The organism is Caecibacteroides pullorum (genome assembly GCF_019239235.1).
GTDB classification, from domain to species: domain Bacteria; phylum Bacteroidota; class Bacteroidia; order Bacteroidales; family Bacteroidaceae; genus Bacteroides; species Bacteroides pullorum.
In genome coordinates this window covers 1-57,671 of sequence record NZ_JAAZTS010000017.1, presented here as the reverse complement: position 1 = coordinate 57,671, position 57,671 = coordinate 1, and the positions used below count along the sequence as shown (strand labels likewise).

Here is a 57,671-nt window from a genome sequence, read left to right as displayed (position 1 = left end):
GACATCACCGGCAACAAGGCTACAGCATACGGCTTCATCGCCGCTGCCGAGAAAGCCGGACTGAAACTGTTCCTCGGCTCCTACCCCATTACTCCAGCCACGGATGTGCTGCACGAATTGTCCAAGCACAAGTCACTGGGCGTAATGACCGTGCAGTGTGAAGACGAAATTTCAGGCTGCGCCACCGCCATTGGAGCCTCGTTTGCCGGCGCACTGGCCGTAACCTCCACCTCAGGCCCCGGTGTATGTCTGAAGTCCGAAGCCATGAACCTAGCTGTCATCACCGAGCTGCCGCTCGTGGTGCTCGACGTACAGCGCGGCGGTCCTTCCACAGGTCTGCCTACCAAGTCGGAACAGACCGACCTGCTACAAGCCCTCTTCGGTCGTAACGGTGAAAGCCCCATGCCAGTTATCGCAGCCACATCGCCTACCAACTGTTTCGACGCCGCCTATATGGCCTGCAAGATTGCCCTGGAGCACATGACACCTGTCGTGTTGCTGACCGACGGTTACGTAGCCAACGGCTCGGGTGCCTGGAAGTTGCCCAAGCTAGCCGAGTACCCGGCCATCAACCCGCCTTATGCGCCCGCCGACATGAAAGACAACTATACACCCTACCGCCGCAATCCCGAAACCGGTGTCCGCTATTGGGCTATCCCCGGTCAAGAAGGCTACACGCACATCCTGGGTGGTCTGGAAAAAGACAGTAATACGGGTGCCATCTCCACCGACCCGGAGAACCATAACCTGATGTGTCACCTGCGCGCCGAGAAGGTAGCCAAGATTCCCGTGCCCGACGTTCAGGTACAAGGTTGTGCCGACGATGCCGACCTGCTTATCGTAGGTTTCGGCGGTACATACGGACACCTCTATTCGGCTATGGACGAAATGATCAAAGCCGGCAAAAAGGTAGCCTTGGCGCACTTCAGCTTCCTGAACCCGCTGCCCAAGAACACAGAAGAGGTACTGAAACGCTACAAAAAAGTAGTGGTAGCCGAACAGAACCTGGGACAGTTTGCCGCCTATCTGCGTATGAAGGTAAACAATTTCACTCCTTACCAATTCAACGAAGTGAAAGGACAACCCTTCGTCGTAGCCGAACTGGTAAAGGCATTCAACGAAATCATTAACCAATAAAATCGAGGAGGACACTATTATGAACGAATATACAGCTAAAGACTTCAAGAAAGGACAACCCCGCTGGTGTCCGGGCTGCGGCGACCACTTCTTCCTGGCCTCCCTGCACAAGGCCATGGCCGAAATAGGCAAGGCTCCGTGGGAAACGGCCGTCATCTCGGGTATCGGATGTTCCAGCCGTCTGCCGTATTATATGAATACGTATGCCATGCAGACTATCCACGGCCGTGCGGCCGCTATCTCGACCGGCGCCAAAGTCACTAATCCCAATCTGGCCGTTTGGCAGATTTCAGGCGATGGTGACGGACTGGCCATCGGTGGCAATCACTTCATCCACGCCGTACGCCGCAACATCGACCTGAACATGATTCTGCTGAACAACCGCATCTACGGTCTGACCAAAGGACAATACTCGCCGACGTCGCCCCGCGGCTTTGTCAGCAAGTCATCGCCCTACGGTACCGTAGAGGATCCTTTCCATCCCGCCGAGCTGTGCTTCGGCGCACGCGGACGTTTCTTCGCACGCGCCGTTGCCACCGATGCTGCCGGCACGGTAGAAATCCTGAAAGCAGCCTACAACCATAAAGGTGCCGCCGTCTGCGAAATCCTCCAGAACTGCGTCATCTTCAACAACGGTACGCACGACTCTGTTTACAACAAGGAAGGACGCGCCAAGAACGCCATCTATCTGGAACACGGCAAGCCGATGATTTTCGGTGAAAACCGCGAATATGGCTTGATGCAGGAAGGCTTCGGCCTGAAAGTGGTGAAGCTTGGCGAAAACGGAATCACCGAGAAAGACATTCTGGTGCACGACGCCCACTGCATGGACAACACCCTGCAGCTGAAACTCGCTCTGATGGAAGGAGCGGACTTCCCCATCGCCCTCGGTGTCATCCGCGATGTGGACGAACCGACCTATGACGAGGCCGTACATGCCCAAATCGAGGAAGTGAGCGCCAAGAAGAACTATCACAACTTCGAGGAGCTGTTGATGACCAATGATACTTGGGAAGTGAAATAAAATAGCGATCCATTCTCTATTTCTCAGGCACGAACGCATATATGCAGTTCGTGCCTGATCTGTTTTCATGAGTGTGGAATATTTCCACATCAAAATCACCGTTTTCTACAATATCTATTATAAAAGCCAAGTTTTAGCATTACCATATCAATCTATATATCAACGAATTAGAAAACACAAGCATTATTTGGTACATGATTTGTTGTTACCCCTATATTCAACCATATCAACAACATATATGAAAAACCAAATAATCAAAAAAATCAGATGGGCAGCAGTAATTGTTGTGATTTCATCACTTCCCCTTCATCTGCCCGCACAGAGAGCCGCATCTTCACAAGCGGATGAATACACAGTACAAACTCCACCAGACGAGAACACTCCACCAGACGGTGTGAAAAAGAAAATCGAAGGAACCGTAACCGATGAACAAGGTATCCCCATCATCGGTGCCACAGTGAGTGTCAAAGGACATCCGGACATCGGCGTGACAACCGACATCAACGGTAAATTCGCACTGGAAGTGACTCCACGTACCATTCTGGTCATCGCCTACCTGGGATATAACACCCAAGAGACCAGAGTCGGACAACGAAATTCCACCTACAACATTATCCTGAAGGAAGACAACCAAATGTTGGAAGAAGTGGTAGTAGTGGGCTATGGCACCGTAAAGAAAAGCGACCTGACCGGATCGGTATCGACTGTAGGTTCCCGAAGCTTTGAAACCCAACCGGTAAAAAGTGTATCCCAGATTCTACAAGGAAGAACGGCCGGTGTAGAAGTGACAAACAGCAGCGGTATGCCCGGTGCCGGTGCAAAGGTACGCATCCGAGGCACCACCTCTATCAACAAAAGCAGTGATCCGCTTTACGTCATCGACGGTATCATCTCATCGAGCGGCCTTGACGGACTGAACCCACAAGACATTCAGTCTATGGAAGTATTGAAAGATGCATCCTCCACCGCCATCTACGGTTCGCGAGGAGCCAACGGTGTCATCCTCGTAACAACCCGTAACGGACAGGAAGGACGGGCCAAGGTGACCTTTGACGCTCAAATTGGACTGGCAGCCGTCAGAAAAGACTACGACCTGCTTAGCCCTTACGAATACGCACTGGCCCTGAATGACATCCGAGGATCACAAACCATCTCGGCCGCCGATCTGGAGGCCTATAAGAACGGAACGAAAGGAATCAATTGGGTGGACCTCATGACCCGTACGGCCCTGACCCAAGATTATAGTATAGGAATCTCGGGAGGTACGGAAAAGGTAAAATACCTCCTTTCGGGTAATGTACTCGACCAGGAGGCAGTCACCATCAACTCCAAATACAAGCGCTATGGTTTCCGTGCCAATATCAACGCAGACCTGCGCCCCTGGCTATCCATCTCAACCCGCTTGAATACGGCCATTATTCATCAAGAGAACGGAGCACCAAGCTGGTTCCACGTACTGAATTTCTCACCTACCATGGAGCTGCGCGATCCTGAGACTGGTATTTATAACAACGACCCCTACAATATCGGAACCGGTAACAACCCGTATGGCGTGGCAATGGAAAACTACAGCGACTCTTACAGCTATAACGTCAACGCCAACCTGACACTGCTCTTCAAGATTGCCAAGGGACTGACATTCTCCGTACAAGGCGGATACGACTACGACCATAGTCCTTCCTATTCGTTCAGTTCCAAGCTGGTAGCTCCGGGTGCCATCAACAGCATGAACAACAGCAGCAGCCTGCACCGCTACTGGCAGAACACCAACAACCTGAGCTACCAAGGAGAATTCGGTGATCATACCCTGTCGGCCACTGCCGTATGGGAAATCAGCCACAGCACCGACACGGGCCTCAGTGCCGGAGGTTCGAACCTGAATAACGAAAGCGTAGGCTACTGGAACATCGGCAATGCCGCTGTACGTACCGAAAGCAATTCATACGTCGAATCTTCCCTGGCATCGGGTATCTTCCGACTGGGCTACGACTATAAAAAGCGCTACTTTCTGACCGCCTCCCTTCGTGCCGACGGTTCGTCGAAATTCCAAAAGAACCACCGATGGGGTTGGTTCCCCTCGGCTGCAGTGGCATGGGATATCGCCCAAGAAAAATTCATGGAAAACCAACATATCCTGAAACAACTGAAACTGCGTGCCAGCTACGGTGTCACTGGTAACGAAGCCATTTCTGCCTACAGTACCTTGGGTATGCTTTCAAGTACCACCTATGGCTGGGGAACCACAACCGGATACACAGGTTACTGGGGAAATCAATTTGCGACTCCCGACCTTACATGGGAAAAAACTTATCAGTATGACGTAGGTCTCGACTTGAGTCTTTTCGGCGTGGACCTCACGGTGGACTGGTTCAAGAAGCGTACGGTCGATCTGCTCTTCCAAAAGCAAGTCCCCCGATACAACGGCGGTGGTACCTACTGGGTGAACCAGGGTAAGCTGAACAATACCGGTGTCGAATTCTCATTGAGTACTTTCCCGGTGAAAAGTACCGTCGTATGGGAAACCAGTTTCAACGCCGCCTATGTAAAGAATGAAGTCATAGACCTGGCCGGCAACGACTTTGTACTCAGTGCCAACTACAGCGATCTGGGCGGTGCCATGCAGATTATGAAACCCGGCTATCCGTTAGGCTCGTTCTATGTATATCAATGGAAAGGCTTTGATGAAAACGGCGCCAACCTCTACCAGAAAGCCGATGGTACACTGACCACCTCTCCCACCTCAGACGACCTTGTCATCAAGGGACAGGCCAGCCCCAAATGGACACTGGGATGGAACAACACCATCACGTGGAAGAACTGGACACTGAACTTGTTCTTCAATGCAGCTACCGGATATAACCGTCTGAACATAAGCCGTTTCACGACGGCCTCCATGAGCGGTGTGTCACGTTTTATCACTCTGCGCGATGCCTATTTCAAAGGATGGGACTACGTTACCGACAAATCCGAAGCCCTCTATCCCAGCATCAGCAATACCGATAACAAGAGTTATGCCAATTCCGACTTCTGGCTGGAAGACGCTTCGTTCATCAAACTGAAGAATATCAGTCTGTCCTACAACATTCCGCGTAAAGTGGCCAAATTCGCCGGCATACAATTGACGGTCAGTGCACAAGACTTGTTGACCATCACCAAGTACAAGGGTATGGATCCCGAAGTATATTCAAGCTACGACGGACTGGACTACGGTGCCTATCCCATACCACGAACATTCACCTTTGCCGTGAAACTCAGATTCTAACCACTCACTAAAAGAATAAGAACATGAAAACTCATCTGTATATCAAAAACATACTCCTGGCAGCCACAGTAGCTCTCAGCCTCTCGGCCTGCGAGGATTTCCTGACCGAAAAACCTTACGGACAATTGACGACCGAAGGTTTCTTCAGTAGTAAGGAAGACTTGGACGCATCGCTCAACGCTCTCTATTCCGTCGTAGCCACTTCACAGGGACAAAACAACTACTGCGGCACCAATTTCTTGGCCGGTGACGACATCTCCACCCATCCCGCCAGTAACAAGCAGCCTCTGCGCGAGCATGACCAATACAGCGTCAGCGACAACAACTCGTGGCTGGTAAGCATGTGGGAACAGCGACACAAGGTCATCAAGGCCGCCAACTTCATCATCAACAATGCCGAACGTACGCCCGACGTCAGTGCCGAGGACATCAAGCAGGCACTTGCACAAGCTCATTACTGGCGGGCCTACTCCTACTTCTATCTGGTAACTACTTGGGGTAAAGTACCTGTCATGCTGGAAGAGGAAATAGACTACAACGCTCCCCTGAAATCAATAGAAGAGGTGTACGAACTTATCCTTTCGGATCTGAAAATTGCCGAAGAAGGATGCCCTGCCATGTATAGTAGCGAACCCTACGCCCGCAATGGGATCAACATTGCCGTCAGCCAAGGAGCCGTCAAAGCCACCATGGCCTATATATATATGTGTATGGCCGGCTGGCCGCTCAACAAAGGAACGGAATACTACGACCTAGCCGCCCAAAAAGCTGAGGAAGTGATAGACGGAGCCGAAAACGGGACCTATTACTACAAACTGCTGGACCAGTACAGCCAAGTCTATTCAATGGCCTACAACGAAAACAATCCCGAAGTGCTGCTCGGTGTATATTATAACCGTGACCGTACCGCCCAAATGATTCCACTGACTGACTTCCTGCTTGACATGAAGCAAGGCGGATGGGGCGACACCAATGGCGAAATCAAGTTCTGGAAAGAATTCCCCGAAGGGCCGCGTAAAGATGCCACTTATTTCCCCAAAATAATGTTGGCCGACGGGGAACTGCACGACTGGTGGTACGACACTGATCCTCCTTCACGTGAAGTGGTGGCTCCTGTCTTTATGAAAACAGCCGAAAGCTCGGCAAGAGGTATGAAATTTGACTACACCGACCCGACACCTCTTTCAGCAAACGGTGAAAAAACCGTGCAAATCATCCGCCTATCGCAAGTATATTGCTGGTATGCCGAAGCAATAGGACGTTCGGGAAAAGTAACCGCCAAGGCAGTGGAGATGCTGAACCGTGTACGTAACCGCGCCGACGGAGAAGCTTCCAATATCTATTCAACCTCCATGACACCCGAACAATTGGCCGAAGCCGGATACAATGAACATGGATGGGAAATAGCCGGATATTATTGGGCCGGACTGGCCAGCCGCGCCCGCGACATGTTCCGCATGTACCGCTACAAGGAACATTTCGAATTCCGCAAGGAAAATCCCGAAATCGAGGTTGCACCGGGTATCTTCCGAAAAGAAGCCGTAGCGGTCAGTGGTACGTGGGACGACAGCCGTATGTATTCGCCCTACCCCTATGAAGATGCAATATTAAACCCGAACTTGAAACAATAACGTATTCTTAGGAAATAACAATTCCAGGAAATAACGGGTCACCCCATATTCCGTTATTTCCTGGAATTGTTTGCATACAGCAGAAACTATCCAAGGGAAATAGCTATATTTGCCTCATCATCCAACATCTGTATGCCATGAAACAAACATTTTCAGCACTCTACGCTCTTTCTATTTTCCTTCTGTCGGCCATCAGTGCCGATGCACAAACCATCCAACCCGTCGAACCACCAATCATGGGTTGGAGTTCGTGGAACACTTACCGCATCAACATCAACGAAAGCCTCATCAAACGGCAAGCCGAAGCCATGGTATCGCTCGGACTGAAAGATGTCGGCTATCGGTACATCAACATCGACGACGGCTTCTTCGGATACCGCAACGAAAAGGGGATACTGCAAACCCACCCCAAACGTTTCCCAAACGGCGTCAAGTGTGTAGCCGACCACATTCACCGCCTCGGACTGAAAGCCGGTATCTACTCCGATGCCGGAGCCAACACCTGCGGTTCGCTTTGGGATGCCGATCCCAATGGGATAGGCGTCGGCCTGTACGGCCATGAGAAGCAGGATGCCGACCTTTACTTCAACCAATGGGGTTTCGACTTTATCAAGATAGACTATTGCGGTGCCGGACAGCAACTCGATTTGGATGAACGTGAACGTTATACAGCCATCAGCAAAGCCATTCGAGAAGTGTGTCCACGTGACATCTCGGTCAACATCTGCCGATGGGCCTTTCCCGGCACCTGGGCACGCGGCCTGGCCCGTTCGTGGCGCATCAGCGGCGACATATCCCCCCACTGGAGTTCCGTGAAGTCCATCATCCGGAAAAACCTCTACCTCTTTGCTTATGCCAGAAACGGACACTACAACGACATGGATATGCTGGAAATAGGCCGAGGCCTTACACAAACGGAAGAGGAGGTACACTTCGGGATGTGGTGCCTCATGAGCTCTCCGCTACTCATCGGGTGTGACCTGACGACCATTCCCGATTCCTCCCTGAAACTACTGAAAAACAAGGAACTGATAGCACTCAACCAAGATCCGCTGGGCCTTCAGGCCTATGTAGTGCAACACGAGGGCGAAGGATACGTACTGGTGAAAGACATCGAACAGCTGCGCGGCAATATGCGTGCCGCCGCCCTTTACAATCCGTCGGACAGCACATGTGCCTTCCACGTTCCGCTGGACCTGCTTGAATTGAACGGGAAAGTGAAAGTACGCGACCTCGTGAAGCAAAAAGACGAAAAAGCAATCCGAGAATACCTGTCGTACACCTTACCGCCGCACAGTGTAAAAATTCTGCGCCTCAAAGCAGAACAGCGCCTCGAACCGACCCGCTATGAAGCCGAATGGGCTTACCTTCCTCTCTACAACGACCTGGGCAAACAGAAACGCATCATCAGTCCCCAATCCTTTGAAGGAGCTTCGGGACGAATGATTGTGACCCACATCGGCGGAAGCAAAGACAACTACATGGAATGGAGCAACGTCCATAGCGACAAAGGGGGCAGCTACACACTGACCATCGCCTACCTGCCTCCCGAAGCGGGGAAACGCGAAGTGAACGATCGCCTCATCGAGGTAGAAGTAAATGGACACGTCTACGCTCCCATTAAGAAGCTGGCGAAAAACCGCTCCGAAGGTATCTGTACCGTCAGCCTACCCGTCCGACTGGAACCCGGGCGCAACACCATACGTCTGGGCAGCGCCTACACCTGGACACCGGACATCGACTGCATCACGCTCGAACCACAATCCTAAAGGAGGATAATGAAAAAAGGCTGCGTTCGTGAGCGCAGCCTTCTTTCGTTATATCATCTGTCTTTCCATCAGGGCAATGTTACCTTGAACAACTCGCTCGGGCGATGTTCGCGATGAATGATTCCTACCATCTGCTCCACAATATCGGGATGTTGGGCAGCTAGGTCATGATCTTCGTGAATATCTGCAGCCAAGTCGTAGAGATGAGGTTTTCCCTTCTTCACAACCAGTTTCCAGTCGCCCATACGCACACCAATCTGGTCTGTTTCATGGAATTCCCAATACAGGAAGTCATGCTTCTGCTGCTTGTCGTCCTGCCCCAGCATCGTCGGAGCGAACGAGATACCGTCGAAGCAATCGCCTTCCAGCTTCTTGTTCAGATACTTTTTAGGGAACTTCTTGTCGCCTATCAGCTCGCAGAACGTAGGCATCACGTCGTAAAAGGCCAGCTGGTGATCATTTACCATACCGGCAGGTACATGTCCCGGCCAGCGTACGATGAAGGGAATACGGATGCCGCCTTCATAACACTGGCGTTTCAAGCCGCGCAACTTACCGTCGCGCCCGAAAAATTCAGGATCGGCACCACCTTCCTCGTGAGGGCCGTTGTCGCTGCTGAAGATGACCAGTGTATTCTCGTCCAGTCCCTTCTCCTTCAGTTTGGCCAAAATCTCGCCCACATAGGCGTCCAGACGAGTAATCATACCCGCAAATTCGGCATGTGTATGCACCACGGCATTATAACGCGAACCTTCGCTACCGCCCCACGTCTTGTCCACGAAGAACTTCTTCTTATAAGCCTTTAGAATCGAATCATTAGGCTGAGCCAGTTCTGCATGAGGCAATGTATAGGTGAAGAAGCCATAAAAAGGTTGTTTGCCGTCCTGTTTGTCGAGCCAGGCCAAAGCCTCCTGATGAATCATGTCAGCTGAATATTGGGGACGTTTCTTGTAGTCGTCGCCATACATCGGATATTGGATGTTTTCGTCCATCGTGACGCGGATAGTAGCCGTATCGCCTTTCGACTTGCTGTAACGGTTCAGAAAGTTCGGATAGTACAGATGGGCCTGGAACTGGCAGATGAAACCGTAGTATTCGTCAATACCACGCTTGTCGGGCGTGGAGCACGAACCTTCGTAGCCGCCCGCCCACTTGCCGAACATGCCGGTGGTATAACCGTTCTGCTTCATGATCTCAGGCAGAATAATGTGACCAGGATCGTAGGGTTCCTGCCCCACAACGGTATATTCATCATTGTCACCGTATTTCATCAAAGGCGCATTGGTCCAATATTCTTTGTTTCCACGCACATGCCCGTGGCCTGAGTGCTGGCCAGTCATCAGTGAGGCACGTGACGGCGCACTAACAGGGCTCCCTGCATAAGCTTGCGTAAAAAGCATGCCCTCGGCAGCCATACGATCCAAATTGGGAGTTTGGATATATTTCTGTCCGTAACAGGCCAAGTCACCGTAACCCATGTCGTCACAGAGAATGAAGATAATGTTCGGACGGTCCGAACCATTGCCCGACTTCTCTGCCGCCACAAGCGGCAATGCCATCGACAGGAAAGAAGCGGAATACAAAAGAGGAAATACTGGATTAGATTTCATAAGGCCACTATTAATTAGGAATTGAATATAAAAGATTAACACCACGAAAGTAACCAATAAAAGGTTACAAACAAAACTTTTTGCTACAACATTGCATTTTGGTTAACATTCATTTAATACAACAACCGCCAAAGAAAGCGATCAAAATCGCAACAGAGTACTCACCGCCGCCTGATAAGCATCAAGCCTGGAAGCCTTATGGATGGCTTTGTGTGCCTTGCGATCACCTTCGGGCAACAGATATTCCCAAAAGCTCTTCATCTTCATCAGCAACTGACGGTCGCCTCCCTGCAACAGCTCGGCATAGCGACAAAAAACATCGGAATGCATCAATCTGATTTTCTCACGCTTCTCTGCCTCGGGAAGTTCACTGCCACGTGCATATTCCAAGCCCAAAGCCGGATTGGCCAGCAAGCCACGCCCGACAACGACACCTGCCAAACGGGGAAAACGCTCGCGAACACGACTAATATCAGCAATCGTCAGCAGGTCGCCGTTATAGAAAAGCGGCTTCTCACACCCTTCGTAAAACGCACTGAAAGCCTCCATATCCACCTCTCCCTTATACTGCTGCTTGCCAAGCCGCGGATGCAGGATAAGGTCCGACAAAGGCAAACGGTTGAGCAAAGGCAACAGAGCCAGGCATTCATCCGCCTGCTCCCATCCCAATCGCAACTTGACAGACAAACGCATCTGGGGGAACTTCTGACAGAGCGTAGTCAGCAGGTTTTCCACCTCCTCGGGATAGGGCAACATCCCCGCCCCGTTATGTCGTTTAGCCAGCAAGGGGAAAGGGCAACCCAAGTTCAAGTCTGCCTCGCGATAGCCTCTCGATACAAACAGTTCGAGAACCCGCTCCGCCTTCTCCAGATCGGGAGCGATGAGCTGGGGCACCAACCGAAAGCCTTCGTTATTCTCAGGCTCGATATCGCGCACGTCTTTCCGCCTGATTTCACCATGTTCCACTCTGACAAACGGCGAATAATAGCACTCTACGCCGCCAAAAAAACGTGCATGAGCCTGCCTGTAGATAGCGTCGGTATATCCCTGCAAGGGAGAAAAACGGATGGAAAATGTTGGTTGCATGGTTGTCAGTCGGTTGTTTCCGACAAATGTAAGGATATTCTTGGGCTTTTGCAAATGCCCCAGCGAAAAGCCTTCTTTCTGCTCTTGGAAAACAAGGCAACGACCTGCCCAAAGAAAGCAATGTTTTCGAATGAAGAAAACTATGTTTTAAGACAAGAAAAGCAATGCTTTCTATCAAAAGAAACTATGTTTTTCCACCCGTTAATTATACCGAAAAAGAAAAAAGAAGAACGAAAAGGACAAACAGTTCCTACAAATATACGTTACTTTTGTAGTAAAACCCACCTTAAACAAGAAAGGAGCAAGAATATGAAAAAATCAATTTACACCGCCTTCCTAGCCTGCACACTGGCATCTGCCGCTCCCATACAGGCACAGCAGACGGACAAAGAGGCACAAAAGGCACACACTGAACAGACCGTCAAGGAGGCACTCGAGGCCCGTCGCTACCGCATCGAAGTAAATTACATGACACCCATGCGCGGACGGAGCCGTGCCCTGATCGACAACTATTCGCTGACCATACATGGCGATTCCGTCCTCTCTTACCTGCCCTACGTAGGCGAAGCCTACAGTGCACCTTATGGCGGCGGAAAAGGACTGAACTTCGACGCCCTTATCCAGACCTACAAAACGAAGGAAGGCAAGAAAGGGCGCAAGGAAATCCGAATTACGACCACAAACGACGAAGATTCCTATACGTACCATCTGACCATCTATCCCGACGGTACCACACAAATTCGCATCCAACCCACGCGACGCCAATCCATCTCCTTCAATGGAAAGATGGATACGGATGAGTAATCCTTTTTCCACCTTCTGAAGTGCGATGTACATCACCCGTTTTTGCTTTTCTATTGATATACAATAATTTACTAAAAACAGATGTACATCGCACTTTCTTGTATCCCCTCCCCATACCCGCTAACTTTGCCGCCGAAAAAAATAAATGCATGAAAAAAACTAAACTCTTCATACTCTTCATCTGCGCCTGCATGGCTCTGCCTGCCCAAGAGAAGGGAAAACGCTCGCTTTGGAAAGTAGAGCTGGCAGGCGCTCTCAACAATTACGACGCTTGGGAAGTGGAACCATCCGTCGCCTTCCTGCCATTGGATTATGTCGGAGCCAGTCTGGGGCTGATGTTCATCCGTCCCTACCACGACAATACGCCTGCAGGAACATCGCAGGACAAACAGCTCCGATGGAGCTATACAAACGATTATGCTCCCAGCTACTTGTTAGCCCTGCGGCCCGCCCTGCAACTGAATACGCCGAAATGGTGGGTGGGGCGTGATAAGGACTATGCACTCTACCTCAGCCTGTCACCTGGTCTTACTCTACCCTTGCCCGCCAACCGTGGTTTCAACATCGACTATTATCCCAACAAGCCAGGCATGTGGACTACCATCCGCCGCGAATACATCCAAAATCAAGGAGCCCGCACCGTCTATTACCACCTGCGCACGGCGCTCTCATTGGAGATAGACGGAGGATTCATTTTCTCGCTCGGCTATACCTGCTCGGATTTCGACCTCTATGGTGGTAGTCGTAACATCACCATCGAAGGACGGAAGCTGTCTTTGCCCGCTCACAAGCTGATGCACTCGGTATCCATTGGCCTTGGATACCGATTCTAACTGGAATCAGCCAACACAAAAACACGTCAACAAAGGACATTTTCCCTACAAATCATTGCAAAAAGTCAAAGTTTGTTTTACATTTGCACACACTATACATTGAAATTATTATCACTTAGAACGAAAAACATACTTACCATGGACACAAGCAAGATTGTAGGCGAGAAAATCAAATCGCTTCGCGAAAGCAAGAACATCAGCCGCGAAGAGCTGGCAGAACGCTCGGGCCTGGCCATCGAACAGATTGAACGAATCGAAAACAACATCGACCTGCCCTCGCTGGCACCGCTTATCAAAATAGCCCGCGTGCTGGGTGTACGCCTCGGCACCTTCCTTGACGATCAGGACGAGATGGGACCCGCCATCTGCCGCAAGTCGGAAGCAAGCGACAGCATCAGCTTCTCAAACAATGCGATCCAAAGTCGCAAGCACATGGAATATCACTCCCTGTCCAAATCGAAAGCCGACCGCCACATGGAACCATTTATCATCGACGTAGCTCCGACAGACGACAACGAGTTCGTCCTCTCCTCACACGAAGGTGAAGAGTTTATTATGGTGATGCAAGGCACCATGGAAATCTGTTACGGAAAAAACACTTACCTGCTCGAGGAAGGCGACAGCATCTACTACGATTCCATTGTCCCTCACCACGTACACGCTTATCAAGGACAAGCTGCCAAAATACTGGCAGTAATCTACACACCCGTATAACACATGCATCTACATAAACTCGTATCGGGCACGCTACTGCTTATGGCTGTGGCGTGTACACGTGTTTCCGCCCAGGACGCCGAGCTGACTCGCATCAAGCAGAACTTCAGCCAACTGATACTGCCGACGGAAACGGATGAATTTCATCTGAACGCTACGCTGTCATCCCTTTCGCGTACCGAGAGAGGGTCTGACCAGGTTGTGGTGGAACTGTTCCAACGCTATCCTTCGGATCCCGACATCATCCGCACCTTCCTGACCACACAAACTGCCGAAGGTACCTGGCCCGACATCAACTACCAGGACAAGAAGCGTTCGGGATGGGAACCACGCATACACACGGAACGTATCCTGGAGCTGGTGAAGCTTTACTCCACCCCAGGCAACGCCTACTATCATTCTGCCGAGATGGAAAAAGTCATACACAAGGCACTTGGCTGGTGGTTTGCCACCAAGCCTGTCTGCCTGAACTGGTGGTACAACCAAATAGGTGTACCCAAGACCCTGGGCAACGCCTTCCTGCTCTTCGAACCACAGATGACGGACGAAGAACGACGGGGAGCCATCGAAGTGATGGAACATGCCCGTTTCGGCATGACGGGACAAAACAAAGTGTGGCTGGCAGGCAACGTCCTGGTACGCGCATTGTTACAAAACGACATGGACTTGGTGCGTCAGGCGCGCGACAGCATCTCTTCGGAAATCGTCACAGGACAGACCGAAGGCATCCAGCCCGACTGGAGCTTCCACCAGCACGGCACACAACAACAATTCGGCAACTACGGATTGTCCTTCCTGGCCAGCATGAGTTTCTACTCGGGCGTCTTCGCAGGGACCTCGCTGGCCTTCAGCGACGAGCAGCTGGAGATTGTCCGCCGCCTCACCGACGAAGGCTATCGCTGGATCCTATGGAAAGGCAAGATGGACATCAGCGCCCTGGGCCGGCAGTTCTTCCAGCAATCGCAAGTACATAAAGGCCTGGGAACCGCCTTTGCCGCTACCGAACTGGGAGGCGGCGCGTCCGAATCCTGCAACGAAACGGCCCGCGCCCTGTGTCGCGAGAACTTCGGGCCCGACGCCACGAACAGACTGACGGGCCACAAGCACTTCTTCTGTTCCAACTATACTGTGCACCGCCGCCCCACGTGGATGGCTACAGTGAAGATGGCTTCGCGACAGGTCATCGGGACCGAAACACTGAACGGCGACAACATGAAAGGCTTCTACTCGGCCGACGGAGCTACTTATCTCTATCGGGACGGACGTGAATACCTCGACATCTTCCCCTTGTGGGACTGGCGCAAGCTGCCGGGCGTGACAGCCTTCGCCACCGACGCCCCCATGCCTGTGGTCAAGGGCGACCAACCGCGCAACAACAGCGACTTCGTGGGCGGACTGTCGGACGGAAAGCAGGGCATGACGGTGATGGACCTCGACCGCGCCGGCCTACGCGCCCGCAAGGCGTGGATCTTCACCGACCGCTTTGTTCTCTGCCTGGGAGCAGGCATACAGGCTGACAGTAGTCTGGCCGTAACCACCGCCATCGAGCAGTGCCACCGCCACGGCGACCTCTTCGTCCTGCTGCCCGGCGAACACTGGAAAACAGCGGAAGGCACCGTAACAGCCAGTGGCAAAGAAGTACGCTTCCACCACAACAGCATAGGCTACATCGCCTGGGGAGACGGCCTGAGGGCGACAGCCACCACCGAACGACGAACAGGCGACTGGCACGACGTGATGCAGATGTACCCCGAAGGTACGACCGTCAGCGGCAACGTGGTGCAGCTCTGTCTAAACCACGGCACGACTCCAAAGGATGCCTCCTACCGATACGTCATCCTGCCCGATGCCGACCGCGAACAGACTGCCGACTTCGACCTCGGCACCATCCGTGTGTTGCGCAACGACCGCACGGCGCAAGCCGTCCTGCTGGCCGACGGTAGCTGCTGGCTGGCCGCCAGCGAACCCGCCACACTGACCCTACCCGACGGCACAGTAGTGAAAGCCACCACTCCCGGCATCTACCTCATAGCCAAGGGAACCGACGGAAACTACACCGCCCTGTGGACCTCGCCCTCGCGACAGCACACGCAAGCCGAACTGAGCATCGGCGTCCAAACCCTGAAACTGACAGATACCTACCATTATACAAACAACGAATAAAGGAAAAACGCTTATGTTATACGAACGCACCCTCGGCCAGTGGCTGGAACACTGGGCCGAAACGACACCCGACCGAGAATACATCGTCTACTCCGACCGCAACCTGCGCTTCACCTGGAGCCAATTCAACCGCCGTGTGGACGACATGGCCAAGGGCCTCATCGCCATCGGCGTGGAGCGCGGCACGCACGTGGGCATCTGGGCCGCCAATGTACCCGACTGGCTCACCCTGCTCTACGCCTGCGCCAAGATAGGCGCCGTCTACGTCACCGTGAACACCAACTACAAGCAGTCCGAGCTGGAATACCTCTGCCAGAACTCAGACATGCACACCTTGTGCATCGTCAACGGCGAGAAGGACAGCGACTTCGTGCAGATGACCTACGCGATGCTGCCCGAGCTGCGCACTTGCCAGCGCGGACACCTCAGGAGCGAACGCTTCCCCTACATGCGGAACGTCATCTACGTCGGGCAGGAGAAATACCGCGGCATGTACAACACCGCCGAAATCCTCCTGTTGGGCGACAACGTGGACGACAGCCGCCTGGACGAAATGAAGGCGAAGGTGACCTGCCACGACGTGGTGAACATGCAGTACACCAGCGGCACGACGGGCTTCCCCAAGGGCGTCATGCTGACCCACTACAACATCGCCAACAACGGCTTCCTCACCGGCGAGCACATGAAGTTCACGCAAGACGACAAGCTCTGCGTCTGCGTCCCCCTGTTCCACTGCTTCGGCGTCGTGCTGGCCACGATGAACTGCCTCACCCACGGCTGCACCGAGGTCATGGTGGAGCGTTTCGACCCGCTCGTCGTCCTGGCCTCCATCCATAAGGAACGCTGCACAGCGCTCTACGGCGTGCCCACCATGTTCATCGCCGAGCTGAACCACCCCATGTTCGACATGTTCGACATGTCCAGTCTGCGCACTGGCATCATGGCCGGCTCGCTCTGCCCCGTCGAGCTGATGAAGCAGGTGGAGGAGAAGATGTTCATGAAGGTGACCAGCGTCTACGGCCTGACCGAGGCCTCACCGGGCATGACGCACACGCGCATTGACGACCCCGCCGAAGTGCGCTACACCACCGTGGGCCGCGACTTCGAGCACACCGAAGTGCGCGTCATCGACCCCGAGACGGGCGAAGAGTGCCCCGTCGGCGTGCAGGGCGAAATGTGCAACCGCGGCTACAACACCATGAAGGGCTACTACAAGAACCCCGAAGCCACGGCCGAAGTGATAGACAAAGACGGCTTCCTCCACTCCGGCGACCTGGGCGTGAAGGACGAACAAGGCAATTACCGCATCACCGGCCGCATCAAGGACATGATTATCCGCGGCGGCGAGAACATCTACCCCCGCGAAATCGAGGAATTCCTCTACCAGCTACCCGGCGTGAAGGACGTGCAGGTGGCCGGCATCCCTTCGAAGAAGTACGGCGAGGCCGTGGGCGCCTTCATCATCCTCCACGAGGGCGTCACGATGGACGAGAGCGAGGTGCGCGACTTCTGCCTGGGCAAAATCTCGCGCTACAAGATACCGAAGTACGTCTTCTTCGTCAAGGAATTCCCCATGACGGGCAGCGGAAAGATACAGAAGTTCAAATTGAAAGATGTGGGCCTGCAACTGTGCAAGGAGCAGGGAATAGAAATAATCTGACGGGAAAGGAAAATCCCGGATAAATAGTTAGCCGACCTATGTCGGGAGCCTGTCCGAGGCCTAGGACGCTCAGCCGACATAGGTCGGCGGCATTTCTGAGCCCTCCGACAGCCAGCTGATATAGGTCGGCGGCATTTCCGAGCCCTCCGACGGCCAGCCGATATAGGTCGGCGGCATTTCCGAGCCCTCCGACAGCCAGCCGATATAGGTCGGCAGCATTTCCGAGCCCTCCGACGGCCAGCCGATATAGGTCGGCGGCATTTCCGAGCTCTCCGACGGCCAGCCGATATAGGTCGGCTGACTCCACACGGGAATTACTCCGCCTTCTCGGGATAGCGCATATTGGCGGCAGTCATGTGTTCCAGCACCTCGCGCAGGTATTTGTCCGCCTCCCAGCGGGCCATGGGCAGGTCGTGGAGCAGCCAGTTGCCGCAGTCCTTCGGAGCGGCGCCGGGCACTTCGCCGTCATACTGGGCGATGAAGCGGAACGTGTCCTGCATGAGCAGCAGGATGTCCTGCGGCTCCAGGTTGCCGCGCATCAGCAGGTAGTTGCCCGTCAGGCAGCCCATGGGGCCCCAATAGATGATGCGGTCTTTCCACTGCGGCTCGTTGCGCAGGTAGGTGGCGGCCAGGTGTTCGATGGTGTGCAGCGCGCCCTGTCCGAGGGCAGGTTCGCGGTTGGGTTCCTTCATACGGATGTCGAAGGTGGTGATGATTTCGCCGTTCACCTCGTCTTTGCGTGAAACGTAGATGCCGCGCAGCAGGCGGAGGTGGTCGATGGTAAAACTGGGAATCTTGTTCATATCGTTTCTTGAGTGGTTAATATTCATTTTTCAGGACGGATTATGATTTCAGGCGTTGCCAAGCCTTTCGAGGAACGCCCACGTCGTCTGGAACGACCGTTCGGCCATGGTGGCCCAGAAGTCGCAGTACTGGGCGAAGTTGTCGTCGTGCGCCCCCGGCGTGTCGCTGACGATGCGGAAGCTGAGGAAGGGCACGCCGTAGACGAAACACGTCTGCGCGATGGCGGCGGACTCCATGTCGACAGCCATCCCCTGGGGGAAGTGGCGCTTGATGGCGGCCAGCTCGGCGGCGTCCTCCACGAAGCGGTCGCCCGTGCAGATGAGTCCGCCGTGAATGCGGCTCTCCAGTCCGGCGCCGTCGTTCAGCTCCAGCGCGTGGCGCATCAACTGGGGAGAAGCCTCGTAGTAAAGGGGCATACCCTGCACCTGGCCGTAGCGGGTGCCATCGTTGCCGCAGTAGACGTCGTGATAGACCAACCGGTCGCTGGCCACTACATCGCCCACGCGCAGGCCTGCGTCGATACCTCCCGCCACGCCGGTGCTGACAATGCAGTCCGGCCGATGACGGCGGATAAGTTCGGCGGCTCCCACGGCGGCGTTCACCTTGCCGATGCCACACTGGGTGAGCACGACGTCGTTGCGGCCCAAGATGCCTTCCACGTAGCGGAAACGGCCATCGCCGCTCTCCCTCTTCTGCGACAGGCGGTCCGCCAGCTGGCGGTGCTCGCTGTCCATTGCACTGATGATGCCTATCTTCATATTCTGATTGATGCTTAAAAAATGTGTGCAAATGTACGACATTTCCCCGAAATACGTCTGCAGGGAGCGTGGAAAATGGGAGGAATGTGCTATCTTTGTCCGCATAAACAAGACCAAAGAATTATGACACTGAAAAGAATACTCCCCGACCTGGTGGCGATTGTCCTGTTCGCCCTGCTATCGTTCGTTTACTTCTTCCCGGCCGACACCGAAGGCCGCGTGCTCTTCCAGCACGACACGGCGGCAGGCGTTGGCATCGGACAGGAGGCCAAGGAATACTACGAGCAGACGGGCGAACGCACTCGCTGGACCAACTCCGTCTTCGGCGGCATGCCCACTTACCAGATTTCGCCCTCGTACGATTCCAGCCGACCGCTGCAATGGGTACAGAAGGCCTACCAGCTGTTCCTGCCGCAGTACGTACAGCTGACATTCATCCTCATGCTGGGCTTCTACATCCTGCTGCGTGCCTTCGGCCTGTCTGTGTGGCTGTCCATGCTGGGAGGCATCCTGTGGGCGTTCTCATCCTACTTCTTCATCCTCATCTCGGCGGGGCACATCTGGAAGTTCATCACCCTGGCCTACATCCCGCCCACGCTGGCGGGCATCGTGCTGGCCTACCGCGGACGCTTGCTGGCGGGCGGACTGGTGGCAGCAGTGTTCGTGGCCCTGCAAATCGCGTCGAACCACGTGCAGATGTCCTACTACTTCCTGTTCGTCATCCTCTTTATCGTGGGTGCCTACTTCGAACAGGCCTGGCGCGAGAAGACGCTGCCGCAGTTCTTCCGGGCCAGCGCCGTATTGGTAGTGGCAGCCCTCATCGGCGTGGCGGCCAACCTGTCGAACCTCTACCACACCTATACCTATAGCAAAGAAACCATGCGCGGCAAAAGCGAACTGGTGCAGACGGGCGAGGCGGCTAGGCAAGCCAGCAGCGGGCTGGACCGTGACTACATCACGCAGTGGAGCTACGGCATCGGCGAGACGTGGACGCTGCTTATCCCCAACTTCAAGGGCGGCGCTTCCGTGCCCCTGAGCCAAAGCGAAACGGCGATGGAGAAAGCCAACCCGATGTACAGCAGCCTCTACAGCCAGCTGACGCAGTACTTCGGCGACCAGCCCATGACAGCAGGCCCTGTCTACGTGGGTGCGTTTGTGCTGTTTCTCTTCCTGCTGGGTTGCTTCATAGTGAAGGGGCCGCTGAAGTGGGCTCTCATCGGCGCCACGCTGTTCTCCATCGTGCTGTCATGGGGCAAGAACTTCATGCCGCTGACCGACTTCTTCATCGACTACGTGCCGATGTACAACAAGTTCCGCGCCGTGTCGTCCATCCTCGTCATCGCCGAGTTCACCATCCCCCTGCTGGCCGTCTTCGCCCTGAAGAAGATACTGGAAGAGCCCACCGTACTGCGCGCCAACCTGAAGGCCCTGGGCATCAGCCTGCTGCTGACAGCCGGCGTGGCCCTGTGGTATGCCGTACCCTCGTCGGGCGGTTCCTATGTGCCTGCCCAAGAAGCGCAGATGCTGCAACAGGCCGTCGACGGAGGCATGATACCCGCCAGCGAGCTGAACGGCATCCTGGCCAATCTGGGTGAAATGCGCGCCGCACTGGTACAGGCCGATGCCCTGCGCAGCTTCCTCATCATCGCCATCGGCCTGCTGCTGCTCATGCTCTACACTACGGGCAAGCTGCGGCAGTCATTCACCATGGCCGGCATCGCTGTGCTCTGCCTGGTGGACATGTGGAACGTGAACAAACGCTACCTGAACGATGCCCAATTCGTGTCGAAAAGTATCCAGACTACTACCTTCAGCAAGACGCCTGCCGACGAGCTGATCCTGCAGGACACAACCCTGGACTACCGCGTGCTGAACCTGACAACGAGCACCTTCAACGAGAACAACACCTCCTACTGGCACAAGAGTGTGGGTGGCTACCATCCTGCCAAGCTGCGCCGCTACCAAGAGATGATCGAGCACCACATCGCCCCCGAAATGCAGGCTGTTTACTCCGCGATAGCCCGTGCAGGCGGCAAGATGGACAGTGTAGACGCCTCGAAGTTCCGCGTGCTGAACATGCTGAACACCCGCTACTTCATCCTACCCGCTGGACAGCAGGGACAGACCGTGCCCATCCTGAACCCCTACGCCTACGGCAACGCGTGGTTTGTCGACCAGGTACAGTACGTGAACAATGCCAACGAAGAGATTGACGCCCTGGACACAGCCGATCCTGCCGTAACAGCCGTGGTAGACTCCCGCTTCAAAGATGCCCTGAAAGGCCTGGTCGAAAGCCACCGCGACAGCCTCTCCACCATCCGTCTGACCAGCTACACGCCCAATCGCCTGGTGTATGAAACCGACAACAGCGGCGACGCCGTAGCCGTCTTCTCCGAAATCTACTATCCCGACGGCTGGCAGGTGAGTATCGACGGGCAACCTGCGCCGCTGGGCCGCGCCGACTACATCCTGCGCGCCCTCCACATTCCTGCCGGGAAACACACCGTAGAAATGCGTTTCGACCCGCAGAGTCTACACGTCACCGAAGGCATCGCCTATACGGCCCTGGCCCTGATGGTCATTGGCGTGATAGCAATCGTATGGAGAACGCAACGACAAAAGAAACAAAAAGAATAAAGAAAACCGTCCCTACCTTCACAGGTAAGGACGGCCCAAGTCAATAATACATGAAAAAACGCTATTTAGAGAGAGTTCTAACCCTTCATCAGGGTAGCGATGCAAATGTAAGGATGAATCGGGATGTAAAAAAATCAAATCGACCAAAAGGCCGATTTTACCGACGGATTTCAGATTAGCCTAGCAATCTCTTACTCAAATAACGCACTGGATACCAAACAGAAAGAGAACTTACAACAAGCACCGTTGTAAACACGAGCACCACGTCGGACACATGAACACTGACAGGATAAGCGGCAACAATAAAGTCGCCATTGCCTCCGCCCAGAGAAATAAATCCAAAGGTACGTTGAGCCCAACACAACAGCAACCCGGCTACAATACCGGCAACCGCTCCAAAAAGAGAAATCAGCCGGCCTTCAAACAAAAAGATGCGAACGATGAGAGAGTCGTCGGCTCCAAGATTGCGCAATGTCAACACGTCCTCCCGCTTATCCAAAATGAGCATGGAAAGGGAGCCAATCACATTGAAGCACGAAACGACCAGAATGAACGTTAGGAAAAGATAAGAAATGAATTTCTCTATTTCCATAATACGGAATACGTCGGCCTGCTGTTCGTAACGGTTTTGTACAACAAACCGCTCACCCAGTAAAGAGACAATCTGTTGCCGGACAACTTCCGTATCTGCATCAGGCTTTAGCTTTAGCTCAATAGCAGAGACCTCGCGCCCGTAACCAAAGAGACGGCGAGCAAAATCCAGCGAGGTGACAATATAGTTAGAGTCGTATTTCTCCTGATTGACCACAAACACAGCACCGGGCGAAAACAGGTATTCACGATTAAAAGCTGCAGAAGGATTGGCCAGATTAACCCGTACATTGCGACGCGGTGCATAAACCTGTAAAGGGTCGACAAACTGAATACCTGTACCCAATCGTGACATCAACTCGATGCCTAAGAAACCATAGTCCACGATATTATCTTTCAGGATAAACCGCCCCGTACCGTAGAGCAAGCTATCAATGGAGGTCAGTTGTTCGAAGTTGTCTTCCACCCCCTTGATGACAGCCATCACCTGACGATCCTTGTACTGCACCATAGCATTCTCCTCAAGCGTCTCCGTCCACACCTCTACCTCAGGCAAGGCACGAACCTGTCGGAAAGCTGGCTCGTCGGGTAGAAACACCTTTCCCTCGCGAACGGTTATCTTCAGTTGGGGATCGAAGGCAGTAAAAAAACCGGCCACCATGTCCTGAAAACCGTTAAATACCGACAGGGTGCACACCATTGCCAATGTTGCCAGCGCCACTCCGCAGACCGAAATGCCGGAAATGATGTTGACCGCATTGTGCTTCTTCCTAGAGAACAGGTAACGGCGGGCTATGTAGAACGACAGGTTCAAAGGATGGCCTTATTTAAGCAATTCATCAATGCGCTCCAGATAGTCCAGCGAATCGTCCAAGAAGAACTTCAGTTCAGGAATAATGCGAAGCTGAAAGCGTACACGGGTACCCAATTCGTATCGGATGGACTTCATGTTGGCATTGATGTTCTTAATGAGTTCCTCACCCTTCTCAGAGGGGAAGATACTGAGATAAACACGAGCAATGCTCATGTCGGGGCTGATACGTACAGCACTGACCGAAACCAGCACGCCGTGCATGCTCTTGGTCTGCAACAGAAAAATGTCGCCCAGCTCCTTCTGGAGCAAGCGGGCTATCTTATTTTGACGGGTTGTTTCCATATTAAGCGTAATGGTTAATAATTATTTTCAAATTGTGGGATTTTCCGAATAAGAGTCAATCCATCTCGCAAAGGAAGAATAACTTTTTCCACCCGACGGTCACGAGCCACGAAGTCGTTGAACTCCTTGATACGAATAGTCTGCAGATCTGAACTGTGCGGATGTTCTTCCAACACATGACCATCCCATAGTGTATTGTCAGCAATGATATATCCACCGTCAGTCAAATACGTAAGTGCCATCTCGTAGTAATCCAAATACTTACGTTTGTCTGCATCTATAAAAACGAGGTCGAACGTCAACCCCAGCTGTGGTACCCGTTCCAAAGCGTCGCCGATATAAAAGCGAATTTTATCAGCATACGGCGAACCTTCAAGCCAAGGACGAGTGAAATCTTCCTGCTCGTCGTTAATTTCGAAAGTGTGCAGCATGGCTCCCTCAGGCAATCCTTCAGCCATACAGAGAGCTGAATAGCCGCTGTAGGTACCTATCTCGAGCACCTGGTAGGGACAAATCATCCGTACGAACATCTTCAACATCCGCCCTTGCAGGTGCCCCGAAGCCATGCGAGGATACAGAAGCTTGAGGTGTGTGTCGCGGTAGAGTGCTCGTAAGTAATCACCCTCCGGATCGATATGCTGCAATATGTATTCGTCTAAATCCAATTGATAATTGAAAATTGATAATTAAAAATGAAAAAAAATGGATGAAATCACTGTCCATTCTACATTCTCAATTTTCGATTAATTTATAAATATCGGTTGCTATTGGGCAATACACTGTCTTCAGCATGTTTCAGGGCATCTTCGACCACGTTGATTTCGAGGAACGAAGTCTGCGTACCCTCCTTACCACTACTCAAATAACCCACCATATCAGTAGGTTGTAGCTTACCGTCTTTCAACAAACGACGCAGGGCAGCAAAATAATACTCCTGTCCGTTGGCTAGCTCGGGCATGTAAATAGCCTCCACTCCATAGGAAAGAGCCAAGTGGCGCATAGTCTTCTCCTTGTAACAAATAGCCAGCACGGGATACTTGCCGCGGAAAGCAGCCAAATTACGTGCCGTACGACCACTATAACTATCAGTAATGATAGCACGAATTTTCAACTTAGTAGTGGCCTTCACAGCCTGCTTGGCCAAAAAAGCCGTCACATCGTTGCTGTTCTCGTCCAACGGGATACGGATGTCATTCTCAGTCAACTTATCCTTTTCGGCCTGTGCGGCTACCTTGGCCATGGTCTTCACAGCCTCTACCGGATACTTGCCATAAGCCGTTTCACCACTCAACATCAAAGCGTCGGTACGATAATAGATGGCGTTGGCAATATCTGTCACCTCGGCACGAGTAGGACGAGGATTATTGATCATGGTATGCAGCATCTGTGTAGCCACAATTACCGGCTTCTTAGCCAGAATACACTTGCGAATGAGTACGCGCTGAATACCAGGAATGCGCTCCTGAGCTACCTCAATACCCAAATCACCACGAGCCACCATGATACCGTCAGCCACTTCCAGAATTTCGTCGATGTTATCCACACCCTCCTGATTTTCTATCTTGGCAATGATACGAATGTCGCTATGATGTTCATCCAATATAGCTTTAATATCAAGGATATCCTGCTTGTTGCGCACAAAAGAATGAGCAATAAAATCGATATCTTTTTCAATCGCATACAAAATATTATTACGATCTTTCTCTGTCAGCGATGGCAGATTGATGCGTACGCCAGGCACATTTACACTCTTACGGTTACCCAATGTGGCCTCGTTCTGTACTTCGCAATAAAGATAGTCGCCATCCTTTTCCACCACAACCAATTCCAAATCGCCGTCGTCAATCAAGATATGCCCACCGACATTCACATCGTTCACAAAATGAGAATAAGAAACGGAGATACATTCGCGTGTGGTCGGCTGTTCGGGATTTCCTGTCACCTTCACCTTGTCGCCTACCTTGAACGGGATGGGGTCGCTTGCCAAAGGAGTTGTACGCACCTCAGGACCTTTTGTATCCATCAATATAGCGATCCGGTTAGAGACCGTACGTACGTTGGCTATCAGCTTCTCGAAACCTTCGCGTCCGGCATGGGCGGTATTCATACGAACTACGTTCATACCTGCCTTAAACAGTTCTCTGATAAAGTCAACCTCACAACGTTGGTCAGAAATCGTTGCAACAATCTTCGTTTGTTTTAATAACATACTCTTATACCTTATTATATTTATATTACCTATTCTGTTTAATAACATCCGCCAAAGCTTCCAACGCCAGCCGATAGGAATTCAAACCGAATCCACAGATAACTCCCAGACAAGCGCAAGAAATCATTGAAACATGACGAAATGCCTCACGGGCATGCACATTAGATATATGAACCTCCACAACCGGTGACTTCACAGCACGAATAGCATCCTGCAAAGCAATAGAAGTATGTGTATAGGCTCCTGCATTCAGAATGATACCATCGGCATCGAATCCCACCTGCTGTATCTTGTCAATCAACTCTCCCTCAATATTAGACTGATAGTAATCAATCTGCACCTCAGGATACTTTGCACGAAGTTCCGCCAGATAATCCTCAAAAGAAACACTTCCATAAATGGAAGGTTCACGTTTACCCAACAGATTTATATTGGGGCCGTTTATTATTTGTATCCACATAATCGTTTTTTATTTATCTTTGCCGGCCAAAGAACATTTATTCAAGATGCAAAGGTAGAAAAAAGAAATGAAAACAGAAGAAAAATCGAGGAATAAGGAAAAACTGGCACTGATTATCAGGAAATACCAACAATACCTGCGACTGGAAAAAGCCCTTTCCCCCAACACACTCGATGCATACCTGACCGACTTGGAGAAGCTATTACATTTCCTTGAGGGCGAAGAAATAGATATCCTAGACGTCACCCTCGACGACCTGCAACGCTTCAGTGCCGGCCTGCACGATATTGGCATACATCCGCGCTCACAAGCACGAATACTGTCGGGCATCAAGTCGTTCTTTCATTTTCTCGTATTGGCAGATTACCTCGAAGGTGATCCAAGCGAACTACTTGAAAGTCCCAAAATCGGATTTAAGCTACCAGAAGTTCTCACCGTGGCAGAAATCGACACGATCATTTCCACAATAGATCTGAGCAAGCCCGAAGGGCAACGCAACCGAGCCATCCTTGAAACGCTATACAGTTGTGGCCTACGTGTATCTGAACTTTGTACTCTAAAGTTGTCCGATCTCTATTTCGAGGAAGGATTTATCAAAGTAACAGGTAAAGGCAACAAACAAAGGCTTGTTCCCATTTCCCCTCGGGCTATCAAAGAGATTCGATACTGGCTGGAAGACCGTAAGCGCTGGAAGATCAAACCTGGATTTGAAGACTATGTATTCCTTGCCAGATGGGGTAACGGAATATCACGCATTATGATTTTCCACCTCATCAAGGAACTCGCAGAACAAGCCGGCATTACCAAAAATATCAGCCCACATACATTTCGGCATTCATTTGCTACTCACCTGCTGGAAGGAGGTGCCAACCTGCGGGCCATCCAATGCATGCTGGGGCATGAAAGCATTGCTACTACGGAAATCTATACTCACATCGACCGCCATATGCTCCGCAGTGAGATTATAGAACACCATCCACGCAATATAAAGTACCGCAAAGAGAAAGAAATTCATTAAATTATAATAAATATCCCCTTCCAGTTAACAAAATGTAGAAAGATTTAATAACTTTGCGACGCCGTATCCTGTGTTGAACAGAATAGGTAAACATATAAAGAATAGGCAAATCAATTACAAACTATTAATTTATACCTAAAATGACTAAGAAACTGTATTTGCCATTATTAATGGCGTTAGTTGTTGCATTGTCATCATGCAGCAAGAAGATGGGCGAACTGTCATCTGACTATTTCACGGTGACTCCGCAGGTATTGGAAGCCGTAGGTGGTAAGGTTCCCGCTACAATCAACGGCAAATTCCCTGAAAAGTACTTCAACAAGAAGGCCGTAGTAGAAGTAACTCCTGTCCTGAAATGGGACGGTGGAGAAGCCAAAGGTCAGCCTAGCGTATTCCAAGGCGAAAAGGTAGAAGGTAACGACCAGACAATCTCTTACAAGATGGGTGGTAGCTATACCATGAAGACTTCTTTCGACTATGTACCCGAAATGGCGAAGTCTGAACTGTATCTGGAATTCAAAGCCACTATTGGCAAAAAGACAGTTGAAATTCCTGCTGTAAAAATTGCTGACGGCGTGATTTCTACTTCTGAGTTGGTTAAACAAACTGCAGGAAGCGCAAACACTGCTACAGGTGAAGATGCATTCCAGCGCATCATCAAAGAAAAGTATGACGCTAACATCATGTTCTTGATCCAACAAGCTAACGTTCGTTCTAGCGAATTGAAGACAGCCAAAGCCTTCAACGAAGAAGTGAAGAACATCAACGCTACCGAAAACAGAAAGATCTCTAACATCGAAGTTTCTGCATATGCTTCTCCCGATGGTGGTCTTGATTTGAACACGAAGTTGGCTGAAAACCGTCAGGACAACACAGCTAAAGTAATCAACAGAAACCTGAAGAAAGACAAGCTGGAAGTTAACGTTGACACCAAATATACAGCTGAAGACTGGGAAGGCTTCCAAGAACTGGTTAGCAAGTCAAGCATCCAGGATAAAGAACTCATTCTCCGCGTATTGTCTATGTACTCTGATCCTGAACAAAGAGAGCAAGAAATCAAGAACATCTCTTCTGTTTATAAGACACTGGCTGATGAAATCCTGCCTCAACTGCGTCGTTCTCGTCTGACTTTGAACTACGAAATCATCGGTAAGTCTGATGAAGAAATTGCTAATCTGGCTGCTACAGACGCTAAGCAACTCAACATCGAAGAACTGCTGTATGCTGCTACACTGACTGACGATGCTGCTAAACAAGAAGCTATCTACACCAAGGCTACTCAAATCTATCCTGAAGACTACCGTGCATACAACAACCTTGGCGAACTGGCTTATGAAGCCGGTAACCTGGACAAGGCTGAAAGCTACCTGAAGAAGTCTCTGTCTATTAAGAACTCTGCAGAAGCTAACATGAACATGGGTCTTATCTCATTGGTTAAGGGTGACAAGGCTGCTGCTGAAACTTACTTGGCTAAAGCATCTGGAGCTCCTGAGCTGAACGAAGCATTGGGTAACTTGTACGTAGCACAAGGCCAGTATGAAAAGGCAGTCAACGCATTCGGTGATACTAAGACAAACAGTGCTGCTTTGGCTCAGATCTTGGCTAAAGACTATAACAAAGCAAAAACTACATTGGCTGGTATTGCAAAACCCGACGCTTATACAAGCTATCTGAGCGCTGTATTGGGTGCAAGAACTAACAATGATTCAATGGTTATCAGCAGCCTGAAGGCAGCTGTAGCTAAAGACGCTACGCTGGGCAAGAAAGCCGCTACCGACCTGGAATTCGCTAAGTATTATACAAATGCTGACTTTATGAGCATTGCAAAATAAAAAAGCATTCATACACAAAAAAATGTCCGGCATAGAAATATGTCGGACATTTTTTTTTATTCACGCCAAAAAGAATTACATTCGCAGCCGAAGTTATAGAAAAAAACGAGCAATGAAGAAACTATATCCACTACTATTTCTGGCAGCATGGCTGCTAGCCGCTTGCAGCAACCACGAAAAGGACATTGTCAGCATCAGTGGCATCATCAAAGGTCTTGGGAATGACACTCTCTATATATACGGTACAGACAGATTGTATAACCGCCTGGATACACTGACCGTCAAAGAAGACAAAATCTCAACCCAGCTGGAAATAGACACACTGATTTCGGCATGGCTGCGGTTCTCCGACGGGACGGAAATACCCATCTACATGAACAAAGGAGAAAAAATTGAAATCAACGGATCGGCTACTTGCCTGGACTCGCTCTATATCAAAGGAAACACCGCCAACGAAAAGTTGTCACTCTTCCGCCAAAAGATAGAAAGAGATACTACCCTCACGGCTCAAGCACTCGAAGATTCAGCTAAAGTCTTCATCCAAAACAATCTGACCTCACCTGCATCGTTATATGTATTAGACAAATACCTGGTACAAAAAACGTCACCCGATTTTCCGGAAATCAAGAAATTGATAGAAGGAATGACCGGAGAACTTAAAGAGTACCTCTATGTAGAAAACCTTCTGAGGCAAATAGAAACAGCGGAAAAAACAGAACCGGGAAAGATGGCTCCATATTTCCAACTACCCAGTAGTGAAGGCAAAGATCTTAAACGAACGGACTTCAAAGACAAATACTTGTTACTACATTTCTGGGCATCATGGGACGAAAAGTCCAAAGAGAGCAACCAGATGCTACGCAAGATTTATAAAGACAAGAAAAAACATAAGGATTTTGAAATACTCGGCATCTCACTCGATACTGATAAAGACTTATGGAAAGAAGCTATTGAAAACGACACACTGACATGGAAACAGGCTTGTGACTGCAAAGGCTGGAACAGTGACATTATCGAACAGTTCAACATTCGGGCATTACCGACTAACATTCTACTCACTCCGACGGGGAAAATTGAAGGGCGCAACCTGACCCAGGAACAGTTGGAAGAGAGATTGAAAGAAATTGTCAAAGAGAAAAAACAAACTAAAAAATAATCCCGTGCTTGTCAAAGTTTTCGCAGCGGCTGTCCAAGGAATAGACGCCACGCTCATCACCATCGAAGTCAACAGTACACGCGGCTGCATGTTCTACCTCGTAGGACTGCCCGACTCGGCTGTCAAAGAAAGCCACCAGCGCATCATCTCCGCCTTGCAGGTGAACGGCTACAAGATGCCCACGAGCAACATCGTCATCAACATGGCTCCCGCCGACATTCGCAAAGAAGGTTCGGCTTACGACCTGCCGCTGGCCATCGGCATGCTGGCCGCCAACGAGACCATCCAATCTGATAAGCTGGACCGCTACCTGCTGATGGGCGAATTGAGCCTCGACGGTAGCCTTCAGCCCATCAAGGGCGCCCTGCCCATCGCCATCAAAGCGCGCGAACTCGGTTTCGAAGGCATGATCCTACCCCAGCAGAATGCTCGCGAAGCAGCCGTCGTGAATAATCTGACCGTCTACGGCGTGGAAAACCTACGGGAAGTAGTCGAATTCTTCAACGGTAACCAGGAGCTGGCTTCCACCATAGTCAATACCCGGGAGGAATTTTATGCCCGGCAAAATACATTCGATCTCGACTTCGCCGACGTCAAGGGGCAGGAAAACGTGAAGCGCGCTCTCGAAGTAGCCGCCGCCGGAGGCCACAACGTGCTGCTCATCGGTTCGCCCGGCAGTGGCAAATCCATGCTGGCCAAGCGTCTGCCCTCCATCCTACCGCCCCTTTCGCTGGGCGAAAGCCTCGAAACCACCAAAATACACTCCGTAGCCGGCAAACTGGGCAAGGATGGCGGCCTCATCTCTATCCGCCCCTTTCGCGACCCGCACCACACCATCTCCAACGTCGCCATGACCGGAGGTGGAAGCTTCCCTCAGCCCGGCGAAATCAGCTTGGCACACAACGGTGTCCTCTTCCTGGACGAGCTGCCCGAGTTCAGCCGTAACGTCCTCGAAGTGCTCCGCCAGCCACTGGAAGACCGTAAAATCAGCATCTCGCGTGTGAAGTGCAATGTGGAATACCCCGCCAGTTTCATGCTCGTAGCCAGCATGAACCCCTGTCCCTGCGGCTACTACAACCACCCGACGAAGCCCTGCGTGTGCAGTCCCGGCCAAGTACAGAAATACCTGAACCGCATTTCCGGTCCCCTACTCGACCGCATCGACCTGCAGATTGAAGTAACGCCTGTCCCCTTCGAAAAGATGTCCGACATCTGCCCCGGCGAACCAAGCGTCGTTATCCGCGAACGCGTGGTACGTGCCCGCCAACTGCAACAGGAACGCTACACCCAAGTACCCGGCGTCTACTGCAACGCACAGATGAACAGCAAACTGTTATCCCTCTACGCACGCCCGGATGAGCGTGGCCTCGCCCTGCTGAAAGGCGCCATGACGCGCCTTAACCTCTCGGCCCGCGCCTACGACCGCATCCTGAAGGTAGCCCGCACCATTGCCGACCTGGAAGGCAGCGAGTCTATCCAGTCCGCCCACCTGGCCGAAGCCATCGGCTACCGCAACCTAGATCGCGAGGACTGGGCGGGATAAACTTCGAACCCATCTACCAAAATTCCCCAGTCAGCCGATTATTTTTTGTTGACTGGGGAATTTTTATTTCCTAACTGGGGAAAAATCCTTGAAAGGCTCCAGATGGATATAGCTTCTGTCACTGCCGCGTAAAAGTGAAATACCGCCAGTCGCTCGTAGCCTGCTGCTTCATTTCGTCATCGAAAATGGCGCAATAATACTTTAAAGAGAATTTTCCTTTCCTCAGATGGAGTTCATCATAAGGCATGAAGAGAGTACTTGACATGGCAACGTCATCATAGCGGGGAGTGAACTGTTTACCAACAACCACACTACCACCATACGTACCATAACAGGGCACGCTGCTCTTGTTGCCGTCCTTTAGCGGCGTACCGTCCTCGAAATAAAAATAAGCGTTCAAGTCACCCGTTTTGCCCTTCATGCCTTCTACGTTATAATTGACGATGATGTTCATCCCCTTTTGCCCGTTCTGCACCACGTTATGTTGGGTTTCCACCGATTTGATGACGATGCTCTTTTCCACTAAGACCGAGTCTATTTTTTCTTCGTCATCATCCGAATCGGAAGAGATAGACTTTTCAGATAAATCGGAGGAGGAGCTTCCTTTTGTTAATACTTTACCGAACTCTGCAAAATCGCTTCCACTTCTTTTCTCTATACTATTCAACATTGTATTAATAGTAGCAGCTGAGTTAAAGTCTTTAAATCTAATTTTCAACGCTTCAAGTTCCTTTGAATCAGAACACTTTTCCGAAGAAGACGTACTATTCCAACAATAAAAGCATCTAACAGACGTAATATCATAACTTCTGCACATAGATATAAAATCTGCTTCTTCGTATTCAGAATCTGAAGTATAGAATTCTAATCCAGTATTTATTTCGTATGGAGAAAATTCTAATCCTAAGGAATATTTCTGACCATTAGAAAATTCAATAAGAACATATGAGTCATCATAATCATCATTATTATATTCATCTGACAGATCGAGTTCAATAGGCGACCAGCCCATAGAAAATGAAAAGTCGTCACTGCTACTAACAGATATCCCCCACTGTATATCGAACTCATGCCCTTTACCGTCTACAACCGTAACAGGTAATATTGAGTTAGCACTCCAATATGTACCAGCTCCTAATAATAAGTAGCCTACATGTTTTTCTATCTCAAACGGATAAGGTTCCTTCTCCCAATCCTGTTTTCCATCGCCCCGCGCCAAAGCCAAGATTCCGCATACTACCGCTACCAGCAGCAGACACATTACCACCATTCGTTTCATCGTCATTCGTTCTTTAAATACCACCATGTATTTCTGCAACTCATGCCACTTGGGAACAAGGAACTGTTTTGCAAATTTCACCATGTACATTTGTAATTCACGCAACTTGGGTACGAGGAACTGTTTTACAAATTCCACAACTGATTTCTGCAACTTGTACCACCTGGGTGCAAGAAACTGTTTGATTTGCTCGAGGACCGGATGCATAACGTAAGTATTTTAAAGGACATCCAAATTTAATCAAAATGCAGCAGGAAAGGAAACACCCATCAACCTCTGCAAAGGACAAACGGACGGTAAGCCGCACCAAACGGCCGAAATAAAGGAATAAGCGGAACAAAAAAATACACGCCCGGCTCGAAAGATACGAAAAACATACGACCTTCTGATGCAAAAGAAGCAATGTTTCGCATCAAAAGGTCGTATGCTTTTAAAGGAATGGAAGTCACTGCCCGCAAGCCCCCTTCAACCGTTGCAGGTGGCAGAAGAGGAGGTGACCGTCGCCGTCGTGCAGGTGCATGCCGTTACCCTCACAGTAGCGAAAAAAGGAACAGTCGGCACACACACCTTTTTTCATCCAGCGACGATCGCGGAAGAGCTGGAAACGGTGTTGCCACACATCCATGAAGTCATCCTGGTAGATGTTGCCCTGGTGGTAGTCGGCACGGATGCTGGGACAGGCGGAGATAGAGCCGTCCGCCAGAACGGAGGCGACACTGATGCCGGCGTTGCAGGTGTAGAAGCCATCGCGCACCTCGCCCTCGTAGCTACCGAGGAAGCCCTCGCAACCGTAGCTGACGCGTAGTTTGCCTTCGCGGCGGGTACGACGGATGAAGTCCATCAGACCCTTGAAGTCGCGGTCATCCAACTGGAACTCGGGATAGCGGGCGGCACGCCCGACGGGGAAAATGGTGAACAGGCGCCAGCGGCGAACGCCAGCCTCGTAGAGCGCGTCCTTCAGCTGCTCCAAACGGGGATAATTGCGGCGGTTGACGCAAGTAACAACATCCCACTTCACGTCCCGCTCCTGTGCCAGCAGGCGGATGGCGTTCATCGCACGGTCGTAGCTGTCGGGATGGCCGCGCAGCCAGTTGTGGTCGTCGGCAAAGCCGTCGAGGCTGACGGTGATGGCATGGAGCCCCGCAGCCAGAAGGCTCTGCAGGCGTTCGGCGGTGAGGTAGAGGCCATTCGTCACCATGCCCCAGGGATAGCCGCGGCGGTAGAGGGCGAGGCCCACCTGCTCCAGGTCGTCGCGCACCAGCGGTTCGCCGCCGGTGATGATGATGTTCACTTCGTGCGGATCGACATGGGGAGTCAGACTGTCCACCACGCGCAGGAAGTCTTCGGCGGGCATGTCAGGGATTTCGGTCGTGCGCTTGCAGTCGCTGCCGCAATGCTTGCAGTGGACGTTACACCGCTGCGTGCATTCCCAGAAAAGCTGCTTCAGTGGATGCAAGGCCTTCTGGTTCTCGCGCATCCGGCGGAAGACCTCCAGCGCCAACCGCTTGCGCAGGGAAAGCCGTTCTACGGGCGTCTTCATGGCTCCTGCTTCTTCAGTTCGAAGTCCACTTCCTGACTGTCGCTGCCCTGATACCAGCCTTCACCGCCCTGCGGGTCCATCTTGATGGTGGCGGAGTCGGCCTTGAGCGCGCCCGAAGGGTCTTCGCATACCACGCGGAAGCGGTCTATCACCGTCATCTCATTCTGGTAGAGGTAATTGCCGTCCTTGTCGGTCTGCAAGGTGTCAAAAGCCTGCGGAGGGAATGTCTCGTCCGACTTCCATTGCATAGGTTTCACGATGATACGGGCGCCTTCGATAGCAGCCTTCGTGTCCCGATCCGTGACCTTGCCCTTGATTTCATACTTGGCATAGGGAGTGCCGTATTCATCGGGCGTTTCACCCAAAGAGTCGCAAGAGGTGTAGCCCAGCAGGGCCAGAGCACCAGACAGGAGGCCGTTGCAGGCCTTCAACAAACTGACTTTGTGTGTCGTTTTTTTCATGTTATCATTGTTTTTAGGTTTACATCTTAATAAATGCACGCCGCCGGGCTTTTACTGCACCGGCCCGCGACTTTTTTCGATGCGGATGCGCGCATCCACCGCGATAACATGCTTGTCCGTGGCAAGCAGGGGGTTGATATCCATCTCCTTGATCTCCGTGGCAAAGCGCAGGAGGGTGGAGAGGCGTACAATGATTTCGGCAAACTTGTCCTCGTTGACGCCCTGCTGGCCGCGCGTGCCCTTGATAATCTTGTAAGCGCGGAGCGAACGGATCATGGAGTAGGCTTCTTCGTAGGACAGCGGGGCAAGGCCGGACGATACGTCCTTCAGTACCTCGACGAAGATACCGCCCAGACCGCAGAGTACCACATGGCCGAATTTCTCTTCGTACTTGGCGCCGATGAACAGCTCCGTACCCTTCAGCATGGGTTGCACCATGACGGCAGTTACTTCGGACAACTGCATCATGCGGTCGAATTCTAGTGCCAGATGCTGCTCGCTCTTGATGTTGAGCACCACGCCGCCGATGTCTGACTTGTGGACGGGACCTACCACCTTGGCCACCACGGGGAAGCCCGCGCGGCGGGCGAAGGCCAGCACCTCTTCCTTCTTCGAGGAGACGAACTCGTCGACCAGCGGGATGCCCGCTGAGCGGAGCAGCGCCTGTACCTGATGGGGCGGGATGTAGCCGTCGTCGGCGATGGAGTCGATGATGCGGCGGATGCGCGGCACGTCCACGCCGAACAGCTCGATTTCGTTGGCCGCCGGACGGGGCACGTTCATGATGCGCGTCAGCATGGTGCCCAGCGTCACCTCGTCGGCAAAGTTCACGTGGCCCTTCTTCAGGAAGTCCGCCACCTCGGCACCGGCTGTGTTGATGGAAGGCAGGATGGGGAAAATGGGCTTGCGGCAGGTCTGCATCGCCTCGTGCAGCACGTCGTACATCTCGAACATTGTCACCAGCCCCGGCGTACCGAAGATGGCCATCACGGCGTCGATGTCCTCAAACTTGTTCTCGCAGTAGTCCAGGCAGAGTTTCAGGTGCTCGGGCGTGCCCGTGGCAAGGATATCAATGGGGTTGCCCACGGAGGCGCCGGGATAAAGTTGTGCTTTCAGTTCGTCCGCCAGGGGGCCCGAGAGGCGCGGCACGTTCAGTCCGCCCTTGCTCAGGGCGTCGGTCAGCATGACGCCCGGCCCGCCCGCGTGGGTGATGATGGCGAAGTTCTTGCCGCGCAGCTCGGGCAGGGTGAAGATGCAGCCCACGGTGGTCAGCTCCTCGCGCGAGTGGCAGCGCACGATGCCCGCCTTGCGGAAGAGCGCCTCGACGGCGGAGTCGCTGCTGGCAATTGCGCCCGTGTGCGAGCTGGCCGCACGGCTACCGCTCTCGCTACTGCCGCTCTTGATGGCGGCGATGCGGCAGCCTTTCTTGATGAGCGACGAGGCGTGGAACAGCAGGCGGTCAGGGTCGCCGATGCTCTCGATGTAGAGCAGCTTGATATGTGAGTCGCGGTCAGGATCGAAGTGCTCGTCCATATACTGCAGCACGTCCTCCACGCCTATCTGCTTGGCGTTGCCCACCGACCAGACGGAGCAGAAGGGCAGTCCCTTGGTGACGGCGCTTTCGAGGATGAACACCGCCGTGGCGCCCGAGCTGGAGATGAGGTCGACGCCCTGCGGATGGAGCTGCGGGATGGGCTGGCTGAAGACGCTGTGGTGCCACGCGTTCATGTAGCCGATGCAGTTGGGGCCGATGAGCGAGGCGCCGTAGCGGTTGACGGTCTCGAGGATGCGGTCCTCCAGCAGCGCCCCCTCGTGCGTCTCCTCGCCGAATCCGGCGGAGAGGATGATGAAGGCGCGCACGTGCTTCTCGGCCGCCAGCGTCTCCACCGCGTCGGGGCACAGCGGAGCAGGGATGGCCAGGATGGCCAGGTCAGTATCGGGAATATCCTTCACGTCGGCATAGGCGCGGATGCCTTGCACTTCCTGTTCTTTGGGGTTGACGGCGCGCAGCTCGCCTGTGTAGCCGCCACTAATGAGGTTTTTCAGGATAGCCCCTCCGGGCTTGTGGACATTGTTGGACGCACCGACCACGACGATGCTCGCGGGGTGCAGCAGTTGACTTGTTATCATAACCACATGTTTTTATTGGTTCCACCCGCAAAGTTAGTAATTAAACCGAAATAGCCAACCATCAGCGCTCTTTCTGCTTAACTTCAGTCCCGTCACAGCTTAACTTCTCTGCCTTCACGCTTTCACCGCTATCTTTCACGGGAAGCTACTCATAGACAGCAGTTTGTACACCTGTGAAAGCGTGAAGGCAGAAACAAACAAACTGCTTTCTTTGTTTATCCCGGCTTCTCCAACAATCAACTTTAGCCCGCTAACTATCTACTTTGGTCTGCTAACTATCCACTTTAGCGCTCTAAAGTCCATAGTTAGCGAGTTCAAACTGCCCGGTTAGAGAGATTTTTTCCCCACTGGGGAAAAAACGTCTGTTTTCTAGTGATGTCACGCTACGCTTCGTCAGGGTGTCGGCCTACGTTTCATAAAGGTGCCACGCTGCGCTTCGTAATGTAGTAACGAAACGGTTATAGAATAGTGACAAGCAAACCTTGTATTTATCCGTGAAATTGCATATATTTCGGGACTTAATAATTTGAGAACCATTAAAACGCGTATCCGACCGGAAGCGTATGAATAGTGAAATCTTTAATTCATTTCCTTTATGAGAAAGTCATTTGTAATCTATTTGGTATTGTGTACTTCCCTTTATGCGAAAGCGCAGTATGTATCTGTTGACACAACGAAGTTGGCTCAGGCCTATGCCGCATGGCAGCAGGAGAGCTCACCAGCCAACCAACGGGTCTTTTTCGATGCCTTCCCCAAAAATTGGATGGAGTTCATCGCGACCTATCAATACGGAGCACCTTTCTATGACAGGGCCAACAAGCATGTACACGCTTTGGGGGAAATGGCAAAGGCGATACCGACGGATGAATACTGCGAACGTCTGGTAAACCTTTGCATCGGCGGCGAGTTGGATGCGGATGCCCCCAACTATCTCAGAGAGTTGGTCGGCGAGGCATTGTCTGCCGACGGCGAAAGCCGGAAGGGGATTTTCACCTGTTTATCCCGACTGCGTATCGGGCATCGTTTTCAGTTCTGGTTCTTTTACTGGTCGAACATCGTCCGTTCACGGACATTGGAAGCGGAGTTCGCCGATCTGTATGCGTATGCGAAGGAGGCGTATCCCGCAGAAGCCGTTATCATGGCTGATGCGTATAAGTATGCGTATAACAGCGTGAACTTTATTTCAACTGGTTATCGGAAGTAGCAGAAAATCGCTTTCCCAACGTTTGCAAAAAGCGAACATTTTCTTTGACAGCCCCAGGAAGTATCTCGAAGAACAGCCGTATTTTGCAGAAAAAGCTTATTTTTGCAGCATGATAAATAAATATAACTGTGAAAAAAGTCAGACTACTGTTTCCCATATTGTTACTGATGTGCATTTGCGCCTGCACCAACAAGCCCTATCCGCAAAGTCTTCGGGTTGCCGACTCGTTAATCCACAATAATCCAGACAGTGCGGTCATCTTGCTGGAAGAACTTAAAAGAAGTATGGCGTTTGAACCCCAAGCCACACAAATGTACTACCAGCTACTGACAATCAAGGCCAAGGACAAAGCATACATTACACATACCTCTGACAGCCTTATCAAGACTGTTGTGAAATATTACGAAGAGAGAAAAGACCGGGAGCGATTGCCGGAAACATACTACTATGCAGGGCGGGTATATCGAGATTTGGGGGATGCGCCGCAGGCACTGGAATATTTACAGAAGGCTATAGATGCGTCTTCAGACCAAAACGGTAATTACCAACTAAAAAGCCGTATATACAGCCAAATGGGGTATCTTTATCTATACCAAGATATATACGATAAAACGCCGGAAGTATTCAAAGAAGCATATAAGTATAACCAACTGTCAAACGACAGCACGGGAATGGTCTATGACCTGCGCGATATCGGACGTTCATTTAGTACACTGCAACAAACAGACAGCGCCATATATTATTACAAGCAAGCGGATTACTTGGCAAAGACGATCAAAAGCAACCATCTACAAAGCATGGTCAACAGTGAACTGTCGGGATATTACAGCAAATTAGGCATGTATCAAGAAGCATACCAAACCTTGCAAATCGCCGGGCGGGACTTTGAAGCTCATAATCGTCCTCCATACTGTGCCACAACCGCCCGTTATTACTATTATACCAACCAACTGGACTCAGCAGAATACTATTATTCCCAACTATTGTCTGTAAATAGCACCCTTCACAAGGCAGGAGCCTATCAAGGATTAGCCAATATAGCGCAACGTAAAGGGAAATACAAAGAAGCCTTATTATATTTCAAAGATTTCTTGGCATACTCGGATACATTGCAATCCATCACCCAGTCGGAAACCGTCAGGAAAGTACAAGCCTTGTACAATTATCAACTAAAAGAGAAAGAAAACAGCAAATTACAACGCCAAGCAGCCAACTACAAACTGTGGAATATTCTTCTTATTTTCTCACTTCTATCTCTTGTTTTCCTTTTCATTGCCTATCACCAATTCCGCAAAAAGAAAGAGCAACAACAACTTGTCAAACAAGAAAGGATTAAACAAATACCAAAAGAAAGATATGCGCAAAGCAACACGTATCTGGAAAAAAACAAAGAACAAATCAAGGTACTGGAACTTTCCCTGCACAAAGCAGAAATAGAGAAAGACCAGTTACGGCAAGACTTGCTAAAAGCTCAAAAATCCTTAATAGAAAAAACCAATGAACAAATAACAGCTACCCAAAGAGTGCAGAAACAATCGGAATTAGCCTTAAAACACTCCGACATTTACAAAAAGTTTCATTTTGCAGTTCAGGGAAGCGATGAAAAGATTGGCAATGACGACTGGAAGGAATTAATGTGTGCCGTTGACGAGGCATACAATCAGTTTACCACGCGTCTCCTCGAACTTTACCCGATGAAAACAATAGAGATACAAGTTTGCGTCTTAATCAAAATAGGTTTGTCTCCAGCCCAAATCGCATTTATCACCATACGCAGCAGGCAAGCCATCAGTTCTATCCGCAAAAGACTGTATAGCAAAGTAATGGGGAAAGATGGCACACCGGAACAGTGGGATAACTTTATAAGCACATTTTAAGGAAGCGTACTTTTTGCGTACACCCGAAAAGTACGATAACCAAAAGCGTACAATTTGCATATTGCATTTCATCCATAAACAAAGGCAACCCTCTTACATTTGCGGCAAATCAATCATTCATGATGTCATGAAAAAAAATTATTTGTCGCATTTGTAACAGACCGTTATGCAAGAACGCCAACACAACAGAGAGCTATACTTCAAGGAGCTTGCCTTGACGAGCCGGACATATTACCTGCCTTACATTGCCCGCTTCAAACGGATGGAAAGGGGAATGAACGTATTGGAAGTGGGATGCGGCGACGGCGGCAACCTGTTGCCCTTTGCCGAAACAGGATGCAACGTCACCGGAGTGGACCTGTCTGAGAACAGGATAAAAGATGCCATCCGCTTCTTTGCCGAGCAACAAGCACAAGGCACGTTCATTGCTTCGGACATCTTCCTTCTGAAAGGACTGGAACATTCGTTCGACCTGATTCTTTGCCACGACGTCATCGAACATATCGAACGGAAAGCAGCTTTCCTGTCCGGCTTGAGGCACTACCTCAAACCTGGAGGCATTGTCTTCATGTCATTTCCAGCTTGGCAGATGCCCTTCGGCGGACATCAGCAAATATGCAGGAACAAAGTAATATCCCACCTGCCCTTCATCCACCTGCTGCCTTTCCCACTCTACAAGGGCATCCTGAAAGCGGGAGGCGAAACCCAAGCACGCATCGAGGAACTGCTTTCTATCAAACAAACACGGACATCGATAGAGCTGTTCGAGAAACTGGCGAAGCAAGAGTTTACCCTCGCAGACAGGCGGCTCTACTTCATAAATCCCCATTACGAAGTGAAATTCGGGCTGAAGCCCCGCAGGCTGCCGGCACCCATTGCCAGCATTCCCTACGTGAGGAATTTCTTCACAACTTCCTGCTTCTATCTGTTGAAATGACAGACATCGGGCTGTCTACATAAAAAAGGTTGTGCCGGAACTCCGACACAACCTTTTGCCTAAAACGTACACTTGTCAGTCGTCATTCCGGTCCTGACTCTGCGACACGTACTCGAATTGGGCATTGAAACGCATGTCCCAGTCGATGCCGCCAGCATCCGTCACTTCCACTACATAACCGCCCAGCTCCTTCTCGACACCGTTGATATACGCCTCGGGGTGCAGTTCTTCTACCTTCGTTATTACGTTTGCCGGCAGGATGCCCGTCGGCAGCGGACTGAAATAACACTCGATGTTCGTCCATTCGCCGTCTTCATCAAATTCCATGTCTGTACCGTCAGACAGTTTCACCTGATATTCCTTGCGTCCGTCCTCCTTCTCCTGAACAATGGAAAGGATGTCGGCACTAGGGAAATAGTTCTCAATAAAAGAACGGGCTTCACTGGGCAGGTCGCCAAAATCGATTTTCTTTTCATCGTCACAACTTGACAACATCCATACTCCCAGCAAAATGGGGAAAAACGCTAATAACTTTCTTACATTCATAATCATTCTCTTTTTTAAATTCAAATATTCTCTTTTATACTTCTCTGACTTACAATATGCGAAAGAACTCTGAATGCACCATCCTTCGTCTTTCGAATTGTTTTACACCACAAAGATAGAGGGGTAAATCTGGAAAGAATTGGGAAAATGATGGAAAAAACGTATCTTTGCCGCATATTATTCAGTCACATAAAGAGAAACAACAATATGGAGAAAAAGTTTAAACGTACTACCGTGACATCGGCCCTGCCCTATGCCAACGGCCCTGTCCACATCGGTCACCTGGCCGGCGTCTACGTCCCCGCCGACATCTACGTGCGCTACCTGCGCCTCAAGAAGGAGGACGTCATCTTCATCGGCGGAAGCGACGAGCACGGTGTGCCCATCACCATCCGTGCCAAGAAGGAAGGCTGTACACCCCAAGACGTGGTAGACCGCTACCATACGCTGATCCGCGACTCGTTCAAAGAGTTCGGCATCTCGTTCGACGTCTATGGACGTACTTCTTCGGAAATACACCACCAGACGGCTTCCGACTTCTTCCGCAAGCTCTACGATAAAGGCGAATTCATCGAAAAGACCTCCATGCAATACTACGACGAGGAAGCTAAAACTTTCCTGGCCGACCGCTACATCACCGGCGAATGCCCCCGCTGCCACGCCGAAGGTGCCTATGGCGACCAGTGCGAGAAGTGCGGCTCCACGCTGAGCCCCACGGAGCTCATCAACCCCAAGAGCGCCATCAGCGGCAGCAAGCCTGTCATGAAGGAAACCAAGCACTGGTACCTCCCGCTGGACAAGCATGAAGGCTGGCTGCGCCAGTGGATTCTGGAAGACCACAAGGAATGGCGTCCCAATGTCTACGGTCAGTGCAAGTCGTGGCTCGACATGGGATTGCAGCCGCGCGCCGTGAGCCGCGACCTGGACTGGGGTATCCCTGTACCCGTAGAAGGTGCCGAAGGTAAGGTGCTCTACGTGTGGTTCGACGCTCCTATCGGCTACATCAGCAACACCAAGGAGCTGCTGCCCGACTCGTGGGAGAAGTGGTGGAAAGACCCCGAAACACGCCTCGTTCACTTCATCGGCAAGGACAACATCGTATTCCACTGCATCGTCTTCCCCGCCATGCTGAAGGCCGAAGGCTCGTACATCCTGCCGGACAATGTGCCCTCCAACGAGTTCCTGAACCTGGAAGGCGACAAGATATCCACTTCGCGCAACTGGGCCGTGTGGTTGCACGAATACCTGCAGGACTTCCCCGGCAAACAGGACGTGCTGCGCTACGTGCTCACCGCCAACGCTCCCGAGACGAAGGACAACGACTTTACGTGGAAGGATTTCCAGGCACGCAACAACAACGAGCTGGTGGCCGTCTATGGCAACTTCGTGAACCGCGCCCTGCAGCTCACCAAGAAATACTTCGACGGCGTGGTGCCCGCCTGTGGCGAACTGACCGACTACGACCGCGAGACACTGAAGGAGTTCGCCGACGTGAAGAGCGAAGTGGAGAAGCTGCTCGACGTATTCAAGTTCCGCGACGCACAGAAGGAAGCCATGAACCTGGCCCGCATCGGCAACAAGTACCTGGCCGACACCGAGCCCTGGAAACTGGCCAAGACCGACATGAACCGCGTACAGACCATCCTGCATATTGCCCTGCAGCTGACGGCCAACCTGGCCATCGCCTTCGAGCCATTCCTGCCCTTCAGCAGCGAGCGCCTGCGCCACATGCTGAACATGGAGAGCTTCGACTGGGCAAACCTGGGCCGCACTGACCTGCTGGCTGCCGGACACAAGCTGGGCACCCCCGAGCTGCTGTTCGAGAAGATTGACGACGAGGCCATCCAGGCACAGGTGGACAAGCTGCTCGCTACGAAGAAAGCCAACGAGGCTGCGAACTATAAGGCCAACCCCATCAAGCCGACCATCTCGTTCGAAGAGTTCGAGAAGCTGGACATCCGTGTAGGTACCGTGCTGGAATGTTCGGCCGTACCCAAAATGAAGAAGTTGCTTCAGTTCAAGATAGCCGACGGTCTGGAGAACCGCACCATCGTCAGCGGCATCGCCCAGCACTACAAACCCGAAGAACTGGTGGGCAAACAGGTGCTGTTCATTGCCAACCTGGCTCCACGTCAGTTCAAGAACGGCCTCGTCAGCGAAGGTATGATTCTCTCTGCCGAGAACTACGACGGTTCGCTGGCCGTAACCTCCGTGCTGCGCGAGGTGAAGCCGGGTAGCGAAGTGAAGTAATCATGTCTCAACCGTCACTGAAAGAAAAAACCGCTAAAGGCTTGCTATGGGGCGGGATTGGCAACGGCGCACTGCAGTTGCTCAATCTCGCCTTTGGCATTTTTCTGTCCCGATTGCTGACACCCGCCGACTACGGCATGGTAGGCGCGTTGACCATCTTCTCCGCCCTGGCGGGTATCTTCGCCGAGAGCGGGTTCATCCTGGCCATCGTCAACAAGAAGGAGGTGCGCCACGACGACTACAATGCCGTGTTCTGGTTCAACATCACCGTGGGTGGGACACTCTACCTGTTGTTGTTTGCCTGCGCGCCGCTCATTGCCCGCTTCTACCACACGCCCGAACTGGCGCCCCTGGCCCGCTTCCTGTTCCTCAGCTTCCTGGTGGGCAGCACGACAGCAGCACCGCTGGCCTACTACTTCCGCAACCTGATGGTGAAGGAGCGCAGCCAGATACAGATTACCGCCATCATCGTGTCGGGTATCGTGGGCGTCACGTGTGCCTACCGTGGCTGGGGCAGTTGGGGCATCGCCGTGCAGACAGTTGTATACTCGGGCATGAACGCGCTGCTCATCTGGCTGCGCTCGCCCTGGAGGCCGACATTCTCGTTCAACAGGAAAGCACTACTTGACATGCTGCCCTTCAGCAGCAAGCTGCTGTTCACGTCCATCTTCACGCACGTCAACAACAATATCTTCTCCGTACTGCTGGGACGCTTCTATACGTTGCAGCAGGTGGGCTACTACACGCAGGGCAGCAAGTGGACGACGATGGGCTACTCCACCGTGTCGGGGATGGTCAACAGCGTGGGGCAGCCAGTGTTCCGCGAGGCGTCGGACGATCCGGCACGCCTGCAGCACATCTTCCACAAGATGTTGCGTTTCACGGTATTTGTCAGCCTGCCCGCCATGTTCGGCCTGGGGCTCGTGGCGGAGGAGCTGATCGTCATCGCTATCACGGACAAGTGGCTGCCCTGCGCACCGGTGATGCAGATTCTCTGCGTGTGGGGTGCCTTCATGCCCGTGTCCACGCTCTACTCGAACCTGCTCAACAGCTTGGGACGGCCGAACATCTACATGTGGAACACCATCTGCCTGGGTGCCTTCCAGCTGCTGTGCGTCTGGGCGAGCTATCCCTACGGGCTGCACACGATGCTCGTCGCCTTCACCGCGGCCAACCTCCTGTGGCTGGGCGTGTGGCAGCACTTCGCCCGCAAGCACGCCGGCATCCGCCTGCGGGATGTGCTGAAGGACATCGCGCCCTACCTGCTGGTGACGCTCGCCGTGATGGCTGCCACGTGGACGGCCACCCGCGGCATCGGCAACTTGTACCTGCGCCTCGGAGCCAAAATCGCGATGGCCGCCACATTGTACGTACTGCTCATGTGGCGCCTCCGCTCGAAGATATTCTACGAAAGCATCCAGTATCTGTTCAAAAAGAAGAAAATCGTATGAAAGACTGCCCCAAAGTCAGCGTCCTGATGCTGACGTACAATCAGGAAGACTATATCGACGAGGCCATCCGCAGCGTCATGCTGCAACAGACAGACTTCGACTTCGAACTGGTCATCGGCAACGACGCCAGCACCGACCGCACGGCCGAACGGTGCCAGGCGTGGAAACTGCGCTACCCGGAACGCATCATGCTCGTGGACCGCGAGCAGAACCTGGGCCTCATCGGCAACTTCATGGCCACCTACGACCTGTGCCGCGGCACCTACATCGCCATCTGCGAGGGCGACGACTTCTGGACGGACAAAACGAAACTGCAACGCCAGGCCGACTTCCTGGACACACATCCCGACTTCTCGACTTGCTTCCACCGCGTCGTCAACTACTACGCCGACAACGGCACCAAGAGCCTGAGCAACGGACACCAGCAGACGGACACGGACATCTGCGACCTGGCCCGGAGCAACTACATCTCGAACGTCTCCGCCCTGTTCCGCCGCGGCCTCTTCGGCCGCCTGCCCGACTGGTTCCCGCAGGTGAGCACCTACGACTACGCCATCCACATGCTCAACGCCGCCCACGGACGCATCCACTACATGAAGCGCCCGATGGCCGTCTACCGCCAGCACAGCCGCGCCATCTGGAGCCGGACCGACGCCTACGCCAAGATGGACATCGGCCTGAAAGTACGCGAACTGCTCATCGACCACTTCCGCGAGACACGCCCCGACGTCAGCGAACTGCTCCGCGACGCCCACACCCGCTTCAGCCTGAACGAGCTCTACCACTGCCGCCAGGAGGGAAGGACCGACGAGGCCGAAAGGCTGGAACGGCGCCTACTCGCCCTGCGCCCCGAGTGGGACCACGCCGAAGTGGAACGACGCCTCCTCGCCCTGCGGCCCGACAGCCGGACGCTGTGGAAGCGCCGCGCCTTCGGCCTGCTGAAGAAAGCCCGCGCCGTCTGCTCCTATTTCGTCCCCCTGCCCCGCATCCGCTGAACGGCGAAACGCGATTTCCGACCGGAAAACGCATTTCTGAAAACAAAAAGCCCGATTTCCACACGGAAATCACATTTTCTGAAACGGAAAAATGCAATTTCCGACCGGAAAATGCACTTCTGAAAACAAAAAGCCCGATTTCCACACGGAAATCGCATTTTCTAAAACGAAAAAACGCAATTCCCGACCGGGAAATGCACTTTCCGAAAAAAAAAGCCCGTTTCCCGACCGGGAAAACCATTTTCTGAAACAAAAAAATGCATTTCCCAGCCGGGAAACGCATTTCCGAAAACAAAAACCACCCTTTCCGCTACAGGAACGAGGCGACCGTCTGCTCCAGCACGCCGTTGTCGGCCAGCAATTTCTCCACAAACTCGCGGAAAGCGCCCTCCCCGCCGCGGACACGCGTGACATAGTGCACCTCGCGCTTCACATAGTCCGGTGTATTGGCGGGCGACGCGCTGAAGCCCACCTTGCGGAGCAGGGGCAGGTCGTTGAGGTCGTCGCCGATGAAGGCCGCCTCATCGAGACCTATACCCAGCTCTCGGCACAGCGCCTCGGCCTGCGCCACCTTGTCCTTCACGCCCAGGTAGCAGTGCGCAATCCCCAGTTTCTCGGCTCGCCGCCGGACAATCTGCGTGTCCTCGCCCGTCAGGATGGCCACGGGGATGCCCAGCCTGCGCAGGAAGCTGACACCCCAGCCGTCTTTCACGCTGAAGCGCTTCATCGCGTCGCCCTCGGCCGTGTAATACATGCCGCCGTCCGTCCAAACGCCGTCGATGTCAGTCATCACTAATTTCGGTAACATAATCTCCTGATTCTATTTCTTAATTTACAATCCCTTTCTCTCACCCAGCCTTCCCCGGCGTCCGTCCAGCCATCCCAGCCACAAAGCCCTCAGCTTGGCCCACTTCCGGTCTTCGTACAACACGACAAAGACCACACGCTTGTACAGATGATACCGCAAATGCGCCTTCAGGTTGATAGCCTCGGGATAAAGCCCGTGGAGCACGATGCCGTTGCGCACATTATAATAAGTCCGCGCAGGGGGATATTCATTGGGGAAAACCTCCTTGCCCAACAGCCGGCGCCGGCGCTTCTGATATCCCAGATCGTGCTGAAGCAAAATGTTCCTGAAACACAACGTCGGAACCTGATGCCGCGCCGCCCGCCAGCAAAACTCGCAGTCGATGCCCCACACAAACAGGTCGGACATGAATCCGCCCAGCTCCTCGAAAAGGGAAAGCGGATAAAGGCTCCCCGAAGTCATGGCCGAAGAGACCTCCGCGACCGCATCCTCCACCGGATACAACGGAGCCTGCTGCGACTTGATAAAGTAATTTGTCGAAAAGATGGCACGGGCATCCGCCCCCCAATTGCGGACAGCCTCCAGATAGCGCCCGAAGTCATCGGACGCAAAACGGCTGTCCTGGTCGAAAGTGACCAGATGGGTAAAGCCATGCTGCCGAGCATAATCGACAGCCGCATTCAAGGCCGCCCCTATGCCCACATTCTCGCCCTTGCCCATATAGACGGACTTCTCAAGGGCCTGGAGCGCCCCCAGCCGCTCACGGTCGATGCAATCGCGGGGCGTGTTGTCCCACAACAGCAGACAATCCACCCCCGGCAAATAAGTCCTGATATTAGCCAATACGTCCCCATCCGGATGGTAGAGAACAACGACAGCCAGTAGTTTCATGAGGAATTCAATTAAGTCGGCCTATACAGTCAGCCGGTCATTCAATGTCTTTCGGATACACAATCTCGTTGCGGGGGATGAAGTTCTTCACCCGGCGGCCCGTCACCCGGTCGCGCTCGACCCACTTAAAGCCATCGCCGGGGCTGAGCAGATGCAGGTCAGCCTCGGTGATGACATCGCCCGGATGCAGGTCGCGGCGCGTGGCAATGGAGCGCTCCAACTTCACCTTGGCAGCTGAGACAGCAGGATCAATGTAGAGTTCCTCGCGGCCCATCCAGCGCTCAGCGATGCGAATGTCACGGATCATGCGGTTCACACCGTCCGGTCCCAACGAACCTTGCTGGTCGGTGCCCTTCATGCGGCGGTCGATGGTAATGTGCTTCTCGATGATTTCCGCCCCCATACCGACAGCCACCACGGGCGCAGCGATGCCGATGGTGTGGTCGGAGAAACCGATGGTGTATTGGCCATAGTGTTTCTTCAAATAAGTGATGGTACGCAGGTTCAGATTATCCGGCGCGGTGGGATATTGCGACACACAATGCAGGATGGCTATGTTGTCGTGGTAATGCGTGATGACCTCCAGCGCATCGTCCAACTCCTTGCAGCCCGCCATGCCAGTGGACAGGATGATGGGAATCTTCGTCTCCGCCATCGCCTCCAGTAGGGGCAAGTTCGTCAGGTCGCGGCTGGCTACCTTCAGGCGGTCCGGCGTGAAGAGCTTCAGCAGCGACAGACAACCCACCGAGCAGAGCGTCTCCACGAAATCCAATCCCAGAGCCTTCGCATGCTTGTAGACCTCGAAATGTTCCTCGTCAGTCAGCTCCAAAAAGGCGCGGTGCTCACCGTAGGTTCGGCCGAAAGAATGAGGCGAGTCATATGGACGGTTCATCTGCGAATCAGTCAGTTCTTCGTTCAGGTCGCGCTTGGTCATCTTCACGGCGTCCATCGGACGCAAGTCGATGCCGAAGACCTCCTCGCGCACGGGGCGTGACACCAAGTCGACAATCAGCTTAGCTATGTCGACAGAGCCGTTGTGGTTCTGTCCGATTTCTCCAATAATATAAGTACTCATTGTTTCATTATTTTTCGTTACGGGCTATATTCTCCAGCATCTTCTCGCGATATTCGGGATGCGCCTCCACCAGTCGGAGCAGTGCATGCAGGCTACGGTCTGTCTGCTCGAACCACTCGGCATAAAGACGCTGAAGCAACAGGAAATCGTCCATTGTATCCAGCGTGAAACGCAAGTCGAATCGTCCTTCCAATTCTTCGGGCAGAGGCAACAATCTGACGTGGAAGTCGGCGGGATGAGTATAAAGATAGATCGTGACGTGTTCGATATAGAGTTTTTCCTGCGTAAGCAAGGCTGCGCGACGCAACGCTTCTTTCGTAGTGAGCTCAGCAAACAACCCCAAGTGAGACTTGATGGTAGGCCGCCCATCGGCAAAGCCATAAGCAATGTAATCGGCAGGTTCTTCATCGAAAGCGTCAAAGAACGTCTGGAAAGTATCGGGACGCAGGAAAGGATTGTCCGAGCAGACTCGAATGAAGCGGTCGAGTCCGAACGCCTCGGCAGCACGAATGAAGCGACCGAGCACGTTGTCCTCATCGCCGCGGAAGCAGTCAATTCCAGCCCCACGTGCCACCTGCTCCAGCACGTCGTCCTGTGGACGGACGGTCGTGGCCAGTATCACCTGCTTGTCAGGACAAGCCCGTCGGATGTTTTCAATAAGAATGTCAATAATGCGCTGCTCGCCATAGAAAGGGAGCAATATCTTGTTGTGCAGCCGGGTAGAGCCGGTACGTGCCTGAATGATAATTCCGTCTTTCATATCTTCATTCGTTTGAAGGCGTCAATATAACTGCCTGGGGTAACGTTAATGATTTCCTTGCCCAAACTACGCGAATAGGCCTCGAGCACAAAGTAGGACTTGAAAGCCACATACATGTGGTAAAGGATGGTATAGAGCCGTGCGCTATGCAGGTTTTCTTGAGTCACGGTAGCCGCCTGAGACTTATTCTGGTCGTAGAAATGCTTCTGATGCATCAGCACCACGTTGTCGTCCGTCACGTGAATTTCGGGCAGCCACGAGTGGTCGGCTCCCGCCAGATAGATGCGCCGGAAAGGCAAGCGGAGGGCGATGGCGATAGACGGTATCAACACATTGTGCGGACGAGGTACGCCCCATCCCTTACGGAATACCCAGTTACAGAAAGACTGGAAGCCCTCGATGGGCGTGGTATTGTAAATGCAGAGTTTAATGTGGGGATTGCCGGCCAGAAGCGGTTGCCATTCCTTATTTTTCAACGCCCGCGAAGGAACGAAGAAGTACATGTCCCACGTTGTCTTCTCGGCCAGAGTACCAAAGAGCTGCTCACGCTTCTCGGGCACAATCCAGAAAAGCGGATCGGCAATCAAATAGAGCTGGGGACGCAATTGCTCGAACATAGGCGAAGTGACACAAAAGTTGACTGCCAACAGCGTTTTCCCTCGCATAAACTCAGCCGACTCTTCTACGGTTTTCTTCAATGAAGGGCCGTTGGCCAGTATTAACAACTCGTCCGCCCCTCCAAAATCTGATGGAAGCGGTGTGCTCCGCCTCGATTGCAACACGATTTTCACCAGGCTCAGAAAGCACTGCCAAAGCGACTCCAACCATTTCAATCCTTTTTCACCCATATTACATCATGTTAGAATAAGTGGTGCAAAGATACAGAGTTTGCCATTTACAGGCTAAAAAAACGAGGACTTTTATACTCGAAATCACCATAAAAGCACTACTTTTGCCACAACAATTCGGAAAAGTCACATGAGAGTCCTGCTAATCAATACATCCGAGCGTATCGGTGGAGCAGCCGTAGCTGCCAGCCGCTTGATGGAAGCCCTGAAAAACAATGGCATCAAGGCCAAACTGCTCGTGCGCGACAAGCAGACGGAACAGATTACGGTCGTTGCCCTGCGCCGTAGCTGGAAACTGGTATGGAAGTTTGTGTGGGAGCGTATCGTCATCTGGAAAGCCAATCGCTTCAAAAAGAACAACCTTTTTGCCGTGGACATCGCAAACGCAGGCACTGACATCACCTCCCTGCCCGAATTCCAACAGGCCGACGTTATCCACCTTCATTGGATCAACCAGGGTATGCTCTCGCTGAAGAACCTCGAAAAGATACTGGCCTCGGGCAAACCTGTCGTCTGGACAATGCACGACATGTGGCCCTGTACAGGCATCTGCCACCACGCGCGCGAATGTGAAAACTATCGGCAGGAATGTGGTTCATGCCCCTTCCTTTATGGAAATGGGCATCGGCACGATCTCTCCTATCGCGTCTTCCGTCGGAAACAACGGCTCTACCACGACTACTCACTGAGCTTCGTCACATGTAGCCATTGGCTGGAGGAAAAAGCCCGCCAGAGCGCGCTGACCACAGGGCACAAGATCGTCTGCATCCCCAATCCGCTGAACATCAACCTGTTCAAGCCGCATAACAAGGTGACTGCCCGCGAACGCTTGAAACTTCCTTCGAATAAGAAGCTCATCCTCTTCGGTTCTGTCAAAATCACAGACAAACGCAAAGGCATCGATTATCTGATCGGATCGTGCAACATATTGGCAAACAAGCATGCCGAACTGAAAGACCAACTGGCCGTCGTCGCTTTCGGCAAACAATCCGAACAATTGGCCGACTTGCTCCCTTTCAAGGTCTACCCGCTGGACTTCGTACAAGACGAACACCAACTGGTAGATATCTATAACGCCGTCGACCTCTTCGTCACCCCTTCACTAGAGGAAAACCTGCCCAACACCATTATGGAAGCGATGGCCTGTGGTACGCCTTGCGTAGGTTTCAACGTGGGTGGCATCCCCGAAATGATAGACCACCTGCACAACGGCTATGTAGCCCAATACAAATCGTCCGACGACTTCGCCAACGGTATCTATTGGGCCTTGACCGACCCCGACTACCCCAGCCTCTGCGAACAGGCCTGCCGCAAGGCAGTCAGCCACTATTCAGAAAGCAGCGTGGCCAAACGATACATCGATCTCTACAACAAAGTGACTGGAAGAAATGCATAATCACCCTACCCCGAAATTCAGCGTCATCACCGTCTGCTACAACGCCGAGGCAACCATCGAGGACACCATCCAAAGTGTCATCTCGCAGACCTACCACCACGTGGAGTACATCATCGTGGACGGCGCTTCGAAAGATCGCACGATGGACATCGTAAACCGCTATCGCGAACACATCGCCATCGTCGTCAGCGAACGTGACAAAGGTCTTTATGACGCCATGAACAAGGGAATCGGCCTGGCCACGGGCGACTACCTGTGCTTTCTCAACGCAGGCGACAGCTTTCACGAAGACGACACCCTGCAACAGATGGTGCACTCTATCCACACACCCCAACTGCCCGATGTGCTCTATGGCGAAACGGAGCTGGTAGATCATGAAGGCCACTTCCTGCGTATGCGCCGCCTCTCGGCCCCCGAAGTACTGACATGGAAAAGTTTCCGCCAGGGGATGCTCGTCTGCCACCAGGCCTTCTTTCCCCGACGCGACCTCGTGATGCCTTATGACCTGCGCTATCGCTTCTCGGCCGACTTCGACTGGTGCATCAAGATTATGAAAAAGTCGAAGGTTCTCCACAACACCCACCTTACCCTCATCGACTATCTCGCTGAAGGTATGACGACGCGCAACCACAAGGCTTCTCTCAAAGAGCGTTTCCGCATCATGGCCCGCCACTATGGCTGGACAAGCACCTTGGCCTTCCACCTGTGGTTCGTTCTTCGCCTCTTATTAAAGAAATAAAAAGAGAACCAGCAATCCGTTCGTAAAAAGCAGGCAATGTTCCCTTTCAAGGAAAGCACTGTTTTACACGAAGAAAAGCATTGCTTTCTTTCAAGGAAAACAATGCTTTTCCAGCAGCCAATGTCTGATACGAAAAAGAACCCTTTTTCCTAAGCTTATAAAGAAGAAGCGCAACCCAGCAACGCACGTAACTCCTTTACTCCCTCAGAAGCTCCCTTCTGGATAACGTGTATTGGGCGCGCACTATGTGTATCCACAGGTTTGGGGTCTATAAGATAGACTTCGGCACGGGCAGGCACATAGTGAAGCAACCCCGCAGCAGGATAGACGTTCATCGACGTACCGATGATAACAAAAATGTCTGCCTGCTCCACATAGCCGATAGCTGTCTCAATCTCAGGCACGGCTTCGCCAAACCACACAATGAAGGGACGCAAGGGACTGCCATCGCCTGCACGGTCAGTAGCGCGAGTTTCATATTCCGCAGGCTTCAATTCCTTGATGTAGCGCGGATTGTAGGGATCGCGACTGGAGCACATTTTGGTCAGCTCGCCATGCAGGTGGATGACCTTCGTACTGCCTGCCCGCTCGTGCAGGTTGTCAATATTTTGCGTGACAACCGTCACATTGAAATCTTTTTCCAGTTGTGCTACACCGATATGCCCCTCATTGGGTTTCACGTCAAGCAGTTGTTTGCGCCGCTCGTTATAAAAGTTGATGACCAGTTCAGGATCGCGCGCATAACCTTCGGGCGTAGCCACCTGCTCCACAGGATAGCGATCCCACAAGCCGCCTGCGTCGCGGAAAGTACTGATGCCGCTTTCGGCGCTCATACCCGCGCCCGACAATACTACCAGATTTTTCATAACCGACTCCTTTCTTTAAGCATTTGTACACCAAAGATAGAAAAAGAATATCCAAGTTATCACATAAATAAGAAATTTTAAATACTGCAAACTGTTAACATTCAAATAAAACCCGTACTTTTGCGACTCATATAAAAAGAACTATGGACAAATTCAGTTATGCAATCGGCCTGGGTATAGGTCAGAATCTTTTAAGCATGGGTGCCAAGGGCATCTCAGTAGATGATTTCGCACGCGCCATCAGCGACGTGCTGAACGGAAATCCAACAGAAATCACACATACCGAGGCACGTGAAATCGTAAACAAATACTTCGAAGAAATGGAAGCCCGCATCAATGCCGAAAACATCGAAAAGGGCAAGAAATTCCTGGAAGAAAACAAGCAGCGTCCAGGCGTGGTAACCCTGCCCAGCGGCCTGCAATACGAAGTGATCAAGGAAGGCAACGTAGGCCACTATGCCAAGATAGACGACCAGGTGCAATGCCACTACGAAGGAACCCTTGTTGACGGTACCCTCTTCGACAGCTCCATCAAGCGCGGCCAGCCTGCCACATTCGGTGTCAACCAGGTAATCCCCGGCTGGGTGGAAGCCCTCCAACTGATGCCCGAAGGTGCCAAATGGAAACTCTACATTCCTAGCGAATTAGGCTATGGCGCACACGGCGCTGGCGAAATGATTCCACCCCACAGCACACTGATCTTCGAAGTGGAACTCTTGAAAATTTTATCTGACAAAAAATAAATTAAGTAAGAGAAAAACATGAAAAAAGTAACATTTATGATGACGCTGGCTGCCGCAGCAGCCTTGACGTCTTGTACGGCTCAGGCTCCTAAAGCCAATCTGTCAACAGACATCGACTCACTTTCTTATGCTATCGGTATGGCCCGTACTGAAGGTCTGGATCAGTTCCTGATGCAACAGGGTATCGACAGCACCCAGATGGCTGAATTCATCAAAGGTTTCAACGAAGGTGCCGCTAAGATCGACAAGAAAGATGTAGCCTATATGACAGGTCTGCAGGTAGGCCAGATGGTCAGCAAGCAGTGGGTAGAAGGCTTCAACCAACAGATCTTTGGCAACGACTCTACACAGAGCCTCAGCCGCGAAAACCTGCTCGCAGGTTTCATTGCCGGCGTAGTAGGCAAAGGCCAGATGGACAAAATGTTCGCACAAGGCTATATGCAAAGCCAGATGGAAGTGGTAAGAGAAAAAGCACTGAAAAAACAATATGCTGACGTCATCGCTGAAGGAGAGAAATTCCTGGCAGAAAACAAGGCAAAAGAAGGCGTGGTAACGACGGAAAGCGGCCTGCAGTACAAGATCCTGACCAAAGGTACAGGTGAAATTCCTGCCGACACCAGCTATGTACAAGTAAACTACAAAGGTACACTGATCGACGGTACCGAGTTCGACAGCTCCTACAAGCGTAAAGACAAAGACGGCAAGTCACAGCCCGCTACCTTCCGTGCCAACCAGGTAATCAAAGGCTGGACCGAAGCATTGACCATGATGCCTGTAGGCTCCAAGTGGGAACTCTATATCCCCTACGACCTGGCATATGGCTCAAGAGCTACTGGTGCAGACATCAAACCGTTCTCTACTCTGATCTTCGAAGTTGAATTGGTAGGTATCGGCAAAAAGAAATAAAGATTCGAAAACATTCGTGTCAAAATGACAAATGAAGCGGATGGAACAAATGCTGCAAAACAGCGGTTCCATCCGTTTCTTTTTTTACTTTTCCCTATTTTTTCCATCCCTTCTATAGATAAAATTAAAATAAAGTTCTATATTTGCTTACTATTTGATAACAACAAGTAATTTACAAACGTATATTATGGAGAAAATAGACAATCTGGACCGTCAAATTTTGGAAATCATTTCCCAAAATGCCCGTATTCCTTTCAAGGACGTGGCTGCCGAGTGTGGTGTATCACGCGCCGCTATCCACCAACGTGTACAGCGCCTGATTGACTTGGGTGTCATTGTTGGCTCCGGCTACCACGTAAACCCCAAATCGCTGGGATATCGCACCTGCACTTACGTGGGAATCAAGTTGGAGAGAGGCTCCATGTACAAAACCGTAGTAGCCGAGCTGAACAAAATACCTGAAATTGTTGAATGCCATTTCACCACAGGTCCCTACACCATGCTGACCAAAGTATATGCCCGCGACAACGAGCACCTGATGGACCTGCTAAACAACAAGATGCAGGAAATACCTGGCGTCACAGCTACTGAGACACTGATCTCACTGGAGCAGAGTATCAAGAAAGAGATTCCTATCTGCCAAGAATAATCTACTATACGTCTCCATGGCAACGGGTAGTACGGACTATCATGTCAGTTCACTCCCTTTGCCATGGAAACTCTAGCTTCCGATTTGCATATGGAGTTTCTAAGCGAACTTGGCCTTTCAGGCCTTTTTATTGGCATCTGTACCTTTTTGATCATCGGGCTTTTCCATCCCATTGTAGTGAAAGCCGAATATTATTGGGGGACACGTTGCTGGTGGATATTCCTATTAGTGGGCTTAGCAGGTGTTGCAGCTTCCATTTGCGTAGACAACATTCTGTACTCTTCCCTGCTGGGCGTATTCGCTTTCTCCTCTTTTTGGACGATCAAAGAAGTATTCGAACAGGAAGAGCGCGTCAAGAAAGGTTGGTTTCCTAAAAATCCAAAACGAAAATACAACTTCTAGACCCAAAGGGAACGCATTTTTCCCTCAATCCCTTGCATAATTCAACGGAATGTGCTAATTTTGCACCGCTATCCCCGAAAGGATACACCGGACTTGTAGCTCAGTTGGTTAGAGCAACAGACTCATAATCTGGAGGTCCCTGGTTCAAGCCCAGGCTGGTCCACAAACTAAAAGGCTCATTCTTAACAGAATAGAGCTTTTTTTGTGGAGCACCTCCAGATTATACGCTGTTGCTCTAACCAACTTTCGCCTCCATTTAAAGCATTTGTTTCACTATTGTTTCACCAGTTAAACAATATGCAATATGCTGACAATCAATCCAGAAATCGTAAAAATCCAAAGACAATCAAATGAGTGTTTCACCGTACGTCTAAGATTCACCCTAAACAGGAAGATGAAACGAATTTCAACTAGTCTTTTTGCGACTTCTAAAGATTTAACTAAAGACTTTAAAATCAAGCCATCTTCACCATTAAAACGGGAAGTAAACAACCTTATTCAAAGCTATCAAAGTAAATGCGCCAAACTCCAAATTGAGTTAAACCGTTACACTATTGACGAGATAATGGATTACTTAAATGACGAGCAGCAGAAACAACAAACAATTGACTTTATTAAATTCAGCCGTGAATGGATAGCCACTACCACTATTAAAGGCGCACCTAATTACACAACTGCCATTAATGCTTTGGTAAGGTTTGTAGGAGAAGAAAGTCTGAATATAAATCTTATTACTTTAGACTTTCTAGAACAATTTAAAGCGTTTCTTATTAAAGAGCATGAAGAAAGAACTAAGAAACTCATACAGCAAGGAAAACGTGTTCCGTCTAACCGCTCTCTATCCCTTTATCTGATAAGCATAAAGAAACTATTCAATGAAGCTAAAAAGAGGTACAACAAGAAAGAAAAAAATCTTATTCTTATACCCAATTCTCCTTTTGATGATTTTAAAATTCCTAAGCAAGAAGCTACACGCAAAAGGGCTATTCCAGCAGACATAATAAAGAAAGTGTGGAAACTACCTTATAAGGATATGAAAAAAGGCTATAAAGCCACTTGTC

The 57,671-nt window shown here is 51.8% G+C and carries 49 protein-coding genes and 1 tRNA gene (1 of these 50 running past the window's edge); 29 read left to right on the top strand and 21 right to left on the bottom strand.

Going from position 1 to position 57,671, the window contains the following annotated elements; translation table 11 throughout:
- From HF894_RS11175 to HF894_RS11155, 5 genes are all read left to right on the top strand, one after another.
- Positions 1-1,137, top strand: the 3' portion of a protein-coding gene (locus HF894_RS11175) for a 2-oxoacid:acceptor oxidoreductase subunit alpha (RefSeq protein WP_204972406.1). The gene continues 714 nt to the left of window position 1, outside the view; the window shows 1,137 of its 1,851 coding nt (coding positions 715-1,851); the start codon falls outside the window, past its left edge; it ends in the stop codon at positions 1,135-1,137.
- A gap of 19 nt (positions 1,138-1,156) precedes the next feature.
- Entirely contained in the window at positions 1,157-2,161 is a 1,005-nt protein-coding gene (locus HF894_RS11170) for a 2-oxoacid:ferredoxin oxidoreductase subunit beta (RefSeq protein WP_204972404.1), read from the top strand.
- A gap of 238 nt (positions 2,162-2,399) precedes the next feature.
- Positions 2,400-5,423 (top strand): SusC/RagA family TonB-linked outer membrane protein, encoded by a 3,024-nt coding sequence (locus HF894_RS11165; protein ID WP_021847343.1) that lies wholly within the window; start codon positions 2,400-2,402, stop codon positions 5,421-5,423.
- A 23-nt stretch (positions 5,424-5,446) separates the two neighbouring features.
- Positions 5,447-7,054 carry a RagB/SusD family nutrient uptake outer membrane protein gene (locus tag HF894_RS11160; protein ID WP_204972402.1) on the top strand — a complete coding sequence of 536 codons (1,608 nt, stop codon included), beginning with the start codon at positions 5,447-5,449 and terminating at the stop codon, positions 7,052-7,054.
- A 137-nt stretch (positions 7,055-7,191) separates the two neighbouring features.
- A complete protein-coding gene (locus HF894_RS11155) occupies positions 7,192-8,823 on the top strand; it encodes an alpha-galactosidase D (protein WP_204972400.1) in 1,632 nt (543 codons plus the stop codon).
- 68 nt (positions 8,824-8,891) lie between these two features.
- Here the strand turns inward: HF894_RS11155 and HF894_RS11150 are convergent, their stop codons facing one another.
- Positions 8,892-10,382, bottom strand: a complete 1,491-nt coding sequence (locus HF894_RS11150) for an arylsulfatase (RefSeq protein WP_394369846.1) — start codon at positions 10,380-10,382, stop codon at positions 8,892-8,894.
- A 192-nt stretch (positions 10,383-10,574) separates the two neighbouring features.
- Positions 10,575-11,519: a tRNA-dihydrouridine synthase family protein gene (locus HF894_RS11145; protein WP_204972396.1), complete on the bottom strand. Its 945-nt coding sequence runs from the start codon at positions 11,517-11,519 to the stop codon at positions 10,575-10,577.
- 309 nt (positions 11,520-11,828) lie between these two features.
- On the opposite strand from HF894_RS11145, the gene HF894_RS11140 reads away from it, so the two are divergent.
- The 5 genes from HF894_RS11140 to HF894_RS11120 all read left to right on the top strand — a co-directional run bounded on the left by HF894_RS11140 (position 11,829) and on the right by HF894_RS11120 (position 17,693).
- Positions 11,829-12,323: a DUF4251 domain-containing protein gene (locus HF894_RS11140; RefSeq protein WP_204972394.1), complete on the top strand. Its 495-nt coding sequence runs from the start codon at positions 11,829-11,831 to the stop codon at positions 12,321-12,323.
- 149 nt (positions 12,324-12,472) lie between these two features.
- A complete protein-coding gene (locus HF894_RS11135) occupies positions 12,473-13,156 on the top strand; it encodes a hypothetical protein (protein ID WP_204972392.1) in 684 nt (227 codons plus the stop codon).
- Between the two features lie 138 nt (positions 13,157-13,294).
- A complete protein-coding gene (locus tag HF894_RS11130) occupies positions 13,295-13,870 on the top strand; it encodes a helix-turn-helix domain-containing protein (protein WP_021847350.1) in 576 nt (191 codons plus the stop codon).
- Between the two features lie 3 nt (positions 13,871-13,873).
- Positions 13,874-16,033 carry a polysaccharide lyase 8 family protein gene (locus tag HF894_RS11125; protein ID WP_204972390.1) on the top strand — a complete coding sequence of 720 codons (2,160 nt, stop codon included), beginning with the start codon at positions 13,874-13,876 and terminating at the stop codon, positions 16,031-16,033.
- 13 nt (positions 16,034-16,046) lie between these two features.
- Positions 16,047-17,693 carry an AMP-binding protein gene (locus HF894_RS11120; RefSeq protein WP_204972388.1) on the top strand — a complete coding sequence of 549 codons (1,647 nt, stop codon included), beginning with the start codon at positions 16,047-16,049 and terminating at the stop codon, positions 17,691-17,693.
- 69 nt (positions 17,694-17,762) lie between these two features.
- Here the strand turns inward: HF894_RS11120 and HF894_RS11115 are convergent, their stop codons facing one another.
- From HF894_RS11115 to HF894_RS11105, 3 genes are read right to left on the bottom strand one after another with little or no spacing between them, the layout of a single operon-like run.
- Positions 17,763-17,954, bottom strand: a complete 192-nt coding sequence (locus HF894_RS11115; RefSeq protein ID WP_204970393.1) for a hypothetical protein — start codon at positions 17,952-17,954, stop codon at positions 17,763-17,765.
- A 53-nt stretch (positions 17,955-18,007) separates the two neighbouring features.
- Positions 18,008-18,496 carry an S-ribosylhomocysteine lyase gene (locus HF894_RS11110; protein WP_204970394.1) on the bottom strand — a complete coding sequence of 163 codons (489 nt, stop codon included), beginning with the start codon at positions 18,494-18,496 and terminating at the stop codon, positions 18,008-18,010.
- 48 nt (positions 18,497-18,544) lie between these two features.
- The gene (locus tag HF894_RS11105) at positions 18,545-19,255 is read right to left on the bottom strand and encodes a 5'-methylthioadenosine/adenosylhomocysteine nucleosidase (protein WP_204972386.1); all 711 of its coding nucleotides are present in this window, start codon (positions 19,253-19,255) and stop codon (positions 18,545-18,547) included.
- 123 nt (positions 19,256-19,378) lie between these two features.
- On the opposite strand from HF894_RS11105, the gene HF894_RS11100 reads away from it, so the two are divergent.
- A complete protein-coding gene (locus HF894_RS11100; protein WP_246593223.1) occupies positions 19,379-21,892 on the top strand; it encodes a YfhO family protein in 2,514 nt (837 codons plus the stop codon).
- A gap of 175 nt (positions 21,893-22,067) precedes the next feature.
- On the opposite strand, the gene HF894_RS11095 is transcribed toward HF894_RS11100, so the two are convergent.
- The 5 genes from HF894_RS11095 to aroQ form a co-directional block, all read right to left on the bottom strand.
- The gene (locus HF894_RS11095; protein ID WP_204969305.1) at positions 22,068-23,297 is read right to left on the bottom strand and encodes an FtsX-like permease family protein; all 1,230 of its coding nucleotides are present in this window, start codon (positions 23,295-23,297) and stop codon (positions 22,068-22,070) included.
- A gap of 9 nt (positions 23,298-23,306) precedes the next feature.
- Positions 23,307-23,639: a 30S ribosome-binding factor RbfA gene (rbfA, locus tag HF894_RS11090; protein WP_021847358.1), complete on the bottom strand. Its 333-nt coding sequence runs from the start codon at positions 23,637-23,639 to the stop codon at positions 23,307-23,309.
- A 14-nt stretch (positions 23,640-23,653) separates the two neighbouring features.
- The gene (locus HF894_RS11085; RefSeq protein ID WP_204969306.1) at positions 23,654-24,304 is read right to left on the bottom strand and encodes an O-methyltransferase; all 651 of its coding nucleotides are present in this window, start codon (positions 24,302-24,304) and stop codon (positions 23,654-23,656) included.
- 83 nt (positions 24,305-24,387) lie between these two features.
- Complete coding sequence (gene pyk / locus HF894_RS11080; RefSeq protein ID WP_021847360.1) at positions 24,388-25,848, bottom strand: pyruvate kinase; 1,461 nt, start codon at positions 25,846-25,848, stop codon at positions 24,388-24,390.
- Positions 25,849-25,873: 25 nt separating this feature from the next.
- Positions 25,874-26,308 carry a type II 3-dehydroquinate dehydratase gene (gene aroQ, locus HF894_RS11075; RefSeq protein WP_021847361.1) on the bottom strand — a complete coding sequence of 145 codons (435 nt, stop codon included), beginning with the start codon at positions 26,306-26,308 and terminating at the stop codon, positions 25,874-25,876.
- A gap of 67 nt (positions 26,309-26,375) precedes the next feature.
- On the opposite strand from aroQ, the gene xerD reads away from it, so the two are divergent.
- From xerD to HF894_RS11055, 4 genes are all read left to right on the top strand, one after another.
- A complete protein-coding gene (gene xerD, locus HF894_RS11070) occupies positions 26,376-27,326 on the top strand; it encodes a site-specific tyrosine recombinase XerD (protein ID WP_204972384.1) in 951 nt (316 codons plus the stop codon).
- Between the two features lie 140 nt (positions 27,327-27,466).
- A complete protein-coding gene (locus HF894_RS11065; RefSeq protein WP_075318100.1) occupies positions 27,467-29,158 on the top strand; it encodes a tetratricopeptide repeat protein in 1,692 nt (563 codons plus the stop codon).
- A gap of 112 nt (positions 29,159-29,270) precedes the next feature.
- A complete protein-coding gene (locus tag HF894_RS11060; protein WP_204972382.1) occupies positions 29,271-30,314 on the top strand; it encodes a thioredoxin-like domain-containing protein in 1,044 nt (347 codons plus the stop codon).
- 4 nt (positions 30,315-30,318) lie between these two features.
- Complete coding sequence (locus HF894_RS11055) at positions 30,319-31,857, top strand: YifB family Mg chelatase-like AAA ATPase (protein ID WP_204972381.1); 1,539 nt, start codon at positions 30,319-30,321, stop codon at positions 31,855-31,857.
- Positions 31,858-31,975: 118 nt separating this feature from the next.
- On the opposite strand, the gene HF894_RS11050 is transcribed toward HF894_RS11055, so the two are convergent.
- The 4 genes from HF894_RS11050 to HF894_RS11035 all read right to left on the bottom strand — a co-directional run bounded on the left by HF894_RS11050 (position 31,976) and on the right by HF894_RS11035 (position 37,267).
- Positions 31,976-33,274 (bottom strand): hypothetical protein, encoded by a 1,299-nt coding sequence (locus tag HF894_RS11050; RefSeq protein WP_204972379.1) that lies wholly within the window; start codon positions 33,272-33,274, stop codon positions 31,976-31,978.
- Positions 33,275-33,581: 307 nt separating this feature from the next.
- Positions 33,582-34,676 (bottom strand): TIGR04133 family radical SAM/SPASM protein, encoded by a 1,095-nt coding sequence (locus tag HF894_RS11045; RefSeq protein WP_204972377.1) that lies wholly within the window; start codon positions 34,674-34,676, stop codon positions 33,582-33,584.
- A complete protein-coding gene (locus HF894_RS11040; RefSeq protein WP_204972375.1) occupies positions 34,673-35,137 on the bottom strand; it encodes a radical SAM-associated putative lipoprotein in 465 nt (154 codons plus the stop codon). Before HF894_RS11040 ends, HF894_RS11045 begins: the two co-directional genes overlap by 4 nt.
- A gap of 51 nt (positions 35,138-35,188) precedes the next feature.
- Positions 35,189-37,267 (bottom strand): acetate--CoA ligase family protein, encoded by a 2,079-nt coding sequence (locus HF894_RS11035; protein WP_204972373.1) that lies wholly within the window; start codon positions 37,265-37,267, stop codon positions 35,189-35,191.
- Between the two features lie 595 nt (positions 37,268-37,862).
- On the opposite strand from HF894_RS11035, the gene HF894_RS11030 reads away from it, so the two are divergent.
- The 3 genes from HF894_RS11030 (at position 37,863) to HF894_RS11020 (ending at position 41,285) form a co-directional block, all read left to right on the top strand.
- Complete coding sequence (locus HF894_RS11030; protein ID WP_204972371.1) at positions 37,863-38,471, top strand: hypothetical protein; 609 nt, start codon at positions 37,863-37,865, stop codon at positions 38,469-38,471.
- Between the two features lie 128 nt (positions 38,472-38,599).
- Entirely contained in the window at positions 38,600-40,348 is a 1,749-nt protein-coding gene (locus tag HF894_RS11025; RefSeq protein WP_317196548.1) for a hypothetical protein, read from the top strand.
- A gap of 166 nt (positions 40,349-40,514) precedes the next feature.
- Positions 40,515-41,285 (top strand): class I SAM-dependent methyltransferase, encoded by a 771-nt coding sequence (locus HF894_RS11020; RefSeq protein WP_204972369.1) that lies wholly within the window; start codon positions 40,515-40,517, stop codon positions 41,283-41,285.
- 75 nt (positions 41,286-41,360) lie between these two features.
- On the opposite strand, the gene HF894_RS11015 is transcribed toward HF894_RS11020, so the two are convergent.
- A complete protein-coding gene (locus tag HF894_RS11015) occupies positions 41,361-41,831 on the bottom strand; it encodes a PepSY-like domain-containing protein (protein WP_204972367.1) in 471 nt (156 codons plus the stop codon).
- Between the two features lie 207 nt (positions 41,832-42,038).
- On the opposite strand from HF894_RS11015, the gene metG reads away from it, so the two are divergent.
- Genes metG through HF894_RS11000 form a run of 3 tightly spaced genes read left to right on the top strand, consistent with a single transcriptional unit; the run spans position 42,039 to position 46,527 of the window.
- Entirely contained in the window at positions 42,039-44,081 is a 2,043-nt protein-coding gene (gene metG / locus HF894_RS11010) for a methionine--tRNA ligase (RefSeq protein WP_204972359.1), read from the top strand.
- Positions 44,082-44,083: 2 nt separating this feature from the next.
- A complete protein-coding gene (locus tag HF894_RS11005; RefSeq protein WP_204972349.1) occupies positions 44,084-45,532 on the top strand; it encodes a lipopolysaccharide biosynthesis protein in 1,449 nt (482 codons plus the stop codon).
- Positions 45,529-46,527 carry a glycosyltransferase gene (locus HF894_RS11000; RefSeq protein ID WP_204972347.1) on the top strand — a complete coding sequence of 333 codons (999 nt, stop codon included), beginning with the start codon at positions 45,529-45,531 and terminating at the stop codon, positions 46,525-46,527. The genes HF894_RS11005 and HF894_RS11000 overlap by 4 nt, the downstream gene beginning before the upstream one ends.
- Positions 46,528-46,837: 310 nt before the next feature.
- Here HF894_RS11000 and HF894_RS10995 read toward each other — a convergent pair whose 3' ends face one another.
- The 5 genes from HF894_RS10995 to HF894_RS10975 are packed head-to-tail and all read right to left on the bottom strand — an operon-like array spanning position 46,838 to position 50,909.
- Positions 46,838-47,335, bottom strand: a complete 498-nt coding sequence (locus HF894_RS10995) for a KdsC family phosphatase (RefSeq protein ID WP_204969335.1) — start codon at positions 47,333-47,335, stop codon at positions 46,838-46,840.
- Positions 47,336-47,359: 24 nt separating this feature from the next.
- Positions 47,360-48,226 (bottom strand): glycosyltransferase family protein, encoded by an 867-nt coding sequence (locus HF894_RS10990; RefSeq protein ID WP_204972345.1) that lies wholly within the window; start codon positions 48,224-48,226, stop codon positions 47,360-47,362.
- Positions 48,227-48,263: 37 nt separating this feature from the next.
- Positions 48,264-49,301 carry an N-acetylneuraminate synthase family protein gene (locus HF894_RS10985; protein ID WP_204969337.1) on the bottom strand — a complete coding sequence of 346 codons (1,038 nt, stop codon included), beginning with the start codon at positions 49,299-49,301 and terminating at the stop codon, positions 48,264-48,266.
- Positions 49,302-49,308: 7 nt separating this feature from the next.
- A complete protein-coding gene (locus HF894_RS10980; protein WP_204972343.1) occupies positions 49,309-50,061 on the bottom strand; it encodes a cytidylyltransferase domain-containing protein in 753 nt (250 codons plus the stop codon).
- Complete coding sequence (locus HF894_RS10975; protein WP_204972341.1) at positions 50,058-50,909, bottom strand: hypothetical protein; 852 nt, start codon at positions 50,907-50,909, stop codon at positions 50,058-50,060. Before HF894_RS10975 ends, HF894_RS10980 begins: the two co-directional genes overlap by 4 nt.
- Positions 50,910-51,039: 130 nt before the next feature.
- Here HF894_RS10975 and HF894_RS10970 point away from each other — a divergent pair, with 130 nt between their 5' ends.
- Together HF894_RS10970 and HF894_RS10965 are read left to right on the top strand one after the other, a co-directional pair.
- Positions 51,040-52,305, top strand: a complete 1,266-nt coding sequence (locus HF894_RS10970; RefSeq protein ID WP_204972339.1) for a glycosyltransferase family 4 protein — start codon at positions 51,040-51,042, stop codon at positions 52,303-52,305.
- Positions 52,298-53,044, top strand: coding sequence for a glycosyltransferase family 2 protein (locus tag HF894_RS10965; RefSeq protein ID WP_204972336.1), 747 nt, complete (start codon positions 52,298-52,300; stop codon positions 53,042-53,044). The genes HF894_RS10970 and HF894_RS10965 overlap by 8 nt, the downstream gene beginning before the upstream one ends.
- Positions 53,045-53,199: 155 nt before the next feature.
- Here the strand turns inward: HF894_RS10965 and HF894_RS10960 are convergent, their stop codons facing one another.
- Positions 53,200-53,910, bottom strand: a complete 711-nt coding sequence (locus HF894_RS10960) for an NAD-dependent deacylase (RefSeq protein WP_204972334.1) — start codon at positions 53,908-53,910, stop codon at positions 53,200-53,202.
- Between the two features lie 143 nt (positions 53,911-54,053).
- On the opposite strand from HF894_RS10960, the gene HF894_RS10955 reads away from it, so the two are divergent.
- The 6 genes from HF894_RS10955 to HF894_RS10930 all read left to right on the top strand — a co-directional run.
- The gene (locus tag HF894_RS10955) at positions 54,054-54,653 is read left to right on the top strand and encodes an FKBP-type peptidyl-prolyl cis-trans isomerase (RefSeq protein WP_021847390.1); all 600 of its coding nucleotides are present in this window, start codon (positions 54,054-54,056) and stop codon (positions 54,651-54,653) included.
- Positions 54,654-54,671: 18 nt separating this feature from the next.
- The gene (locus tag HF894_RS10950) at positions 54,672-55,559 is read left to right on the top strand and encodes an FKBP-type peptidyl-prolyl cis-trans isomerase (RefSeq protein ID WP_075318124.1); all 888 of its coding nucleotides are present in this window, start codon (positions 54,672-54,674) and stop codon (positions 55,557-55,559) included.
- Between the two features lie 187 nt (positions 55,560-55,746).
- Complete coding sequence (locus HF894_RS10945; RefSeq protein WP_021847392.1) at positions 55,747-56,208, top strand: Lrp/AsnC family transcriptional regulator; 462 nt, start codon at positions 55,747-55,749, stop codon at positions 56,206-56,208.
- A 90-nt stretch (positions 56,209-56,298) separates the two neighbouring features.
- On the top strand, positions 56,299-56,610 hold the full coding sequence (locus tag HF894_RS10940) for a DUF4491 family protein (protein ID WP_204972408.1): 312 nt from the start codon (positions 56,299-56,301) through the stop codon (positions 56,608-56,610).
- A gap of 89 nt (positions 56,611-56,699) precedes the next feature.
- Positions 56,700-56,773 (top strand) — tRNA-Ile (locus tag HF894_RS10935).
- A 141-nt stretch (positions 56,774-56,914) separates the two neighbouring features.
- On the top strand, positions 56,915-57,671 hold a 757-nt coding region (locus tag HF894_RS10930; RefSeq protein ID WP_204972332.1), incomplete at its 3' end, for a phage integrase SAM-like domain-containing protein.

Bases quoted from the DNA above. Each gene is read 5' to 3' on its own strand.
- HF894_RS11170 (WP_204972404.1), top strand. From the start codon at position 1,157: ATGAACGAATATACAGCTAAAGACTTCAAGAAAGGACAACCCCGCTGG.
- HF894_RS11165 (WP_021847343.1), top strand. From the start codon at position 2,400: ATGAAAAACCAAATAATCAAAAAAATCAGATGGGCAGCAGTAATTGTT.
- HF894_RS11160 (WP_204972402.1), top strand. From the start codon at position 5,447: ATGAAAACTCATCTGTATATCAAAAACATACTCCTGGCAGCCACAGTA.
- HF894_RS11155 (WP_204972400.1), top strand. From the start codon at position 7,192: ATGAAACAAACATTTTCAGCACTCTACGCTCTTTCTATTTTCCTTCTG.
- HF894_RS11150 (WP_394369846.1), bottom strand. From the start codon at position 10,382: ATGGCATTGCCGCTTGTGGCGGCAGAGAAGTCGGGCAATGGTTCGGAC.
- HF894_RS11145 (WP_204972396.1), bottom strand. From the start codon at position 11,519: ATGCAACCAACATTTTCCATCCGTTTTTCTCCCTTGCAGGGATATACC.
- HF894_RS11140 (WP_204972394.1), top strand. From the start codon at position 11,829: ATGAAAAAATCAATTTACACCGCCTTCCTAGCCTGCACACTGGCATCT.
- HF894_RS11135 (WP_204972392.1), top strand. From the start codon at position 12,473: ATGAAAAAAACTAAACTCTTCATACTCTTCATCTGCGCCTGCATGGCT.
- HF894_RS11130 (WP_021847350.1), top strand. From the start codon at position 13,295: ATGGACACAAGCAAGATTGTAGGCGAGAAAATCAAATCGCTTCGCGAA.
- HF894_RS11125 (WP_204972390.1), top strand. From the start codon at position 13,874: ATGCATCTACATAAACTCGTATCGGGCACGCTACTGCTTATGGCTGTG.
- HF894_RS11120 (WP_204972388.1), top strand. From the start codon at position 16,047: ATGTTATACGAACGCACCCTCGGCCAGTGGCTGGAACACTGGGCCGAA.
- HF894_RS11115 (WP_204970393.1), bottom strand. From the start codon at position 17,954: ATGCCGCCGACCTATATCGGCTGGCCGTCGGAGGGCTCGGAAATGCTG.
- HF894_RS11110 (WP_204970394.1), bottom strand. From the start codon at position 18,496: ATGAACAAGATTCCCAGTTTTACCATCGACCACCTCCGCCTGCTGCGC.
- HF894_RS11105 (WP_204972386.1), bottom strand. From the start codon at position 19,255: ATGAAGATAGGCATCATCAGTGCAATGGACAGCGAGCACCGCCAGCTG.
- HF894_RS11100 (WP_246593223.1), top strand. From the start codon at position 19,379: ATGACACTGAAAAGAATACTCCCCGACCTGGTGGCGATTGTCCTGTTC.
- rbfA (WP_021847358.1), bottom strand. From the start codon at position 23,639: ATGGAAACAACCCGTCAAAATAAGATAGCCCGCTTGCTCCAGAAGGAG.
- pyk (WP_021847360.1), bottom strand. From the start codon at position 25,848: ATGTTATTAAAACAAACGAAGATTGTTGCAACGATTTCTGACCAACGT.
- aroQ (WP_021847361.1), bottom strand. From the start codon at position 26,308: ATGTGGATACAAATAATAAACGGCCCCAATATAAATCTGTTGGGTAAA.
- xerD (WP_204972384.1), top strand. From the start codon at position 26,376: ATGAAAACAGAAGAAAAATCGAGGAATAAGGAAAAACTGGCACTGATT.
- HF894_RS11065 (WP_075318100.1), top strand. From the start codon at position 27,467: ATGACTAAGAAACTGTATTTGCCATTATTAATGGCGTTAGTTGTTGCA.
- HF894_RS11060 (WP_204972382.1), top strand. From the start codon at position 29,271: ATGAAGAAACTATATCCACTACTATTTCTGGCAGCATGGCTGCTAGCC.
- HF894_RS11045 (WP_204972377.1), bottom strand. From the start codon at position 34,676: ATGAAGACGCCCGTAGAACGGCTTTCCCTGCGCAAGCGGTTGGCGCTG.
- HF894_RS11040 (WP_204972375.1), bottom strand. From the start codon at position 35,137: ATGAAAAAAACGACACACAAAGTCAGTTTGTTGAAGGCCTGCAACGGC.
- HF894_RS11035 (WP_204972373.1), bottom strand. From the start codon at position 37,267: ATGATAACAAGTCAACTGCTGCACCCCGCGAGCATCGTCGTGGTCGGT.
- HF894_RS11030 (WP_204972371.1), top strand. From the start codon at position 37,863: ATGAGAAAGTCATTTGTAATCTATTTGGTATTGTGTACTTCCCTTTAT.
- HF894_RS11020 (WP_204972369.1), top strand. From the start codon at position 40,515: ATGCAAGAACGCCAACACAACAGAGAGCTATACTTCAAGGAGCTTGCC.
- HF894_RS11015 (WP_204972367.1), bottom strand. From the start codon at position 41,831: ATGAATGTAAGAAAGTTATTAGCGTTTTTCCCCATTTTGCTGGGAGTA.
- metG (WP_204972359.1), top strand. From the start codon at position 42,039: ATGGAGAAAAAGTTTAAACGTACTACCGTGACATCGGCCCTGCCCTAT.
- HF894_RS11005 (WP_204972349.1), top strand. From the start codon at position 44,084: ATGTCTCAACCGTCACTGAAAGAAAAAACCGCTAAAGGCTTGCTATGG.
- HF894_RS11000 (WP_204972347.1), top strand. From the start codon at position 45,529: ATGAAAGACTGCCCCAAAGTCAGCGTCCTGATGCTGACGTACAATCAG.
- HF894_RS10995 (WP_204969335.1), bottom strand. From the start codon at position 47,335: ATGTTACCGAAATTAGTGATGACTGACATCGACGGCGTTTGGACGGAC.
- HF894_RS10990 (WP_204972345.1), bottom strand. From the start codon at position 48,226: ATGAAACTACTGGCTGTCGTTGTTCTCTACCATCCGGATGGGGACGTA.
- HF894_RS10985 (WP_204969337.1), bottom strand. From the start codon at position 49,301: ATGAGTACTTATATTATTGGAGAAATCGGACAGAACCACAACGGCTCT.
- HF894_RS10980 (WP_204972343.1), bottom strand. From the start codon at position 50,061: ATGAAAGACGGAATTATCATTCAGGCACGTACCGGCTCTACCCGGCTG.
- HF894_RS10975 (WP_204972341.1), bottom strand. From the start codon at position 50,909: ATGGGTGAAAAAGGATTGAAATGGTTGGAGTCGCTTTGGCAGTGCTTT.
- HF894_RS10970 (WP_204972339.1), top strand. From the start codon at position 51,040: ATGAGAGTCCTGCTAATCAATACATCCGAGCGTATCGGTGGAGCAGCC.
- HF894_RS10965 (WP_204972336.1), top strand. From the start codon at position 52,298: ATGCATAATCACCCTACCCCGAAATTCAGCGTCATCACCGTCTGCTAC.
- HF894_RS10960 (WP_204972334.1), bottom strand. From the start codon at position 53,910: ATGAAAAATCTGGTAGTATTGTCGGGCGCGGGTATGAGCGCCGAAAGC.
- HF894_RS10955 (WP_021847390.1), top strand. From the start codon at position 54,054: ATGGACAAATTCAGTTATGCAATCGGCCTGGGTATAGGTCAGAATCTT.
- HF894_RS10950 (WP_075318124.1), top strand. From the start codon at position 54,672: ATGAAAAAAGTAACATTTATGATGACGCTGGCTGCCGCAGCAGCCTTG.
- HF894_RS10945 (WP_021847392.1), top strand. From the start codon at position 55,747: ATGGAGAAAATAGACAATCTGGACCGTCAAATTTTGGAAATCATTTCC.
- HF894_RS10940 (WP_204972408.1), top strand. From the start codon at position 56,299: ATGGAGTTTCTAAGCGAACTTGGCCTTTCAGGCCTTTTTATTGGCATC.